Raw genomic sequence first — 57,671 nt, 5'->3', positions numbered from 1 at the left:
GGCACTGCTGCTCCAGAGCGGAACTTTAGTTTTAAATCATCCATCAATCGATATTGACATCAACTCCGGGGGTGAAGACTTTGAAATACCCTCAACTGCAGGATTGCTTATAAACCAGGGTACTATTAGGGTTACAAATCCTGGCAATAGTGGAATAAAACTCGATGGTTTTCTTGGTATTGAAGGCGAGGGGGCCAATCAGGGACGTTTAATACTTGACGGCGGTGTGGGTTCCAATAACTATATTGAATACTCATCGTCAGGCAAAGCTCAAATTGATGTTAAAGGCGGGTACCTTGAGGTGGGTTCGCAAATTCGCTCATCAACCCTAAACAATCTTGGCGTGCTCAGGTACCGACAATTGGCCAAATCGGGAGCGCCAACATCAAATGTTATTGTGGGTACCCGTTCAGCTCCTATTAACAACCGTGGTGTGTTTGAGGTAATGAATCCTGGCAGTTTATTCCAGCTCTATAATGGTACCTTAACCATTGTTCGTGGGCACGATGATTACGGTACCGAGAGTCGTGCGGCTCTATATCTCGATCCTGAAACCTTTGGAACCAACCAATGGCCTACAATTCAAATAGGCCTAAATGGAACAACTCCAACTACTATACCCATCACCATAAATTCAACTAAAACATTACCTCGTTTAACTATTGACCAAAACACCCTAGCCAAGTTAAGCATTAACAATTTGAGCGTACAGGGCAACATGGAGATTAGAAGTGGGGCTTCGTTTAATGGTAATAACCTTAACTTAACGCTTTTAAATAATTTAACCAATAACGGTGTACCAAATGTTTATACAAATACCTTAAATTTTGAAGGCAGTGAGCAAACCATTAGTGGTAGCGTGATTGCCAACCATGTAACCATCAACCCTACTATATCGGTAACGCTTAATAGCGGAGCTTTACTAACCGTTAACGGAGATTTGAATATCAGCAGTGGAATACTAAGCGACGGGCAAAATATTATTGATGTTAAAGGCGATGTTTACAACAACTCATATCACATTAGTCCCAGTAATACAACTGGAGGCTTAAGATTCAACGGAACAACAACGCAACGAATATACGGAGATGGACAATTTGGTAGGATTGAAATTGATAACCCTAACAAGGTATACCTCGAAAACAGCATTACGCTTAATAGCCCGTTAAAGATAACCAATGGTATATTCCATATCCAATACCATAAGTTAAATTTGGGGCTGAATGCCAACATAGAGGGTAGTGGTTTTAGCAATTCAAAAATGATAGCCGTTTATGGCGGGATGTTTACGCCATCGGGTGTTTCAAAAGTTCTTCCAACGCTTTCGGGATCAAGCCCTACGGATCCATACAATCCTTCTGACCCAGCTTATACATGGAATATAACCCTCCCAATTGGAGCAGATGATGGAACCAACCAGCGATATATGCCAGTTGATATATATTTAGCCAACAACAGTTCAGGTGGTTCACTCAGAATAGTTCCAGTTAATACCCCTCATCCTACATTTACTGATCCCGGTCAAACCGACCATGTACTCAACCAGTACTGGGAGGTTGAAAGTACAGGTATATCGCAGTTTACTGCACTTACCCGTATGCATTATACCACCGATGCAGTTAAGGGTTCTGAGGTTGACTATATTGGCGCTAGCCTTTACGATGGCTACTGGAGCAAGTTTCTGGAATCAACCTCTCCACCCATTGTTGTGGTTGACGAAGATAACGATTGGATTAACTTTATACACAATAATCAGAATCTGGTATCGGGCGATTACACCGCCGGTGAACCCGATTATATTCCTGACCGTGTTCCGCTATTCTATTCCAAGAAGAATGGTGACTGGACCGATCCCACTACTTGGGATCGTGACGATGGAGGCCCCGTGCCAGTAAATGGACCTGTTGGGCAACGTGTTCAAATTAGAACAGAACACACCGTTACTATCCCAACAAACTATATACGTTCGTACGAAACTACGATAAACGGACGGTTAGAACTGGGTAGTACTATTAACCACATATTGGGGTACGTGAAAGGTTATGGAACTCTTTCATCGTATACCAACTCCATTCCAACAGGGAACTACACCAATTTCTTCAGCTGCGGAGGTGGTACCATGGAGTATGGTGGGACAACCGACTATACATTGACCGATAGGTATACCTCATATAATAACCTTACAATTACAGGCTCGGGCATTAAATCGTTGCCTTCAAATAAAAATATTAGTATTTGCAATAATTTAGCCATAAGTGGAACGGCAACTTTAAATACTACAAACAATTACTCCTTGACTGTTGGAGGAAATATAACCAAGGGAGCAACAGCCAATTTTTACGCTGAATATCCTAATCAAACCACAGTTCTGAATGGGACTCTTGAGGCAACTGTTAGCGGCGATTTTACAGGAACAACACAGAACCGATTCAACAACCTTATAGTATCAAAAAATACAACCTTAAACGGTCCGGTAGATGTGTATAAATATTTAACTCTTGAGAATAATGCCATAGTTTACACTTCGCAAACAAACCTGTTAAGGTTAACCAATGCTTCATACGGTTTGGGTACTATAAGTGCCGGAAGTTATGTAGAGGGCCCTCTTTCAATCAATAAAACTAACGGAACCTCTCAGGATTTTCCTATTGGTAGAAACGGAAGAAAAAAGATTACCTCATTCCTAAACGTTAACCATGGGGTGGGTGAAAATTACTGGGCTGCAGAGTATTATAACTCAAACTTAGGTTCTGGTTACTATGATGCAACCAACTTCGATTCTCCAATAACCAATGTTTCATTATCGGAGTATTGGGTTTTAAAAGGCCCATCAGGCGCAAGTTCTACTCTTAGGTTTACTTTAAATGGAACCAGCGATATTGCTGCTGCTTTAGGCAATGGCAACCTATCAAATCTTAGAGTAGTGCGTTGGAATCCTTCAACCTCAAAGTGGGAAATTGTGGGTACCAATGTATCGATTACTGGTACTGTTAGTAATGGTACTGTAACCACAACAAGTTCTGTTACCTTTGACGGTACCAACCAGTACTTTACCCTTGCGTCAGTTCAGCTAATTGTTGCCCCAACTGCTCATATCACTTCAAATAATGCATCTATTTGTGAAGGCACTGCCTATAACCTTACTATTGAACTCACCGGAAATGCTCCTTGGACAATAAGCTATACCGATGGAACCAACACCTATAGTAATGTTGTGATTAATTCCTCACCTGCTTCAATTCCACAGAATCTAGCTATTGGAAATTACACTTTCCAAATTACCTCGCTTGTGGATAAGGATAATATTCCTGGCACAATTTATGGTTCAAACCCAGTTGTTACTGTTTATAAAATGCCTTTAACTACTTTCAATTTATCGAATACTGGGAATATATGCGGAGGTATTACATCTAATGTTCTGCAAGATGGTTCAGAAAATGGATTTAACTATTCACTTTACATCAACGGAGTTCCTTATGGTATTACATTGGCGGGCACCGGAAGTAACCTTACCTACTCGGGAGTTGACCAAGCAGGTATTTATACTGTAAGGGCGTTTAACCAACTTAACCCTTCGTGTGGGGACTGGTTAGCTTCAAGCACAACCATATTCTTAGGTTCAACAGCAACTGCAGAGATAAAACAGTTGCTTACATCGCCAAACGCATGTGAGAACAATGAAGTTCAGTTACGGTTGGAATTTACAGGAACCCCTCCATTCTCATTTACAATTTCCGATAACCATGGGCATAGCTGGAATAGAACAGTTGCTTTAGGAGAATTAACAGGTACAGGCCCTTATACATTTAATTACACTATACCCGATAACCCGACTTGGATATCGCCTGCTGCCCCACCAACTGTTTATACTTACACCATAACGAGTATATCCGATGATTCAGGTTGTGGAGCTGGAACTGTTATAGGCAGTGGAGTAAGTGTAAATGTCTACAAAATCCCCGAAACCGGGCCACAGTACCATGTACCCAATAACTTTTCATTCTAGCCAAACAGAACCCTGGTGATGAGCCGGGGTTTTTTGTTTAGTATTCAGTGTGCAGTGTTCAGTGTTCAGAGAGGTGTTTCGGGTTTGGTGTTTAGTGTTTGGTGAAAATCAGCGAAAATCGCCCCAATCTATGCTATCTGTGTTCTATTGAATTTTCTATCAACTGTCAACCAACAACCAAACAGGTATCACAGAGTTACACAATGTAACACGGTGTTTCACAGAATAGCATTCACGAACAACGATTCACAAACAACGAACAACGTCTCAAGCCCTGTAAGGGCGTAATATTTGTAACTCCATGACTACTCCTGCTCTAAAGCGATGCACTCAATACTTTTTCCAAAGAGCAAGGGTGATGCTTTGCATCGCAAAAGTAGTCCATTGCCAAGAGTGAAGGCCTTAAAACTATCAATAAAGCGTGAAGGTACAAAGAGATGCTTCGACGAGCTCAGCATGACAAGGGAGCAGAAGGTAAGATAGGGTTTTTGTCATCCCGAACATAGTCGAGGAATCTCATCAAAGGGTAATAGGAAAAAGAGATGCTTCGGCTAACTCAGCATGACAGGAGAGAATAAAACGATGTTTTTTCAGACTTGCAATTACAAAAATCTTTTGTGTGATGTTATGATTTTGCTGTGCGTTATGGTTATATTTGCGTGAGGGATACGGAGGGTGCGCAGCAGCACATCCCCGCCATGGGAGGGGATTGCCGGAGCGAAGCGGAGCCCGCAGTAGCCCGACCCCTTTAGGGGGCACGCCCAAATACTTTTTGTTATGGATATTACACTTAATAATTTGCCGGAACATATTGATACCAATAAGGCCACTATCACCGTTAATGAACTTCTGGCGGTTAAACGTTTTACGTTTAGGATGCTGGTGGTGAAGGTGAATGGTAAGCTGATTAAAAAAGACGAGTATAGCATGGCAACCATTAAGGATGGCGATGATGTGCAGGTTATTCACCTGATAAGCGGAGGTTAATATGCAGGTGAACGAGATTACTTTCTGGAAATGGTTTCTCCCCAAGCTCAGGAATAAGTTTTTCCTCACTACCTTAATTTTTGCTATTTGGATGCTGATTTTTGATAGCAGCAACTGGATTGAGATGTTTGCCGCTAAGCGTCGAATCAAGGGCCTAGAGGAAGAGAAAGTGTACTACCTCCAGAAGATTGAAGAGGATAAGAAGAAGATAAAGGAGTTACGCACCAATGCCGAGAACCTCGAAAAGTTTGCCAGGGAGCAGTACCTTATGAAAAAGCCAAACGAGGATATTTTTATTGTTGACGAAAACGATTTGTAGCCTATGAACTTTTTTGCCAGCCACTGGGGTAGTATAGATGGTGAGGATGTAATGATTTACTCCATAACCACCGAGGGGGGATTGGAGGTATCGGTATCGAACCTGGGCGCAGCCATGGTGGCCATGCGCCTGCTGAACGACGAGAACGAAACGCTCAACCTGGCGTACGGGCTTTTACGCCCATCGGATTACCTTAAGGCCGATTACTACCCCGGTGTGATAGTTGGCCGGTATGCCAATCGTATTGCTAACGCTAAATTTACCATTGGTGCCGAAGAGTTTGAGCTAAGCGCTAACGAGGGTAAGAACATTCTACACGGCGGCAAGATAGGCTTTAGCCATAGGGTTTGGGAAACCGTAATGTTTGAGGAGCATAACGGGGTTTGCATGCTGGAGTTTTACCTAAAAAGCCCACATGGCGACCAGGGATTTCCGGGAAACGTTGAGGTTTGGGTGATATACCAGATTACCGATGATAATCAGGTGAGCATTAGCTACCGCGCTGTTACCGATAGGCCTACCCACCTAAACCTTACCACTCACGGATATTTTAACCTGAGCGGTTTTGAAACCGATGTGCTTGACCACATGCTGCGCATAGATGCAGACCATTACCTGCCGGTTAACAGCGAGCTTATTCCTACCGGCGAAATCCGCGAGGTTAATGGCTCACCCTTCGATTTCAGAAGGTTTAAGGCCGTTGGGGCCGATATTGACCTGGTGGGAACTTGCTACGACCATTGCTATGTGCTGAACAACCCCACAATTGATAATCCGTCGGTGGCGCTGTACAACCCCAAAACCCATATTGGGTTAACCATTTACACCACACAGCCCGGTATTCAGCTTTACACCCCCATGAATAGACCAAATGTTGCCAACCCCATGATAAAACTACCCGAAAAAGGTAACTGGGCGGTATGCATGGAACCCCAACACTTCCCCAATTCGCCCAACGAGGGGAGGTTCCCCTCAACACTGCTGCTGCCCGGTCAGGAGTACGACCACACAACAATCCTTTCAGTAACCGTAGGTGGGGTTGATGAGTAGGAGTGGGAATGATTCGGAATAGACAGAATATGATGGAGTTAGAGGAAGTTAGAGGAATAGTGAAAAGTGAAAAGTGAAAAGCGTGAATAAAAGTCGTAATGAGTCGGAGTAAGCAGAATATGTGGGAGTTAGAAGAAGTTAGAGGAAGTTAGAGGAAGATGAACCGTGAACCGTGAACCGTTAAAAGTTAAACGTGTGAATAAAAGTCGGAATGATTCAGGATGATTCAGGATGATTCAGGATGATTCGGAATAGAATGAATATGATGGAGTTAGAGGAAGTTAGAGGAATAGTGAAAAGTGAACATCTAAACCGAAGTGCCTTGAATTAACAAATTCATCCAGGCTAATAAAAATGGGGTGCGGATAAATTTTAGAGGAGATTAGTCAATAGAAACAAAAAAAACAATAACTTGTTTGTATTGACTCTTAAAATAAAAAAAGGGGCATTAACGCCCCTTTTTCATTATTTGCATGAGGGTTAATCGAAAAAGTAATCCTCAATAGTCCACATACAGGCTGTAACCAACTCGTTATCGTTAAAAGCGTTACGGTTAAACTCCCGTATCTTCTGCATTACCATTTTGGCTTTTTCGTCCTCAGTTATCTGGATGAATACGGTTGAGTTGTAACCGGGCCATACCGGGTTGTTGAAACGGTGGTCGCCTTTCTTATTCTTGGCTGTAACCTGCTCCACAACCTGAAAGTCGCGAACGTTGTTCTCGTCAAGCATCTTGAGCAGCGGCTCAAGAACAGCAACGTTGCAGGTGCAATATATCATCTTCATGGCTATGCTTCTTTTTTAGTTAAACAGAATGGATTTATTACCCTCGGCTTCTTTTTTTCGCTCTTTACCATGGAAAATGGCGTAAATAGTTGGAACCAGCAACAGGGTGATAAGTGTTGAAACCAGTAGTCCCCCAATCATGGTGATACCCAGGGGTGAGTATGCCTCGCGTCCCATACCGCTGCTGGTAGCCATGGGCACCATACCCAAGAGCGTTGTAAGCGTAGTCATAAGCACCGGACGTAAACGGCTTCGGCCTGCTTCGGCAATGGCATCGTAAAGCTTGTAACCGCGCTTACGGAGCAGGTTGGTGTAGTCAACAAGCACTATACCGTTGTTTACCACTATACCCATGAGCATAATCAAACCCACAAAAGTTGTGATACTTAGGGTTAAGCCGGTTAGCTTGAAAGCCCAAACCACCCCAATAAAGGTTGCCGGCACAGCAAACATGATGATGAATGGGTCGCGGAAGCTCTCAAACTGAGCGGCCATAACCATGTAAACCAGCAGGATACCAAGCACAAGGATTAGGTATAGGTCGCTAAACGACTCGCCTTGCTCAGTGGTTTGACCGGCAACCTCAACGGTAACATCGCTGGGAATGTCAAGGATGGCAATAATACGCTTGGCCTCCTTTTGGGCTTCGCCCAGCGACACATCGTTTAGCTCAGCCATAACCTTAACCACACGTTGTTGCCCTTTACGGTTAATCTGCAGTGGGCTGGTTCCCATTTCCACCTCAGCTACAGCCGATAGCGGTATGGTTTGGTTCAGCAGGTTTTTAAGCTGTATGTTGCGGATTTGGCTGATATCGTTACGGTACTCGGGTGAGTAGCGCAGGGTTATATCGTACTCATCGCCTCCCTCCTTGAACTCGCCAGCCTCAGTACCATATATACTCTGACGAACCTGTAGGCCAATCATGGCTGAGTTCAGGCCCATGGCCGAAGCCTTGCGCTTATCAACCCTGATTTGAACCTCAAGCTTACCCTTATCGACATTGTTGATAACATCGCTAAAGTATTTGGATTGGCGCATGCGGGCAGTAATGGCCTCGGCCGTGCTGTTTATAGTACCAAAGCTGTTGCCTGAAACCTCAATCTCAATAGGTTTTTTATTACCTGTTACGGCAGCCGAGAGGATACTACCCCCAAGCAAGCGGAAGTTCTCCACTTCGGGTATGGCTGCAATGCGTGGGCGAATTCTGTCGGCAATCTGTTTTGCTGAATGCTTTCGCTCGTTGGGTTTTGAAAGGTGACACATCACGGTAGCAATATTTTTACCCTCACTAAACCCTACCGACGACAAAAGCCCCTCCTCGGTTTGTCCGGAAACCGATGCCAATGAGCCGGGAACCATCTCAGGAATCTCATCCTGGAAGATTTGCATAACCAATTGAGCCACGCTATCGGTTTTAGTGGTTGATGTTCCCACTTCGGTTTCAATTACAGCAACCACATCGCCAGCATCGAACTCAGGAATGTAGTCGGTTCCTAGGCCCTTACCAACCCAAAGGCTGAATGCCAGCAGGGCAACCGTTACTATAACAGTAAATGTTTTGTGGTGAACAACCCATGCCAATGCTTTTTTATAGCCATTTTCAAGTTTCTGAAACATACGCTCACTCCACTCGAATAGCTTTCCGTGGCGGCGTTTTTCGTTCTTCTTCATGCCCTCAAGCATTTGCGACGATGCCATTGGGGTTAGGGTAAGCGCTGTGAATAATGAAGCTATTAAGGTTACTGAAGTTAGTATGGCCAGCTGCTTGAACATGATACCCACAATTCCACCCATGAATATCATGGGCAGGAATACTACAATGGTGGTGAGGGTTGATGCTGAAATTGCCATACCCATCTCACTACTGCCGAAAATTGCTGCCTGCTTGGGCTTAGCCCCTTTCTCAATATGCTGGGTGATATTCTCAAGCACCACAATGGCATTATCCACTACCATACCCGATGCCACTACCAACGACATCAAGCTGAAGATGTTGATTGTCCACCCTGAAGCAAACATCACAATGAATGCCACAATCAGCGAGAAGGGTATTGTTATGAAAATGATAAAGCTCTGCTTCCAGTTACGCAGAAATGCCATAACCACAAGCACCACAAAGAACAGAGCATACCAGAGCGATTCGGAAAGGTTGTTGATGGATTCGGTGATAAGCTCGTCGCTCTTCATCACCTCGGTAATGCTAACATCCGATGGTAGGGCGGGTTTAATTTCAGCAACCTTTTTACGTATTTTCTTAACCACCTCAAGGGTGTTCTCGCCCGATTGCTTTTGCACCATCAGGGTGACCCCTTTCCCGTTTGTGGTTCTTCCCACATCGTCCTTCTCCTTATACTCATCGCGCACCTCGGCCACATCGCTAAGGCGAATAACCTTACCGTTGAAGCTGATGAGCGCCAAGTCACGAAGCTCATCAACGCTGGCAATTTCGCCGGGAATGCGAACTGAGTAGTCGTCGTCGCCCACCTTTATATTTCCACCTGGGATAGAAATATTCTGTGCCTTTAGCACGGTTGCCACCTGGTTGAGCGACAGGTTGTAGGCGTGTAGCTTAACGGGGTCGATATCAACCTTAATCTCCCGTTCGGGTGCGCCTATTACAATTACTGAGCCCACTCCCGGCACCTTGCGAAGCTTGCTGGCCACCTCATCGTCAACAATCTTGTAAAGCCCGTTATAGCTCTCGTTGGCGGTAACGCCATACACCAGAACAGGCATCAGTGAGCTGTTTACCTTGAAAATAATTGGGTTATGCGCATCGCGGGGGAGTTTATTCTTTACCAGCTCAATAAGGTCGCGGGCATTATTGGCTGCCGAAGTAATATCGGTTCCCCACTCAAACTGAAGCTGAACAAACGATACGTTCTCCTTGCTTTGCGATGTTATCTCCTTTAGGTGTTCCGTTCCCGATAGGATTTTTTCCAGCTTTTTGGATACCTGCTCTTCCACCTCATCGGCGCTGGCGCCCGGATATACGGTAATTACCGTAAGAGTGGGTAACTCCATTTCGGGCATAATGTCGAGCGGTAACCTGGTAAGCGATACCACGCCAAAGAGCAGGATTGCCACAAACAACATGGCTGTGAATACAGGCCTTTTTACGGCAACTTGTGGTAGTTTCATGTTCTTCCGTTTTTTTAGGATTTTACCTGTTGCTCACCTTAACCTTTAAACCGTCGTTCACGCGGTTTTTGCCTTCGAGGATAATTTCGGTACCTGCATCGATACCCCTAACGGCAACATACTCACCAATGGTTTGTAGGCGCTCAACCTTAACACGGTGAACGGTATCGTTAACCACAGTAAATACAAAATCGTCCGATGTGCCAGGCATACGGTAAATGCTACGCAGGGGCACCACTGCCGATTTCACCTCGGGTAGCATTACATCAACAAAGGCAAACATCCCCGGTTTAACCTCCATGTTTGAGTTGGGAATGGTAACCTCAACCGATGTGGAACGGGTTGTGGTTGAGAGCATGGGCTTAATTCTATCAACCTTTCCCTGAAAGGTTTTTCCGGGCATACCATCGAGCTTAACCACCACCGGTAAGCCTTTACGGATATGGATTAAATCCTTTTCGTTTACATCGAACTTTACAGTGGCAGGGTCAATTTGCATCAGCCTAACAATGCCCGAACGCATGGAATAGCCGGGCTCCAGACCAGGGTTAAGGAAGTACACTTCTCCTTCCTCCATCATTCGCTCGGCAATTATGCCACTGAAGGGAGCGTAAACCTGTGTGTTCTTTTTAACCATTTCGACCTTTGCGGTTGAAGCATCGTACTTAGCCTTAACATGGTCGTACTCCATCTCGCTTATGCTTCCCTTCTCGCGTAAGCGCGATACACGCTCAAAATCCTTCTTGATGGTTTCGTGCTCAATCATTGCCTGGGTAAGCATCTCATCGGAAAGTTCCACAATGAGATCGCCCTTTTTAACCATCTGGCCCTCCTCAAAATAGATTTTTTCAACCTTTCCGGGCAGGGTAGCGCCTAGGTTTGCCTCCTTGTTAGCAAATACTGTACCTGTAAAGGTTAGAACCGGATTGAAAGTGCGCTCTTCAACCCTGATGGTGGATACAAGAGGAACATTCACTTCGCTTTGGACTTGCTCCTGCTTATTGCCACTGCACGATACAAAAACCAACGCAGCAGCTGCTGTAAATAGTAAAATTAATCGTTTCATGGTTTAATATTTTGTAGTTTTAATTTGTTCAAAGTTCAAGGTTCAAGGTTTTCACTGGTCAACTTTTAAAATCAACTATTCAGTTGAATACCCTTCTGTACACTGTACACTGAACACTATTATCTATTTCAAACTTCCCGTAACCCGTTTCAGGTTAACCACATTCAGCCTGTATTCCATGCGGGCATCAATCAGGTCGCTGAAAGCATTCTGCCACATGGCTTGAGCCTCAAGCACGTCGGAAATTTTTTGGCGGCCACTCTCAAAGGCATCGCGGGCAACCTTTAGGTTTTCCTCGGCCTGTTTTAAGTTTACCTGAGCCATCTCAACCTTCTTGATTGACTCGTTGAGCTGAAAAATGGCCTGCTGCACCTGAAGGCTAATTAACTCCTTAGCTTCGTCCATCTTAAGCTCAGCTACGCGCTGCTCGCTTCGGGCTGCCTTAAGGGTATGGCCACGGTCGTTCCAGTGGAAAATGGGAACATTTATAGCAACGCCTACGCTCCAGTCGCCACCAAAGTTCTCGGTGAGCCCGTTGTAGGGGTTGGGGTTAAAGAACATGTAGTTGGCAGTTAAACCAATGTTTGGCATGTAGCGCGATTTCATCAGGTTAACACCGGACTTGGCAATATTGATGGTTTGGTTAAGCGCCTCAATCTCAGGGCGGCGGGCCAAAGCCGAGTCGGTGTAGTTCATTTGGGCTATGGGCTCCATTAGAGCTGGTAATGAGTCAGCTATAACTATATCGGTATTTAGGGGTAATCCTACCTGCTGGCAAAGAGCCATTTTGGATAGGGTAAGTCCGTTCTGCGCTTTCAGCAGGTTTAGCTCGGCCTCGTTTTTCTTTACCTTTACCTTAAGCAGGTCATTCTTTATGATTATGCCCTCGGCATAATAGTTTTCCAGGTCGGTATTGAGCTTATCGAGCAGGGCAATGTAAGCCTGAACCAGCTTAACCTTTTCGGCCACTGCTGCAACGCGCCAGTACGATTCCTCTGTTTTGTATAGTACCTCGGTACGTTCAGCTTCGCTTTGTGCCCGGGCTAACTTTTCGCCATACTTTGCAATACGGTAGGTTTCCCTGATTTTTCCACCTGTAAAGATGGGCTGGGTAAGGTTAACACCTGCCACGTAAACATTCTTATTGCCAAACTCAGCCTTATCCTTTGGGAGCCAGGTATATCGCTGAAAAAGGGGGTTCCCATCGCTATCGGTATAGGGTTGTCCGGTACTGGGGTCAATGGCAAAGGTGCTACCAAAAACCGATGGGTTAAAGTTTGGATTTGGGGTTCCATCGGGGAGGGTTGGGCTAAGGATTGCGCTATTAAGTCCGCCGGTTACCGGGTCAATGGCCGTGTAAGGTATAACCGGAAGCATCAAATCCTTATCGAGCAGGCTAAACTTTTTGTTGGTTCGGGTGTAAAGCCCGTTTGCGCTAATACTTGGCAGGAATTGCGTTTGTGCAGAACGCTTCAATGCCCCTGCCGCCTCAACATGCTCATCGGCAATTAAAACCTTCTGGTTATGCTCCAGCGCCATTTGCCGGCACTGTTCCAGAGTTAGAACTTGCTGACCCGAAACATAGCCAATACCAATTAGCCATGCTCCGAAAAAAGAAACCAATCTTAAAATCTTCATAGCTGATGTATGTTAACGTTTTACAATTCCGTAGAAAAGAATATCGAGCATATCGTCAATAACCATATTAAGGCTCTCCACACCCATGGTTGAGGTAACCAGTGGAATCTCCAAGCCTTTCATGGCCGTAACTATGGCCAATGCCGATAGGTTTAAATCCTTCACCTTGAGCTCATTCCTATTTATACCCTCCTCAAGCATCTGTTTTACAATGGTTATTTCCTCGTCGTCGTACTTTTTCCTGAACTTTTCGGTTAGCTCCAGGTTCATTAGGTCGTCGTTCTTGAGGATTTCCATGTAGTTTGATAGTTGCTTGATTAAATCCATGCGCATCTTAACGTAGGAGCGAAGCTTTTCGGTAACGGGCAGCCCACTCTCAAGTATCTCCTTAACCTTAACCCTAAGCAAATTGGCTTCCCGGTCAACCACTGCCTGAAAAATCTCCTCCTTGCCCTTAAAGTAGTAGTAAATGGAGCTTTTGCCCATTCGTAGCGCCCGGGCAATATCCTCCATCGATGTTTTCTTAAAGCCATACCGGCTGAAAACTTCGGTGGCAGCGCTTATTATATTCTCGCGCATCCCTTTGTGGCTATCATCTAACTGGTTCATATTTATTGAATTAGAATATTCGAACGAATTATTAAAGCGTTCCAAAATTACAATACGGAAGGAGTCGTTATCTAAAATATTCGACTAAATTGTGTTAAAATTCGAAAAAATATTTTATGTGGCAGTAAATCAGTGTAATAATAATTTGAATGGAAATAGCATGAAATTTTTATAAACTGATAGTGAGAGTAAGGCTTTTGCAATAATATGTCCATATGCAATCGATTACATATTGATAGAAGTCATTTTTTATTGCTATTTTTAGGGGTATTTTTATAGCTGCGAATATTATGAATTCGATAATTAAACCAAAAGCATAAATACTATGGACGTTAAGGAAATGGCAAAGCAGCACAAGATGCTGACCCAGTGGAACTACCAGTGGAAACCACTTTACCGTGGTTACACCGATAAAACCTTGTACATAAACGTTGGAACCAACGAGGTTAAGGAAAAACCCGTACCCCCAATCATGAAGGAGAAATTCATTGGCGGTAAGGGTTACGACCTGCGCCTTTTGTGGGATGCAACCAAACCCAATACCAAATGGAACGACCCCGAGAACGAGATTGTTATCTCTTCGGGTCCCATTGGCGGTATCACCCAGTACTCTGGTACTGGTAAATCGATAGTTTGTACCATCTCGCCCCAAACCGATATTGTTATCGACTCAAACGTAGGTGGTTTCTTTGGTCCTTTCCTCAAGTTCTCAGGTTTTGATGCCCTTGAGATTCAGGGAAAGGCTAAAAACGATGTGATCATTTACATCGACGGCGTTGAGCATAAGGTTGAGATTTTTGAAGCTCCTGCCGAGCCTCTCGATAGCCATATTCTTGGCGAGGTGCTAAGCGAGATGTTTGCCAAGGACGAGGCCGATAAAAAGAACATCGGCATAGTATCAACTGGTGCTGCTGCCGACCATAGCCTGATTGGTATGCTGAACTTCACCTTCTACGATCCCAAACGTAAATGTATTAGGTTGAAACAGGCTGGTCGTGGTGGTATTGGTACCGTTTTCCGCGATAAGAAAATTAAAGCCATTGTTTGCAAGATTCCCGGCGTAAAGGGTAACCTCAACAATGTGGCCGATCTTGAGGCCATTGCCGAGCGTGGCCGCAGGTTCAACCGCGAAATCCGCGAGCTCGACGATAAACAGTGCCAGATGCGCAGCAAGGGTACAGCCCACCTGGTTGAAATCATGAACGATTACGACCTGCTCCCAACCCATAACTTCCAGTACGGCTCGCATAAGGATGCTCACAAGATTCATTCCGATGTATGGAAGAGCTACTTCACCCAGGGTGTTCCCGATGGTTGCTGGATTGGTTGCAACATGAGCTGCGCCAAGGGTGTGGATAAGTTCGAGATTAAAACCGGCCCCTACAAGGGACAGAAAGTGATTGTTGATGGTCCCGAGTACGAAACCGCTGCCGGATTAGGCTCCAACTGCGGAATTTTTGATCCTGAATACGTTATTGAGGCCAACTTCTACTGCGATACCTACGGCATTTGCACCATCACCTGGGGCACCACCATGGCATTCATCATGGAGTGCTATGAGCGCGGTATTCTTAATAAGGAGCGTACCGGTGGTCTGGAACTCAGGTTTGGCAACAAGGATGCTGCCCTTGAGCTGCTGCACCAGGTTGCCCGAGGCGAAGGCTTTGGTAAACTTGCCGGGATGGGCGTTAAAAAGCTTAAGGAACACTTTGTTAAGGAGTACGGTGCCGATGAGAAATTCCTGAACGACATTGCCATGGTTAACAAAGGCCTGGAGTACAGCCAGTACGTTTCAAAGGAATCGTTGGCACAGCAGGGTGGCTACGCCATGACCAACAAGGGCCCACAACACGACGAGGCTTGGCTCATTTTCATGGATATGGTTAACAACCACATACCAACCTTTGAGGATAAGGCCGAGGCGCTGCACTACTTCCCCATGTTCCGTACATGGTTTGGGCTTCAGGGTCTTTGCAAGCTCCCCTGGAACGATGTTGAGCCCGAAAACAACGCCGAGACCGATGAGCCAGCTAAGGTTCCCGAGCACGTTGACAACTACGTTACCATATACAACGCCGTAACCGGCAGCAATATCGATAAGCATGAGCTTATCCGCCAGAGCGAACGCGTTTACAACTTCCAGCGCATCTTCAACATTCGCCGGGGCTATGGTACCCGCAAGTACGACGCTCAACCCTACCGCGCTGCTGGTCCTGTTACCAAGGAGGAGTACCTCAGCCGCGAGGAGCGCTACGATAAGCAGCTTAAGGAGCAGGTGGGAGTTGATCCTACCAAGATGACCCTTGAGGAGAAGATGGCCGCCCTACGCAAGTACCGCGAGGATCGCTACGAGAAACTGCTCGATGCCGTTTACGAGCGCCGTGGCTGGAATAAGAATGGCGTGCCCACCATTGAGCACCTCAAGAAAATTGGCATGGATTTACCCGAGCTCATCGAAGTAGTAAAACCATTGCAGTAATACACTCACCTAACCAAACCTAACCAAATCCCCCGGTACCTAAACAGTCCGGGGGATTTTATTTAGTGTGTTTTAACGCAGAGCTATGAAGAAAAAGTCAAGGAGTAAGGGAGGGATTTAACGGCTGGGGGGGGTGACCAGTTTGGAGGTGCGGGGCTTAAGATATATCCTACGTTAAGAAGCTCCTGCGTGCCAACCCGCTTGCCTAATCCATTTAACCCAAAATGGTTACATCCCTTGTTGAACCCTAGCGTTTTTTCTTAAAGTTTAAATTTAACCTGTTTACTTTATCACAAATTATTTCAAGTGTCGTTTAGTTAAGGATATTTATCAAGTTGAGCGATGCGAAGCATCTCAAAACAATAAAAATAGAAAACCCTCGATTCACTAAGAATAATAAAAGGAGTATCCGGTTTGTTAACTATACTATATTGATTATTAATCCTTAAAGAAATAGATTTCTTTCAAGGATTTAACACTCCTATCTGCAAAAAAGTCAGTTGGCAAGTATATTCTATAATATCCACCATCTTCAACATTCTCTGGAATAGAAAGGATAGGAATTACTTGGTCGCTTCTATTAAACAACTCACTATAGCTATAAATTGCTCTGTATCCGTCAATTGATGAAAAGCAAACTAATCCATTCATTATCCATTCCCTATCAAATAAATTGTTAGGTTTTTTCATAAGCGACTTCAAAGGTATTCCCTTAAATTCGGGATTGGGGTGATAGCCCATCCCCATACCAACAAATATTGAAGTGTATTTAATAATTCTTGAAGTATCTGAAATTGTTGGAATAGAAAAATCGAAACCATTGTCAAATACAACATTTACAGCTGGGCTATACATAGGTTTAATTTCTCTGTTGATTGGATATTCTTTTTTGTCGAAAGATTTGATTGTAATAGAAGTTGGGTTTTCTATTGTTCTATAAGAAAAAAGATCATTTGCTGCTACAACCTTCCAACAATTGCCCGTGAGGTAGTTTACTTCTTTTTTATGTGGCTTTATTTGAGCCACTTCAGTGGCAATAATAATCTGATGTGGGTTAATAGTATGAAAAATTTCTGACCAACTGAACGAAACGTGCTCCCCTTTATCATTTGAAATAACAACATACACATCAATCGAAGGTCTAAAAAACTTTTCATTCTTTTTGTCAAGATTATAAGAGTTCAAAAGGTCAAAAAGAGAATACCCAATGTAACGAAAAGCACCAATAAATTTAGGATCATTGCTTTCGTCAAGAATAGCTTCTTTGACAAAAACTTCCCGCTTGTAGAATTTTCTTAAATCAACCACTCCTGTTTTTTTCACCTCCCCCTGAATGCTAATCTCTGAAATATTCAGTTTTTTTGCATCAGTTTGGTGGAATAAACTATTACCATTCTGGGATAATGTAATGGATGCACCCGATAATGCATCAATCCAAGTTCTTGGCAAATAGCTACAAGCAGCAGAAATCGTAATAAACCCGAGTGCACTTAAAATTTTTGTAATATTTTTTCTCATATACCAATCTTTTGTTATTTTTGCGTTATGCAAATATATGCATATCGCAAAAGTGCAAAAAAAATTCCAGAAGCAAATGATACATACTGAAAAAATTTTTTTCGCTTAGGGTTGCCTATTAACATTAGTGTTGCTTCAATTTTAAGTCAGATATTCAGTTGTTTAAATTTCACCTTTTAAAAACAATTTTAAATGAAAAAGACCTTTTTATTTTTTGCAATGGCGTTTTTTAGCCTAAACACCTTTTCGCAGGTTAGCCTCAGCGGAAAAGTAATTGATAAGGAAACGGGAAATGGAATCCCATTTGCAATTGTTGAAGTAAAGGATTCTGATATCAAAACAGTATCACAGAGTAACGGGGCATTTTTACTCCAAATTACAGGTAACAATACAATTGAAATTACAGCTAAAAGTTTAGGATACTCATCCAAGTCACTTGTTATAAGCCCCGATTCATTTAATAAAGAAATTACAATAATGCTTGATGCTGAAATATATGAGTTAAAAACCGTAGTTGTAACAGCAACCCGAAGCGAGAGAAAAATTTTAGATGTACCCCAAAGGGTCGAGGTTATTGGTAACAACAAGATTCAGGGAATCCCTGCTCTTTCGGCTGATAATTACTTGTACTCCATCCCAGGCGTTTCCATAAGTAGAGGTGCATCAATTTTTGGAGCAGCTGATATTTCGTTGCGTGGTATGGGCAACGAAGCAGGTCGAACATTGGTAATGATTGATGGTGCACCCATAAATAAGAATGATGGGGGAACAGTTAACTGGAATTCTATTAATACGGCTAATTTAAAACAAATAGAAGTTTTAAAAGGCTCTGGGTCAACAATACATGGTGGAAATGCAATGGGCGGAGTTATAAATTTAATTACTCCTACGCCAAGCGAACCGCTACAGGGTGACGTTTCACTAAGTTATGGTAGCTTTTCAACACTTCAAACACAAGCTAACGTTTCAGGTATAAAAGATAGATTATACTGGTCAATAAATGGAAGTCACAGGAAAAGCGATGGATATATTACTAGCCAAGCGGATGAGGTTGATGAGTTTTCAATTCCTTCATTCTTAACTGAGTACAATGTTGGAGCAAAAGTTGGATTTCAACTTTCTGCAAAACATAAAATTGAATGTTCAGGTGGGTACTATTCAGGGCAACGTGGTACTGGTTCAAACTTCACAGGTTATGGTTTTACAAATGAAAATTTAGCCTCTAGCAAAGGTGCTTATAACTGGTACACTGACATAAACAGCAGGGTTTCTTATCAGGGTATATTTAATGACAACAGCAACCTAAAGGTTAATTTTTATACTCAACGTGAGTACTATAAGAACATAAGAGAAAGTTTAAAGAATAATGAAATAAAAAGATATGACGTGCCTTCAACTCGTGATGACATTGGCTTACTTTCTGGTTACAGTTTTTCATTGGGCAAATACAACAAATTAACTTCAGGTATTGATATGCGTTATGGTGCTGTTGATGGTGCCGACACTTACATTACATCTACCGATAAAGTTTTAAACTTAGGGAAAATGAATTTAGTAGGTGTTTACCTGCTTGATGAGATAAAAATCGGAGAAACACCGCTTAGCATATTAGCTGGCATTAGATATGATTACGCAATGTTCTACGATGGTAAATTTTTAGTTGAAAATCCAACAAGTGAAACTGCTTTCTTACAGAATTTCTCGGGAGATTTGAACAATGCAAATTTTTCTGCTTTTAGTCCAAGGGTCTCATTTCAGTATTACCAACCCCAAAAATTCAGAACCTACCTTGGCTATAGCAGAGGTTACAGAGCTCCTGTACTTGATGATTTGTGCCGTACAGGTCGTATTTCAGGCGGAATGAAAATTGCTAATCCTTTGCTAAAACCTGAATATATAGATAACTACGAAATTGGTGCAGATATTTTGTATTTTAAAAAGGTAAGTTTTTCAACATCATTTTTCTACTCTATTGGGCAAGATTATCACGCATATATTGCAACTGGCGATTCAATTATTTTGAATAATAAGCTTCGCCCAATTATGACTAAAAGCAATATCGGAAAAGTTGAAATTTATGGAGCAGAATTTAATGTAAATTTCACGTTAAGCAATAGTTTTATTTGGTCTTTAGCATACAGTCATATTGTTACTAATATTCTAGATTATAAGAGACTTAACTCTGAAATTGAAGATAACTTAGTTGGGAAAGAACTAGTTTATCAACCAAGTGATATATTCAATACGACTTTAATTTGGAAAAATTCTATAATCAATTCATCAGTTGTTTTCAACTATAAAGGAGCGCAATGGATTAATGATATTAATACAGAAAAAATTAATAGTTATTATTTCATTGACTTACAGCTATGGAGGCCTATATATAAAGGCTTGCAAGCTTCACTAATGATTCATAATTTACTTAATAATCATTATATTGATTCACGAAATATGATTTCACCTGGTCGTATGCTGTCATTGCAAATAAAATATGAATTCTAGGTGCGTTAAAATGAATGATAAAGTCAAGTTTTTCTTGCTTTTAATCAAATAGGTTTAAGTATTAACGTTTACAAGACGATTTATTCGTCGTTTAATACTCTTGTGTCCAACGGTTGGGGTGTGACCAGTTTGGGGGTACGGGGCTTGAGATATATTCCACTTTAAGGAGTTCCTGCGTGCCAACCCGCTTGCCTATCCATTCAACCCAAAATGGTTACATCCCTTGTTGGGCTCCATTATTATTTTCTATTATTAATTCAATCTGTTCTTCTATTAGCCATTATTCGTATCCAATCCATTTTTGAATAATAATACCTTTTTTGTTAATAAGGCAAAATGTAGGTATTCCCTTTATCCCGTAATTCTCCCAAGTATTACTATACATTCCTCTTCCGTTACATAATGTTAGCCAAGGAATTTTTTCCTTTTCAACATGCTTTAACCAGTCATATACACTTACGTCAGAGTAAAATCAACTATTTCAAGTGATTTATGATATTTTTCATATACCCTTCTGAGTTCAGGTATAGATTTTACGCAAGCACCACAACCAGATCCTGTAAATTTCAATAGAATATATTTCCCTTTAATATCTGAAATCTTCATAAATTCGCCATTACTATTTACTCCACTAAAATCATGATATTTATCGCCAATTTCAGGGGGTAGCAAATTTTGTAATTGTTCTACAGAATTGTGCTGCTTTGCTATTTCTTTTTCAATTATTAATGATTTTTCAATTATTCTATTATTTATACTAATCTATTTTATGCTTTTTTTAATCCTTTATCATTACCTGAAATAGTATTCGTGTTGCATCTATATTCATGGTTTTTACATGATAAAATGATATAATTATAAACAATAGGGTGAAGTAAATATGCTTATTCATTTTAATAAAATCGTTTTATAGTCGAAATATGAACTAAAGTAATTTTTATATTCTAAAATCCTGTTAACCTTCAGAGCAATCTTCTGAAAACTTTCAAAAAATTTATCGATATCTCTTACTATAAACCTAAATTCATTGCATTTCTTTAATTACAACGGTCGGTGGTTTGGGCTGCTGGGGAGTTAAGAGCCAGCGGCGTCATCCCACGTTAAAACGAAACTAAATTACTAAAAACTTTCGTATCTGCATCATCAGCCCTAGTGAAAGGAACTGCCTGTTAGCGCAAGTAATTTAACCATTTCTCTTTTCTAAATCCAATTTCAATTCTTCAAATTTTTCTTTAATTTTTTTAAGTTCGTTGTATTGGATGTTTTTTAAATTTAGTACTTTCTCAGTCGATGGTAATTCTATTTTTATTTCGTAAAGTTGGATAGTTACTTTTCTAATATCTTCAAATTTTATTTTTTCTATCGTTTTATTTTTTGATAGCAAGTATCTCATTTCTTTTTCATCCCACTCGATGAATAATTTTTCATTCTTTTTATTAGAATACCCAAGAGCAAATAAAGCTGCACCTTGTATAACTTGTATAATATAAAATAAATAGTTCCAGTCTCCTTGATTAAAATCTGTTTTGTCCCCATTCATTAGCGACTTTATCAAAAAAGTCATTCCAAAAAGAATAAATAGAAGGCCAAAAATCTTAACATAAATTTCTAAGCCTTTTTGTTTTTTGTAAATCTGAATTCTTTCCATATCGTTTCTTATTATTTGCTCTAACTCGTTTATAACCGTACCAAAAGTAATTTTATAAATCTATTTTGGGTGTATAACCGTACTTTTTGTAGGGTTTATTTATTCAAAAATAAAATAATTTCATAAATCATCAAAAGGACTTTTTAATTTTTTTTAGACCATTTTACCTGGAAATGAATTTGTTAGTAGATGATTGAATGAGTGGGGCTCAAATTAAACTGCTTTGCTTGATTTACATATTTTTTTTATTAACTAAGCACTAAACACCATACTCCAAACACTTAAATTTCTATTTCTCCAAAATAGTTTCTACCTTAGCGTTGGTGAATGGGATAAACTAAATGGCTAAGATTCTTGTAGTTGACGACGATTCTACCTTTTGCCTGATGCTTAAAACCTTTCTGGTAAGGAACGGGCATATGGTTACCGAGGCCTTCTCGTTCGACGATGCACGGCAGGCTATCCAGACCACAACGTTCGATGTGGTGCTAACCGATTTCCGCCTACCTGAGAAGTCGGGAATGGATGTGCTTACCGAGGCAAAACGTAAAAACCGCGATACCATTGTTATTGTGATGACCGGCTATGGCGATATACGCATGGCGGTTAAGGCCATTAAGCAGGGTGCATACGATTACGTTACCAAGCCGGTAAACCCGGAGGAAATCCTGGCAACCATAAACAACGCTCTGCCCGTCTCGGTGGGGAAAACCCCCGGAACCGATACCGATGCTTTCACCTTTATTGAGGGCAAAAGCCGTTACAACCAGGAGGTGATGCGTTACATCAACATTGTTGCACCCACCAACCTATCGGTTATTATACAGGGCGATAGCGGAACCGGTAAGGAGTTTGTTGCCCGTCAAATACACCGCGCCAGCAAACGGAACAGCAAGCCCTTTGTAGCCATCGACTGTGGCGCGCTACCGCGCGAGTTGGCCGCCAGCGAGTTCTTTGGCCATATCAAGGGTTCGTTTACCGGGGCTATTGCCGACAAGATTGGCCAGTTTGAGGTGGCCAATGGCGGTACTCTTTTCCTCGACGAAATTGGAAACCTACCCTACGATGTTCAGGTCAACCTGCTACGTGCCATCCAGGAACGAAAAATTAAGCGCATTGGCAGTAGCAAGGAGATACCCGTTGACGTGCGAATAATTGTTGCCACCAACGAGGACCTGCTCGAGATGGTGAACCGCGGAACATTCCGCGAGGACCTTTACCACAGGCTCAACGAGTTTACCATCAGGGTAGCACCACTAGCCGAGCGAAAGGACGATTTGATGGTTTACGCCCAGTGGTTCCTGAACAATGCCAACAGGGAAATGGGAAAGAGTATCCATGATTTTACGCCCGAGGCCATTGATGCCATGCTGCAGTACAGCTGGCCCGGAAACCTCAGGGAGCTAAAAAATGCCATTCGCAGGGCAGTGCTTCTTGAACAGTCAAGCAGCATTACTGTTGAATCACTACCCACTGATATTGTATCGCCCAGCCAAAAAAGCAGCTCCACAAAAACCGATAACCTTAAAAACACCAAGGAGAAGGCCGAGCAGGAGTTGATTATTGCAACACTTGAAAAGGTTAAATACAACAAAACCAAGGCCGCCAAGCTGCTTAATATCGATAGAAAAACGCTCTACAATAAACTTAAGCAATACGGCATTGATACCGATTAAAGCCCTAGCTTGATAAATATTTGCCTAAAGTTGACTTTCTCATTTTTTTAACAGAACTTTCGTTCTTGAACCCAAAAAACTAATAACTATGAACGAGAATGCTTTCGACTTCAATAAGCTCATTGCCGATTCAAAGAATACCCTGCTTAACCCCAAAGGGTATTTTGAGTCGATGAGTACCGCTGGCGGTATGGTAGAACCCCTCCTCAAGGCTCTCATTTACGGAGTAGTTGCTGCAATAATAAACGCCATTTGGTTCTTTGCCCTGGGTAATACCATTGGTGCATCGGGAGGAGTTTTTGGTGTTGGTGCATTCATTTTTACAATAATTGCAGCCTTAATTGGGCTATTTATTGCAGCCGTAATTATTCTTCTGCTATCGAGTATAAGTAGTGGCAATACCGATTTTGAGTCAAACCTAAGGGTAAGTGCAGCGCTTATGGTGCTTATGCCCATCAACTCTTTACTCGCAGTTTTCGGGTTTATAAGCGGCTTACTGGGAACAATTATATCGATAGCCATTGGCTTATACGGATTATATCTGCTTTACCTTGCTCTTACCAAAACACTAAAAGGGAAAGATGAAACAGCCCGCATTATTATTTACGTTTTAATAGCCCTTTTATTAATTGGGCAAATCATTAGTTACTTTAGCAGAAGGGCTCTTCAAAACTTTGGTAAGGATTTATCGCGGTATGAACAGGCTTATGGCGAAAAAGAGGAGGACCAAAACGCCGACTATAACTACTACAGCAACGAGAAACCCGATGAGTTCCCAAGCAAAGCGCTGGAAGTTGTTAAGGTTCACCTTTCAACGGGTAGTGGTTCAATAACAAAGGAGAAGATTGAAAGATTAGTAAAGCTTACCGAAGAACTCGATAAGTACGAAAGCGATAATGCCAAAATGATGGAGCTGGTAAAGGAGTTTGGCTATGCCGATATTTCCGAATACACCAACGATTACCTTGTTGTAATATCCGGCATAACAGCAGTATCGAGCTTAAATGCCATGGAACAGCTAATGAAAGCCTCGGAAAAGGAAAAGAAAGCAGCCGAAGGCTTTATGGTTGACGAGATGCTTAAAAACGCAGCCATACAATCAATTCTGAGCGGTAAGCTAACCGAATCGGATTTGGTTACAGTATTCAACAACTGGGATACGGTTAAAGACCTCGAGAATAAGACTGTTACCGAGTAAACTTTCCAATAACTCTCCACAAAACCGGCACCCTGCCGGTTTTTTTATTATTAATAAGGTTCAGCAGCGTGTATAGGGCAATGGTAAAAAGCCAAATGGCAATTATGTTGAACCATATAGTTTTGATATACTGCCCGTTGAAGTACTTATAGGGTGCGTACAGCTGTGCGCGGCCAAAGGGATGGTCGGGTAACATGTATATTGGCTCGGCTTTCTGTATCAACCTATTGTCGGTTTCGAGGTATTTTGTAACCTCGTTGCTCCTTAGCACCCACTCGGCTAAAGCGGTGTTATGGTTTCCTTGTTTCAACTTGTAAACGCCATCGTCGCCAAGTTGGCCCTTAAGAACCATGTAAACGCTATCGCGTTTGGCGGTGGCGGCTCGCTGCTGCTCCTGAAAAAGCTTTTTGATGTAAAGTAGGTAACCATTCAGCTCAAAAGCAAGCTGGTCGTAAAACTGACCTTTTTTCAGCTCTCCCAGCAGTTCAAACTGAGGCACATCGTCGGATTGGGCAAGGTGTTCAATTTCATTGGCAATAAAGCGCAAATGGCGCGATATATCGGCACTCCTATCTTCATCAAGGTCATCGAGCCTCACGCATTCCTCAAGCTTAACCTGCAGGCGGGGAATAAGAAACGACGCCCTAAAAGCAGCACGGCTAAGCTGAATCTCGGCATCAAAGAAATTTTTTTCGTAACGGTTGTCCATGTACTGCGTTACTGCAAGCGCCTCGTAGGCCCATCGCGATGTCATAACATCGCCAATAACCGGAACGTAAACTCTGCGAGTGAGCGATGAGTTTAGGTTATCGAAATCAACCACCGTTCCGCTTAAAAGGATTTGCGGCACAAGCAGCAACGGTATGGTAATATATATGGCAACAACCGATTTCATCACTGAGCTGATTATCAACCCGAGCATATTGGCAAAGCATGCCGAGCTGAAAAGCACCAACCAGTACTTGAGCGTTAAACCTTTAACTCCAATAATGGTAAGGCTCACTCCTACAAACAGTAGCATTTGAATGGCCGAAAGACCAAACAGGTAAAGAACCTTTGAGTTGATGTAGCTGAAGCGGCTCAGGTTGAGAAACGACTCACGCTCCAGAATGCGGCGGTCGCCAATTATCTCCTCGGCGCTAACACTAAGGCCCAGAAAGAGCGAAACTATCACGCTCATAAATATGAAAGCGGGTATGTTGCGGTTTGCCGCAAAAATGTAATCGTTGCCTGGCGAGTACTTAATGAAGAAGGAAAGGATAAGCCCCAGAACAACGGGTTCCATGATATTGAGCAACATGTATTGCCTGTTGGCCAGCTTTGATAGCAGGTTACGTTTGGTAAATACGTTTAGCTGCTTTATTACGTCGGGTAACCGAAACTTACCCTGGGGTAATGCCGTTTTCCCCTCAATTTCAATCGTTTTGGGCTGAATCGATTCACGGTAGAGCCTATACCACTCCTCGGGCGATACCTTACGGTTTACGGTAAACGAACCACTCCTATCAACCTGGCGCTGCTCAATAATATCGAGTATATCCTCAGGGTTAACCCTTTTCTTTTGCACTGCTGATGCCACCAGATTGCCAACCCTAGCCGATTTCTCCCTAAAGTAACCAACCGCCTCGGTTGGGTTGCCCACATAAACCGGATACCCGCCTTTATCCAAAACCCATAGCCTATCGAACATCCTGAAAAGCCTTTCGGAGGGTTGATGTATATTTACCACAACCAGCTTGCCGGCATCGGCAAGGTTGCGGAGTAGGTTAAGTACCATAACCGAATCGTTGGACGATAAACCGCTGGTGGGCTCATCGAGGAAAAGCACCGCAGGCTCGCGTAGCAGCTCAAGCCCAATGTTTAGCCTCTTGCGCTGCCCTCCGCTTATAACCTTATCCAGAGCATTCCCTACCTTTAAGTTCCTAATTTCCCATAAATCCAAGCTTTTTAAAGTAGAATCCACAAGCTCCCTAACCTGCTTACGGCTATAGTTGCCAAAGCAAAGCCTTGCATTAAAGAGCATGTTCTGGTAAACGGAGAGGTTCTCAATAAGCAAGTCGTCCTGGGGTACAAAGCCAACAACACCCATCAGCTTATGCGACTCGTTATGAACGTCGTAACCGTTAATCAGCACTTTGCCCCTATGGGGCTTAAGCTTGCCCGACAGAAGGTTCAGAAGGGTTGATTTACCCACCCCGCTACCGCCAAGTATTCCCACTACCCTCCCCGACTCCTCAACGGTACTAAAAGGCTTAATGCCCTGGTTGCTTCCGGGAAAAGTGAACTCAAGGTCCTGAACAACCAATTTAACTGGCTGAACGCCGCTACCCAGCAAGCGTATACGTGTTATATCGTCGTATCGGATTTGTTCACCATTGCTAAGCGTGATGCTTGAACCCGGCTTAAAACAGTACGATAGTCCAACCATAAGCGGTTCATCTTCAATCAAAACCTGTCTATCGCCATGGTACTTAACTATGTAACAGCCTATGCTATGGAAGTAGGCAAAAAGTAGATTGCCTCCAAGTCCAGTACGTTTCTCGCATAATGCTTTATCAAGTTCTTGGGCCGGGGAATTTTCATCGTATAGGAGAATCATCCTATTGCTATTGTTTTGCTCCCAACCCTCAAGAACATCTTGTGAAATAAAAGAATTGCCTGGAAGCTGAAATTGATTAGCGGATGGGCCAAAGCTTAGGAAATGGTACAGGCAAATTGCATCCTCTGGCTGAATGCCAATTACATTCCATGCGGTAAAAAGCTTTTGATGCCCAGATTCTGGATACGAAGAGAGTACATTGTAAAATGCTATGGCCAACTCAATACGCTGTTCGGTAGTCATTGTTTCGCAGGGCAAACCGGCATCGTGTTTAAAATTACCGCTAACGAAACTCTCTGAGTTAATGATACTATCGAACTGCTTAAGAAGCTCCTCTCCATTAACATCAAATTCGGGTGATGAAAAGAAGCTTTGAATAATGCTCCGGCATTGCTCAATATCCCAGTCCTTGCGAGTTAAATCGGCCAGCGTATCGATAAGTCCTATGGCAATATTCTTATCCAAACTCTTTTTGCAATTTCTTTCTAACTAATTAGATAGTTTAAAAAGTTAAAGGTTACACGAAAAAAATAAAAAAACGCACCTTTTTGGGGTGCGTTTTAATGATGGTTTATAAAAATGAATTATACCAAGGCATTACGAACCTTTGTAATTTCTTCCATTAGCTTTTGAAACTGATCGTTGGTCAATTTTTCACCCTCAACCTTATTGTAAATAGCCTGAATGGGGGCAAGCATATCCATAAGTTCCTTAACCTCAGGAATATCTAAACGGGGAGTCATGAGCTCCATAAGCTTGCCAAGCGGGGCTTTTTGGTTTGCAAGGATTTTGATAAACTCAGTGTTGTCGCGACTGGTCAAAGCAATCTGCGATGTGATATAAACACCCTCAATCCAGCTACCAGCAACTACCAAAAGCGAGAGGCTTTCCTTTTGGTTTTGAACCAGGGTGCGGTAGGTTTCATAGTAGGAATTGGTAAAAATAACTATCAATGAATCCTTATTGTCGATATTCTTTTCAACATTTAATGCCAGTTCAGGGGTAAATCCGGCATTTATGTTAAGCTCCTCGACAAGCTGTTTACAAACCTTAAGGAAATTCATTGTTTCCTGTTTCATCTGGTAGGTTGTTGAGTAGGCAAGGTCAGCACCGTAAATACCTAGGTTAACGGCTTTGGCCTTTTCGGTCATGTATTTCCCAACATTATCAACCGGGTTACAAATGCCAATAATGAAACTTGCTCCGGCCTTATTAATCATTTGAATTACTTCAAAAGAGGTAGGAATTGGATAGCTGGTTATTTCCTGAAAAGCTTGCTCCTTTGACTCGGCTTGTAGTTCTTCGGCTTGCTTTGCCTGCTTATTGCCACAGCTGAAAAAAACTGTTGCCAGCATGGCTAACGTAAGAACTCGTAGGGTGTTAGTGTAGTTTTTCATATTTATAAATGTTTAAAGGTTAAACTATTTAGGTTTAGTAAAAAACATGACATAAACAATAACCACAATTGCTTTAAAATGTTTGAACCAGTATAACCGGCAAAGGTTTAAAGCAACCGAAACCCTAATTTGGTTTTTGTAAATTTACTAAAAACAATAATAACAAAAGAAAAACACTTTAAAAAGTTAGCAGAATTTAAGGGTAAGTATCATTCTTATATAAGTTGCTAAAATTACTACAGAATTACCCTATCCAAATCCTTCGACATCTTATTCATTAGGGCATAAAGCTCCCTGAGCCGTAGGAGTAGCCGATTGGTTTCCTCAACCTGATCGGGCTTGAGCTTACTCAGCTCATCGGTTAGCTTGCTAATGGCCAGCTTCAGCACCTTGCTTTTGTAAACCATTATAGCCTTTGGTATGGCAGTTTGCAGAAAATCGGGGCTTTCAGTAACCTCGGCCTTGTGTTTTTCCCAAATCCGGCTAAGCACGTATTTTTCGGTAAGTAAATCCACGGCCATTTGGCTAATTTCAGGATCGGTATGGTTAATAAAAAAGCGGTTATCGACCTCAACGTTTGTTTCCAGTAAACGCACGTATTCATCAAAAACCTTTTTGTAAATCAAATTCTGAAACTCTAAATCATCGTTAAGTATCTCATCAATGATATACTGAGCAGCAGTAATAGTGATAAGTTCATTGGTTTCCTTCACATCCTGGCTAAACAGTACCTGGTTTCCGCTATTCAGCAGGAACCGTACAATCTCCTTTTCCTGCTCCTCGCAGCTAATGCCTTGAACAAAAGCAGGAATTTTGGGTGTTTCGTGTTCCCTGACCGCCTCGGTGCGTTCACGCTGGAGCAGCTGCTCCATTCTGCTCCTACGCAGCTTGCCAACCTCGGAGTAAAGCACATCCTCGCCAATATCCATTAACTTAGCGCACTCCTTGATGTAAACCGCCCGAATTACCTGGTCAGGTATAGCGCTTATTGAGCGCACAATGTCGGTAATAAGGTTAGCACGTTTAATGGGATCGCTCTTGGCATCATCGAGCAGAAGGCGGGTCTTGAATTTGATGAAATCGGTCTCGTTTTGGTTGATGTACTCCAGCACCTCCGAGGCGCTATGGGAACGGGCAAAGCTGTCGGGGTCTTCGCCATCGGGCATAAGCACCACCTTTACGTTAAGCCCCTCCTCCAGTATCATATCGATACCCCTGAGCGAGGCCTTAATGCCGGCGGCATCGCCGTCGTAAAGAATGGTAACATTTGGGGTAAACCGCTTTATCAGCTTAATTTGATCCTGCGTAAGCGATGTTCCGGAACTGGCCACCACATTCTCAATGCCAGTTTGGTGCAACGAAATTACATCGGTGTAACCCTCTACCAGGTAACACTTGTTCTCCTGGGTGATGGCTTTTTTGGCATGGAAAATGCCATAAAGCACCTCGCTTTTATGGTAAACCTCGCTCTCGGGGCTGTTAAGGTACTTAGCCGTTTTTTTATCGGCTTTAAGTATTCGCCCCCCAAAACCAATAACCCTACCGCTTATGCTGTGGATGGGAAACATCACCCTACCAGCAAAGCGGTCAAAGGTGCTGCCGTCGTCGCGCTTTATGGTAAGTCCGGTTTTAACAAGGTAGTCGAGCTTGAAACCATCGCGCAGTGCGCTTTGGGTAAAGGCATCGCGCTGGTCTAAGCAGTACCCCAGCTGAAACCTCTCAATGATATGGTCCTTAAATCCCCTCTCGCGGAAGTAAGCCATGGCAATGGTTTTGCCATCGGAATGCTTATGCAGCATATCGGAAAAGTAGCGCTGGGCATACGAGTTGATAACCATTAGGCTCTCGCGCTCGTTCCGCTTCTCTATCTCCTCGGGGGTAACCTCTTTCTCTTCAATCTCAATGTGATACTTCTTGGCTAGGAACTTAAGAGCCTCCACGTAGTTAAGCCGCTCATGCTCCATAATGAAATTGACCACATTCCCTCCCTTGCCACAGCCAAAGCACTTGAAAATACCCTTTGCCTGACTCACGGTAAATGAGGGCGTTTTCTCATTATGGAATGGACAAAGGCCCAGGTAATTAACCCCGCGTTTCCGAAGGGTAACGTATTCCTTTACCACCTCAACAATATCGGCTGCTGCCAGTATTTTATCAACTGTATGCTGGTCAATCATTTAGCAATACATTTTAGGGCTTTTTCTTTTGTAAAGATAGTGTAAGTTGATTTTATGGCTCGATATTTTCAGGGTATGTTTATGAACAGATACAGCAAAGTGATTAACTAAGGGTGTTGATAAGTGGGTGTTCGATGTTAGTTGATTTTTACTTGTTTTTTAGGCACATTCCTTCTCACACTTATTTATCGATGAGTTAACAACCATATTGATTATCTTTGTGGTTAAATGCACTACGTATGTGGAATATAAGTATTGAAACGGTAGCATACATTTTAATCATTGGGTTACATCTGTTTACCTTTGTTGATGTGCTGAAAAACCTGAAAAAGCAGAGGACTCCCATAATAGTTGTTCTGGCATTTTTCCCGCCAATACTAGGCCCGGTAATCTATTTTTTGATTAAAAGTTGGAAACCCAGGCAGCCACGGACATTCATGGAGAAAAAGCGTAGATTTTCATAAAAACGAAAAAACCGCCACGGGAAACGTAGCGGTTTTGTGGTAATATCAAAGTAAATTTAGATATGGATTGCTTCGCCGTAAGCAGCAGCTGCGGCTTCCATAATTGCCTCGCTCATGGTTGGGTGCGGATGTATGCTCTTGATTAGCTCATGACCAGTGGTTTCGAGGTTGCGTGCCACAACCATTTCGGCTATCATTTCGGTTACATTACCACCTACCATGTGGGCGCCAAGCAATTCACCATACTTGGCATCAAATATGAGCTTCACAAAGCCATCGCGGTTACCGGCTGCAGTTGCCTTACCCGAGGCTGTAAAAGGAAACTTGCCCACCTTAATCTCGTAACCAGCATCGCGGGCTGCTTTCTCGCTCATACCTACGCTCGAAACCTCAGGCGTGGTGTAGGTGCAACCGGGAATATTGCTGTAGTTTATTGGATGGGGGTTAAGCCCGGCAATCTTTTCAACGCAAACAATACCCTCGGCGGAAGCAACGTGGGCTAAAGCAGGACCCGGCACTATATCGCCAATGGCGTAAATACCCTCAACGTTGGTGCGGTAGAACTCGTCAACCTTAACCTTGCCCTTGTCCAGAGCAATACCCAACTCCTCAATACCTATTCCCTCAAGGTTGGGCGTAATGCCCACTGCCGAAAGCACAACCTCGGCCTCAACCACCTCAGTACCCTTTTTGGTTTGGATGGTAACCTTACATAGTTCGCCCGATGTATCGACCGCCTCAACCGATGCTTCGGTTTTAACTGTTATGCCAGCCTTTTTGAAGGCACGCTCAAGGGTTTTACTTACCTCCTCGTCCTCCAGGGGAACAATATTGGGCATATACTCAACCAGGGTTACCTTGGTGCCAATTGCGTTGTAAAAGTATGCAAACTCACTGCCAATAGCGCCTGAACCAACAACCACCATGGAGGCCGGTTGTTTGGGTAAAGTGAGAGCCTGACGGTAGCCAATTACTTTTACCCCGTCCTGTTTTAGGTTTGGCAACTCGCGCGAACGCGCACCCGTGGCAAGTATGATGTGTTTTGCAGTGTAGTCGGCTTGTGTACCATCGGAAGCGGTTACTGTTACGGTAAAGTTATCCTTTAGCTTACCAAACCCGTTAATAACGGAGATGTTATTCTTTTTGAAAAGGAATTGTATTCCCTTGCTCATGGCATCGGCCACACCGCGGCTACGAGCAATCATTTTTTCAAAATCGGGTTTTACATCGGCTGCCAACACTCCATAATCGGCAGCATGCGATGCATACTCAAAAACCTGTGCACTCTTAAGTAACGCTTTGGTGGGGATACAGCCCCAGTTCAGGCATATCCCTCCAAGGTTTTCTTTTTCCACCACAGCCACTTTCATGCCTAGCTGGCTTGCTCGTATTGCGGCCACATAACCTCCGGGGCCGCTTCCAATTACTATAAGGTCGAAGTTCATAGAGTAAAATTTTTGTTTGTCAAAATTACAATAACAAATGGAATGGGAAAATGTTAGATGTCATACATTGCATTAATAGTTCACTAATATCATTGCTCACATAATATTTGGGCATTATCAGATTGATTTCGATTAATACAAGTGCTGCTAATCAATATAAACATGATGAGCTATAAAAAAGAAACAATTTGGGAAACCTATTCGTAAATGAACTAAAACTGCTGACCTTATGGAAGATAAAATATCCATTGCCCTATCGAGTTTTCAGGGGAGCGCCAATTGTGCGCAAGCTATTTTGCTTGCATTTGCCACTGACGAAGGGTTAACTACCGAGCAATGCTTAAGACTAGGTGCTGGACTGGGTGGGGGTATTGGTCATAAGCAACATGTATGCGGAGCAATAAACGCAGGGGCAATGATTATCGGATTAAGGTTTGGCAATAGTAACCTGAACGATTCCGACTCCAAGCAGAAAGCAACCACACTTGTCGCCGAGTACATGGATAAATGCGCCAAACTATTAGGGTCAACCGATTGCCACAGGATACTAGGAGTTGATTTGAACAACCCCGAAGCAAAACAAAAGGCCCGCGATGCAGGCCTGTTCGATATGGTGTGTGGCAATGCCATTAAGGTTGTTTGCCAGCTGCTGGAGGAGGATTACCGTAAGGTTTAACAATTTACACTTTCAGTGTGAAAATCCTCTGCCTTACCAATTGAACCCCTTTTGCAATGAGGTAGAAAGCCATCATGGTAATAATGATTGTTGCACCCGAGGGAACATTCAACCTGAACGAGATAGCTATACCCGCAACAATCGAAAAAAGGCTGATTAAGGCCGATAACACAATTATCCTTCTAAACCGATGGGTTACTATATTGGCAATGTTTGCGGGTATGGTTAGCAGCGATATGATTAGAATGATGCCCACAGCTCTTATGGCAAAAACTATTGAGAGAGCAATGAGAACAGCCAACGAGTAGCTAATGAACTTAACCGGTACGTTCTGTGTTTTGGCAAAATCGCTATCGAATGCCACAAAAAGAATTGGGTAGTAAAAAGCCACAAAGAATACCAGTGTAAGCGTGGCAAGTATCAGCAGCAGTAGAATATCGGTTTGGGAAATGGTTAGTATGCTTCCGAAAAGGAACGACATTAGGTTTGGGGCGTAACCCGGTGTTAGGAAAACAAAAAGAATACCTATAGCCATGCCAAACGACCAAAGCATCCCTATTGCCGAATCCTCACGCAGAGTTCGCCCCTGCGATAAGTACTCAAGCCCCAGTGCCGAAAATACTGAAAAAACAGAAGCCCCCAGGATGGGGTTTAGCCCAAAATACCAAGCAATACCAATACCACCAAAGGAGGCATGGGTAATGCCACCGCTCAGAAAAACCAATCGCCTAACCACAATGTACGAACCAATGAACCCGGTTATTACCGAAAGCAGGAATGCTGAAATTATTGCATTCTGAATAAAAGCATACTGAAAGAACTGTTTAACGGCCTCAATCATAACAGGGATAATTAGTGATTGTGATTTTGTTGATTTTCTTTACCATGATCGAGCAGAACGGTGTGGGGAACCGGACCATGAGCAATAATTTGGATTGGGCAATTATAGGCTGCAAGCTGCTCGTTGGTAATCTGGTTCGATTGGTGGTAAAAGAGTGTACCGTTAACGCAAGCAATGGTTTTAACATACGAGGTTATAGTACCCAAATCGTGCGATACCATTACAATAGCCATTCGCTCGTTTAGCTTGCGAAGCATCTCGTAAAGTTCCCCCTCAAAGTTGCTATCCACGTATGTGTTGGGCTCATCCAGGATAAGCACCTGCGGGTCCGATATCAACGCCCGGCAAAGCAATGCCCTTTGCAGCTGACCACCCGAGAGTTGCCCTATGCTTTTATTCTGAAGGTTCGCAATTCCTACCTGTTTCATCAGGTCGAGAGCAACACTCTTTTGTTGGCGGCTGTAGCCACCAAAAATCCCCTTTTTCTCCAAAAGCCCCGATAGCACTACTTCCCTTACGGATATGGGAAAATTTTTATCAATCTGGCTTGCCTGTGGCAGGTAGCCAATTAGCGATCCGTTTCCCTTTGTGTGGTAAATAACCTCACCGGAAAAGGGTTTTAGCTGACCTATTAGTAGTTTTATTAGGGTTGTTTTCCCTCCACCATTCGGGCCAATTATACCAATAAAATCGTTAGTGTTTATGGTGAGGTTAACATTACGCAAAACAATGTTTTTACCGTATCCGGCTGTAACGTTAACCAGCTCAATCAGCTTTTCGGTTGGGTTTGTCATTTTACATTACCTGCAATGGCGTTAGCAATAAAAATCATACTCTCAGCCCAGTTTTCCTGAAGCGGGTCAACCTTAACCACAGTACCGCCAAGCTCATTGGCAATTGTTTGAGAGTTGTGCGTATCGAACTGGCTCTGCGAGAGAATGGTTGTGATACCCTCGGCACGGCAGCGCTCAACCAACTCCATCACCCCCTTGGCCGATGGGCTTTTCCCTTCGTGTTCAACGCTTAGCTGGGTTAACCCGTAATCGCGGGAATAGTAACCCAATGCTGGATGGTATATTACAAAGGCATTACGCCCGGAACCTGCCAGAATGCTCCTAACCTCATTATCAACCGAATCGATATGGGCAACCAAGCGGTTGAGGTTGGCGTTGAACTCGCTTTCCCTCTCGGGGAAAAGTGCGGTTAGGCTTTGGGAAATGGATTTAGCCATTATCCTGGCATTGGCAGCCGACATCCAGGTATGGGGGTCAACGGCATGGTTATGCCCCTGATGGCTTTCGTGCTCGTGGTTGTGCTCACATTCACCCTTAATCAGCTCAAGACCCTGCGACAGGTCGATATACCTGAATTCTGCATTATCCTTTAACTTTTGCTCCATTCCCTTCTCGAAATCGAGCAGCCCTATGGAAAAGTAGGCTTTAGCCTGTGTAAGCTCAGCCATTTGCTGAGGGGTTGGCTCAAACATCTCAGGGCTACTGCCCGGAGGAACAAGTACCTTAACCTGAAGGGAGGAATCGGCAATCTTTTCCACAAAGTATTTTAGTGGCAGTATGCTAACCACTACAGTTGGCTTACTGGTGTTTGTAGTTTGGGTATCACAACCAGTAAGTAATGTCAGTGCTGAAAGCGTTGCAATAGTTATGTATCGAGAAACCATAGCAAATATTAGTTTGATGATAAAGTTACACAAATATAGTAGCATTAAGTAACCACAATCATTGGAATTTGTTTAAAATGTTTTTCTAATAAGCGAATCTGCTCTATATCAATTAAATTAAAAGATACCCTGTTGAATTTTGCCATTTTTTTATTTAATAAATCGCTACTAACTGGCTGAAGTGTTAAAGCAAAAACCAACTCTAAACTTTACTCCAAATTCGTCATCTGAAGCAAGTTTTAAAAACATTTTTTACTCAATCATTTTCCGTCTATTTCAACACACTCAGAATTATTACATATCATTCTCACCTAAAGTCTCGCGCTTAACGGCTCACGTTTAACGATTTAACCCGTAATAGAGATTCCTCGACGAGCCCGGAATGACAATAGGTAATAATTAGATTTCGTTTAACGGTTCACGGTTCACGTTTAACGAACAAAACTTCCTCAAATTCTACATTCCGTTTCATTCCGACTCATTCCCACCTAAAGTCACGCGCTTAACAGCTCACGTTTAACGATTTAACCCGTAATAGAGACTCCTCGACGAGCTCGGAATGACAATAGGTAAAATTAGATTTCGTTTAACGGTTCACGGTTCATGGTTAACGGACAAAACTTCCTCAAATTCCACATTCCGTTTCATTCCGACTCATTCCCACCTAAAGTCACGCGCTTAACAGTTCATGGTTCATCTTCCTCTAACTTCTTCTAACTCCATCATATTCAAACTCATTCCCATTTAAAGTCTCACGGTTCGCGGTTCACGGTTAACGAACAAAACTTCCTCAATTTCTACATTCCGAGTATTCCGACTCATTCCGACTCATTCCTCAAGAAATTAGCCCATCTAAATTTGTTAATTCATGGCACTTCGGTTCATTTTTATCAAATTCCTTTGCATAATGCTGTAATCTTTAGTAATTTGCTCACGAATCATTGTGTTACCATGAGGGCAAAAGTTATATCAATCACCCTATTAGCGCTAACCTTTGCATTTTTTACGGTAAATGCAAGTGAGCGCGATAGCTTACTTAACCTTCTTTCGGCCTCAAAGGGTAAGGATAAGGTTGAAATCCTTATAAAGCTTACCGAGGCAACCTCCGGCACCGACGAGGCCATTAAGTATGCCGATGAGGCCATTGTGGCTGCGCGCAAAATAAACGATGAGCTGCTTGCAAAAGCTTACCTGAATAAGGGCTACGCCCTATCGGAAAACTACCAGGATAATGATGCAATTGAGTACTACCGCAAAGCGCTTGAGCTGGCGCAAAAGAATGGCTATAAGAGTTCGATTCTGGAGGCCTATAAAGGAATTTCTACATCGTACTTCTATATCGATTCGTTTGGGGAGTCGCAAAGGTATGCCAGCCTGTTGCTTCAACAAGCTCTTGAGCTTGATAGCCTAAGGTACCAGGCATACGCATACTTTAGGTTAGGAAAAATACTTCAGGAGCAGGGCAAAAACGATTCAGCCCTGCATTACATTCGTCGCTCCCTGGGATTAAGGGAAAAACTTGGCGACTGGAAGGAGATAGCCCTTACCTACAATGGGCTTGGGCGTATTTACTTTGACCTTGCCCAGTACGATAGCGCAATATGGTGCTACAGCAAGGAGGTAGAGCTTAAGGAGCAAATGGGCGACCAACCTGCCTACCTTGCCATTGCCTACCTCAACATAGGGAGAACTCACATTGCCATAAGTAACTTTCAACTTGCCCTTGAGCAGTACCAAAAGGCACTCCGTACTTTTGAAAGCATAAACCACCAGGAAGGAATAGCTACCTGTAACTCGGGGTTGGGTATGATTTACGAGAATCTATCGCAAAGCATTCTTGCCACCGACGAGAACGAGGCCAACTACCTTAAGGCTCTGGGCTACCATAAAACAGCTCTTGAGCTATTCCATAATCTGCAAAAGAAAAAGGAGGAGGGCCAAACCCTTCAGAATATTGGCAATGTTTTTTCGCGATTAGCCACTAACCGTTATGTTGCCCGCTTTGGCGAAATGTGGGAAGACTCCCTTTACAAGATTAAGCAAACCGAAATTCTTGCCTCATTCGATAGCGCAAGGCATTACTACAATAAAGCCCTTAGCATTTTTGAAGAGCTGCATGAGGAAGGCGAGATAGCCAAGGTAAACACTAATATTGGCAGTATTTACAGCTGGGCTCGCGACTGGGATAAGGCAAACACCTATATCAACCGTGCTCTGCAACTGGCACGAAAAAATAATCTGCTTTACGAAACCACAGCAGCCCTTTACGCAAAGGGCGAGAGCCTATTCCGTCAGGGAAGATTGGATGAGACTGAAATTGTATTCATTGAGTGTTCCAGACTATCAGAAAAGCTTGGGTTAAAGGAAACTCTACGTTACAGCTACGAGCGCCTATCGAAGCTATACGAGCATCGTGGCGATTTGGTACGCGCATATGCATACTTTAAACAAGCGGTCAAAATAAAGGATGAAATTTTCAGCGAAAAGAGCCAGAGGGTGATGGCCGAAATGCAAACCAAGTACGAAACCGAAAAGAAGGAACAACAGCTTGTTTTGATGAAGAATAAGGATGAACTCCAAAAGTCGATAATCCAGCGTCAAAAGCTAATGATTATTGGTGCTATTGCCGGTTCGTTCCTTATACTCATGGTTGCCCTGCTCATGTTCAAGATGTTCCGCGATAAGCAGCGCGCCAATATTATTCTGGAAGAAAAAAATGCGCTGATTACCCGCCAGAAACAGGAAATTACCGATAGCATTAAGTATGCCAGCCGCATTCAAACAGCAGTTTTGCCTACATCGGCTTTAATCTCCGATGTGCTCCCCGACCACTTTGTGCTTTTCCTACCCCGCGATATAGTTAGCGGTGACTTTTACTGGATGACCCGCAAGAACGAGAAAATTGTACTGGTTGCTGCCGACTGTACCGGACATGGTGTGCCCGGTGCGTTCATGAGCATGCTGGGTGTGTCGTTCCTTTACGAGATTGTAAATAAGGAAAGCATACTTCAACCAGCGGAGATACTTAACAACCTCCGTAACCACATTAAAACAACCCTAAGCCAAACCGGTAAGATAGAGGAGCAAAAGGACGGAATGGACATTTCGCTTTGCGTAATCGATAAGCAAAACCAAAAGCTGGAGTGGGCTGGCGCCTACAATCCGCTTTACCAAATACGTAATGGCGAACTAATTGAGTATAAGGCCGATAAAATGCCAGTTGCCGTTCATATCAACGACTTCAACTCATTCACCAATCACGAAATTGAATACCAGCCAGGCGACGCCTTTTACATGTTCTCCGATGGATACGCCGACCAGTTTGGCGGTACCGATGGTAGAAAATTCATGCTAAAACGCCTTAAGGAGACCTTGCTAAGCATATGGGAAAAGCCAATGGCTGAGCAAAAGGAAGTGCTGCATAAAATTCATATGGATTGGCGCGGTGAGGAAAACGACCAGGTTGACGATATCCTGATCATTGGATTCAGAGTTTAGCACTCCACTCCACACTTTCAATCTCCCTATAAATCAGGAGCAGGTCCTGCGTGCTGAGCGTTTCAGATGGTTTATATCCCAAACAAGCCAAAAGGTTTTTTGCCTGATCGTCAACCGGTTGCCTGCCGTAGTGCTTTTCCGCAGCAAAGTTCATATACTTCAAAAGCATAAAGGCATCGAACCAAAGGAAAAATCGCTTTTTAAATGTTTTAGGCGATGATGCATTGGCTCTCACATTTTCAATGGCCTTTGCGGCATCAACCTGTATAAGAAATTCCTTAAGCGGCTCCGCCAGCGAATTAATAAACCCCTCCGTTTGAGGAACGCTGTACCCATACAGGTTAGTTACATTCAAAAGTAGGGGTTTAAGGTTAAGGAAGGATTCAAGGTGATAGGTCGATATAGGCTCATGGCTGTAAACCAACCTACTCATTGCCCTGCCAGTTCCAAAGGGAACCCTGTTCGAGGGCCTTGGCGATGGGTAAACACAGGTGGTGTTAAGCTCCCTGAAATGTCCATGGGGAATTATCTTTTGAAGAAAGTAAAAGTCCTCCCCCGCCTGATGGCGATTCATCCCACCAAACTTAACGTAAGCTTCAGCGCTGCATGCCATTGATGAGCCAACTGTATGGTAGGCAAACGGAAAATCAATAAAGCGCGAAGCCTGATTGTAGTATCGGAGGTGTAGCTCATAGGCAGCAATCCCATTGTAAACCTCAGCAGGAAAATCATCGCCGGAAAGTGGGTGTTCAAAGCGAACTGAGCATGCATGGGTTTTGGGGTATTGGTTCCACATCCCGTAAAGTTCCGTAAGGTAGTTTGGCTTGCACTGGGAATCGGCATCAAAACAGGCTATGATCCCCTGTTGCCTTCCAACGCTAAGCAGCCTAAAGGCAGCCTCGTCCATCCCAATTTGCCGGGCATATCCAACACCAGCCTGTTTACGGGGTAAGTTAAATGCCATAACAGCATGAAAACGCAACCGCTCACTACCCCATAATTGGTTTGCCTCAACAACATCAATAACGGATTTTAGGGAGTTTTCCAACACCTCTGAGTTTGAACCCTCAGGGTGATTTACCACTACAATTACCTCAACGTCGCAGGGTGGTAGATTGCATTCTGCAATCGACCCCAACGATTTTAACAAACCTGGTTCATTATAGCTTGGAATTACAACACACATCCCCAGGTTAACCGAAGGGTTAACATCAATCCTGGGCGAAAATTTCTTTTTTGTGAAGTAGTTTACCCACATGGCGTTACAAAAATAGCGAAACCCTTTCTCATGAAAAACATTCGAAAGGGTTTCGGGTTGGTTTAGGTTTAGTATAGGTGGGTATTATTTTTTCTTGGTTTCAGCGTACTTTTTGTTTAAGCCCTCAATCACCTCCTTGGTAATATCGTTAGCGGGATTTCCGTATAAAAGCGGGCCACCGAATGTGTTGCTGAGAATTAAATGGTAACCCTTATCGGCGTTGTACTCCTTAAGATACTCAGTGATACTGTTGTGAATCAAGCGGAGCTTAACCTGTTCCTCCTCGGCAAGCTGCATGCGCATCTCATCCCGAAGCTGATATAGCTGCTGCTCTTTGGCAGCAAGGTTAGTTTGAAGCTGCTGAGCCTCGGAGCGGGTTAGTAAGCCCTTTTGAACCTTATCCTGAAAATCATATGCTTCCTTCTCAAAGCTACGTGACTTTGCGTTAAGGTCAGCCTCTTTCTTTCTACCGCTCTCTTCAAGTTCCTTTTTCATGTCAAAGTACATATCGTAGCTATTCATGAGGGTGTCCATGTTAACCCACGCAGCAGTAAATTGTTCTGTTGATGCGGCATTCCCTTCAGTCCCTTTAACATCACCTCTTTTGTTTCCTTTGGTAAAATAGAGAACAAAAAGAACAACTATGGCAACGCCAAACAGAATGTTGATTATTAGGTTTGTTTTCTTCATAATTAATTGATATTACTGATTAGTATAATTCAAGTTATTCAAAACGCACATTAAATCAAACATCTACAAACATACTCACGCAAATATAAATGAAAATGAAACATAACAAAATATTTAAGCCAGTTTTTTCCCATTTAAAACGATTATTCCAATAGACCCTCGTCGCGGAAAAGTAATAAAATTGATGAGAAAGGAACAACCACATACTTCTCGCTGTTGAACTCAACCTCAATAGCATTTTCGTGCAGATAAACCGCAAGGTCGCCTACCTGCGCTTGCAGGGGGAAGTACTTAGCGTCGTTTCTACTCTTTTTCCAGGGTTCATCGGCCTCCGTAAACATTGGGATTGGATATCCAGGGCCAACCTTAACCACATAACCGCTGTGGGCTTTTTGCTTTTCCTGAACCCCCGGGGGCAGTAAAAGCCCAGCCTTAGTGCGTTCATCGGGGTTTTTTGGCTTAATCAAAACCCTGTCGCCAACTACAATAATACTGTCAAAATCTTTGGGATCGAATGAAAGTGACATATTATTCATTGTTTATCACAGCAAAAATATCGTTTTGTTTTTAAAACCACGTTTTTTGTAGTTAGATTTAATGATTCTATCCACAAAATTAAAATGAGTGTTTACAACCTATTGACTTGCTAGCTGTATACTCCTATCTTGCAAGAGAAAATCAATTTAGCATTTATGGGTTTTATTGAAATCTTCAACAGCCATTACGCGGTAGGGATATACAACCCAGAAAAAAAGTGTGTTGAGGTTACCTGGCATGGAAACCAAACCCTTGAGGAGTACAAAGCGCTCTTTCAGGCGCTTTTGGAATTCCAGCGCAACTCCGGGCTAGAGGTAATTGGTTACATTTCCGATATTAGAGACCAGGGTGTAGTAAATCCCAATAACCGAAAGTGGTTTGAACAGGTGGCTCTGCCACAGGCTGTTAGCCAGGGATTAAAATGGGCTGCAGTGGTTTTTGATGGAAATACATTCAAGCGTTATTACCTTAACCTTATACTCCAGGTGGCAAATGTTTATGGGCTCCCGCTCAAATTTTTCAACTCAAAGGATGAGGCATACAAATGGGGTGAATCCGTAACATTGATTAAATAGCTTGAAGCCTATAGCAGGTATTGAAACTCAAGATTAAAAGTTGTAAATTTAGTTGCAGTTACAACCAATATGGTAAAAATACCTGCAAATATCCATGAGGTTCCTTTTGTTCGTTTGGTTTTACCATTAATAGGCGGTATTCTTACTCAGCATTACTTCAATCCTTTCAGCACAACACTTCTAATTTTTGCCATACTTATACTTTTTTTACTCCTGCTTTTTACTGGATATTTCATAGGGTCATGGACTAAACGATGGTTTTTTGGTTTAACCCTTAACTTCCTGCTAGTATTCATTGGTTGCTTACTTGTGTCGGCCAAAAGGCCGGAAGTAAACATAAAACCAAACTCGAACTATACCATGTTGCTCAGGCTTACTGAGCCCCCAGTTGCTGGAACCAATTCCATTAAGGTTAAGGCTGAAATTATAGATATAAAACCATTTTCGGATCTTGATTCGCCAAAACCCGTGCTACTATACTTTTTACTTTCCGATAGTGCTAGCCAGGCATTAAGCTATGGCGATATATTAGCCCTATCGGGAAATCTAAAGGAATTTTCGGAACCACCCAACCCGTACCAGTTTAACTTGAAAAGGTACATGCACCTTTTAGGAATTGTTTACTACATACGGGTTAGCCAGGGTTACTGGGAGAAAGTTGGAAGCAATCCGAATAAAATCTTCAGGTTAGCATTCAAAGCACAAAACTATGTAATTGAAACCCTGAAAGGGTACGGAATAGGCGGCCAGGAACTGGCTGTGATTTCAGCATTAATGCTGGGATACAAATCGCTGTTGGACGATGAAATCCGAAAGGTATACTCATCGGTGGGGGCCATGCATATACTTGCTGTTTCCGGGTTACACGTGGGGTTGATTTTTGGAATGGCGGTGATGATTGTTGCCCTTTTGCCTAAGCGGCGATACTGGATGGGAATTAGGCTGGCCATAGCCCTTGCCGTTCTGTGGGGATATGCAGTAATTACCGGTTTATCGCCCTCGGTTTGTAGAGCTACCATAATGTTTTCGCTTTTTGCCATTGGGCAAACTGCTACATTAAAGACCAATGGCTACAATACACTTGCAGCTGCAGCATTTGTTCTGCTGACAAGTAATCCATTTATGTTGTTTAACGTTGGCTTCCAGCTCTCGTTTGCCGCTGTTCTTTCTATCGTCTTTTTTCATCCTATCATATACAATCTTGTTAAACCACAGTTTAAGATAATTGATTACCTGTGGTCGCTCTTGTCGGTTTCGGCTGCAGCGCAAATCCTTACCCTACCCCTAACGCTTTGCTACTTTGGCCAGTTCCCTGTTGTATTCCTGGTCACAAATCTCATTGCAATTCCGCTGGCAACTATAGTTTTGTATCTTTCCTTGGTCACTGTAACTTTTTCAATAATTGAGCAATTGGGCTTTCTGTTTGCCAAAGCTCTTGGGTTTACTACATGGCTCTTAAATTCAGGGCTTAAGCTAATTGATACAATTCCCTTTTCCAGTATAGGTTCAATATTCTTTACCAGCTGGCAGGCAATACTGCTTTTTCTATCAATCCTGATGCTTTCGGTATATCTAGTAAATCGTCGGAAATCCTTTCTGCAGCTATCATTTATTTCGCTAATAGGCGTACTTGCCATTGGTGCAGTGCACTTGCTCAGGGTTAAAAATCGTGCGGAACTGGTTGTGTTTCCTGTACCAAAAAGTTCAGTAATATGTGTAAACTGTTACGGAAACGCTTTTATGGTTCTTTACGATTCCATCGATACCAAGTATCCAACTGATGGATACATCAGAAATCGGGCGTTGCAAAAATCCCATGAAATAAACCTAAACTTGTACCAAAAGGAGGAGCATTCAACCCAGCTAAAAATCATCCGAAAATCGGGGTTGGCTTTACTCATTGCAGGTAACAAATCCATTGCATTAGCCTATAACGATAGCGCAAAAAATATTAAAAACATTAAGCCCATAAATGTTGATCTGCTTATTGCCAACCGTTTTTATACCAGCAGCCTATTGAACATCATTAACCCACAAAAGGTGATTATTGACCCAAGCGTTAAATCGGCATACGCTAATCGGCTTACATCAACACTGATTAAAAACAATATTGCTTATTACAATACAAGCCTTTCGGGCTTTTTTGAATATAACCTCAACGAAACGAATCCGAAAACCTTTGCATTTCAGTAGATAATAATTATTTACACACAAGTACATTTTGATTAAAAATGATGTTACTTTGCAATTTATTTTTGAATAAGTAATCTATGTACATTATAGTTGTTGGCGCAGGCGAAGTAGGAACACATCTGGCTAAAATGTTAGCCAAGGAATATCACGATGTTACTGTGATTGACCCCGATGAGGAGATGCTGAGTCACGTCACAGCCACTGCCGATGTACTCACCATTCAGGGTTCTGCAACATCAATTAAGGTTTTGAAGGAGGCTAACATCAAAAAGGCCGATTTGTTCATAGCCGTTGCACACTCTGAGGAAACCAATATAGTTTCGGCAACCCTAGCCAAAAAGCTTGGCGCCAAAAAGGTAATTGCCCGTATCGACAAGTGGGAATACCTACAACCCAACAATAAGGAAATTTTCCTAAACCTTGGTATCGATTCGCTTATCTACCCTGAAAGGCTAGCCGCCCGCGAAATTATCACCCTGCTTGGCCAAACCAGCTCTACCGAGTTTGTCGATTTCTCCGGCGGAAAACTTTCGCTCATTGTATTCAAGCTCGAAGAGGATTCCCCGGTTGTTGACTATACACTGCTTCAGGCTACCAAGAATACTCAGAATCTGGACTATAGAGCCGTTGCCATATCGCGCGAGGGTATTACCATTATCCCCCGGGGTAACGACCAATTCAAGGTAAACGACCTTGTTTACGTTATTGCTAACCAGAATGGTATAAAAGAGATGCTGGAGTACTCCGGAAAAAAGAATATTGATGTTAACAACCTGATGATTCTGGGAGGAAGCCGCATTGCAATACATCTGGCCACTGAGCTGGAGCGTTCCATGAATGTTAAACTTATTGAGGTTGACCCCGAGAAGAGCGAAAAGCTGGCTGCCCAGTTTAAAAACGCTCTTGTAATTAACGGCGACGGCCGCGATACCGACCTGTTGATGGAAGAAGGCCTACAGTACATGGACGCCTTTGTGGCGGTTACCGGCAATTCGGAAACCAATATCCTGTCGTGTATTATTGCAAAGCGAATGGGGGTAAAAAAGACTATTGCCGAGATTGAAAACATCAACTATATAAGGTTAGCTGAAAGTATTGGTGTTGATACCGTAATTAATAAGAAGTTGATTACGGCAAGCCGCATTTTCCGCTACACCATGAGCACCGATGTTTCCACCATCAAGTGCCTTACCGGTTCCGATGCCGAGGTGCTTGAGTTTATTGTTAAGCCGGGTGCTCCTATAACCAAGGGTAAACTCAAAGATATTGGCTTCCCTAAAGATGCCATAGTTGGGGGTGTTGTTCGTGGCGATAACGCCTTTATTGCTAAAGGCGATACAGAAATAAAGCCCTACGACCGAGTTGTGGTGTTTGCCCTCCCCACGGCTATAAACAAGGTTGGTAAGTACTTTAACTAACGTGAGGCAAACTAACCGTAAAAGTGCTCCCCCGTTGCGGCTCGCTGGTTACCTTAATCTGTCCGCCTAAATCGGTTACCAGCTGATTGCAGATTATTAGGCCAAGCCCACTACCCTGCTCGTTCATTGTGCCAGGTTGTGTCAATGATTCTAAGGTATTAAAAAGCCTATCGGTGGTTTCCCTGGGCATACCCACCCCGTAATCGGTAATGGAAATTTCCACATGGTTTCCCTTTTGCAAAGCGAACACGTCAACCCTTCCCCCAGCATTAGAAAACTTAATGGCATTAGAAATCAAATTCCTAATCACCGTGCTTAACATATCGGCATCGGTGTGAATGCTAATGCCAGGTTCAACCTTGTTGTTTATGGCAACACTTTTAATCTCGGCTGCAGGCTTTTGGGTCAGTATTACCCTGTCAATAAACTCTTTCAAATCAATGTTGCTCTTTCGGGCTATAACCTGCTTACCCTGCGATTTAATCCAGCTAAGTACATTTTCCAGCAAATCGTTTGTGGCAAAGCCAAGGGCATATAAACGCCTCGAAAGCTCTATCAATCCATCGTCACCAATGGCAAGACTTTTATCCTTTACCATTTGCGCAATGGTTACAATGGAGGTTAACTGATTTTTAAGGTCATGGGCAAGAATTGAGAAAAATCTATCCTTGGTACTGTTAAGCATGTTAATTTCATCGCGCTGAGCCTGTAGTAGTCTGATATCCTTTGCCCTTTTTATGTAGAAATAAATTACAAGACCAACTATCAGGGCAAGAAGGATTATGATTGCAATGTAAAGTTTTATGATATTTCGCTGGAAATCCAAGCGTTCAGCAAGTGCCTTTTCCCTTTCTTTTTGTAGGTTCAGCGTTTCCTCGTACTTTAAAGCCTCAGTTAGCTGGGTTAAGCGCTCAACGTACTGGCTAAGCGATATGCTATCGTTTATCTCGGTTGCCTTGCTACTAAAATAGTATGCCTTATCGAATAGTTTCTTTTGAGCATAGGCATATGCCAAACCGTTATAGCAATCGCGCGATACCGTAAGGTTCTTAAAACTCTCGTTATACTTTAAGCTTTCATCAAAACAGTAAATGGCATTATTGAAGTTACCTAATTTATTGTATAGTTGACCTTTGTAGTAGTATGCAATTGCAATCCCTTGCAAATCGTTTTTGGGTGAATATAAATCAATGGCAGTTTGAATGCTTTGTAAACTTTTACTGTATTGTTCCCTCAGCAGCTCTATTGATCCTATGTTGAGATGCGACGTTGCTATACCCTGATTGTATCCAATCTTCTGCCGTAGTTCCAGTGAATGCGCGAAACAATTTAGCGCCGAATCAAGCTCATTCTTATTCTTGTAAATAGTACCCATGATGTTGTAGATGTAGGCAAGGGTATAATCATCGTTAACCTTTTGGGCATACTCCATGGCACGCTTGCCAAACTCAATAGCTCTTCCGTACAGCCCAAGCCTATTATATAGATCGGCAAGGTTGTTATATTGAAAAGCTAAGTGCTTGTCAAAACCATGTGTACGTGAAATCTCCAATCCGTTAAAGTAACACTCCAGGGCTTGTGCGTATCGTCCTTTGTTCCTATAAGCTATTCCTAAGCGGTTGTATGAATCGGACAATTCCATTTTAAGGTTTAACGATTTGGCAAGCGAAACCGCCATTTGTCCATACTCTATGGCTTTATCCGGATCACTGTTTCGGTTCTCCCAGCATAGTAGCTTTAATGTAACCACTTTCACTGAGTCGTCGGGACGCTCCAGAACCTTTGCAAGTGCCTCAAGCGATGAAGGCTTAACACCTTCCAGCAAATCGTCCTGAGCGCTAATAAACCCCGATTGAGCAACAAAAAGTATTAGTAGCAAGGAGATGTTTAAAGCTATAGCCTTAACTATGCAAAACTTCATACTAATTTTTTTTTAAATATACAGCAATTTTTGACCTAATTCCAAAAGTATACTGATAGTTAATTAAATTGATATTGATTAGCTAACACTGCATTTTAACAACATTTCGGTATATTTGCAGCAATACTATGAAGAAGAAAAAAAGAAATAGCCAGTACATTTTACCCGTTGCCCTTTTTATTGGTGCTTTAGCCGTATGGATTATTGTACGATTCATTTCCGATCCTCATCACCGTTACTTGATTTGGGGTATCGACGTGTCAGCTCACACCGGAAAAATTGACTGGGAAAAAGTAAAGGATCATAAGGTTGATTTTGCCTTTATAAAGGCAAGCGAGGGTGCCACCCTTAAGGACAAATCGTTTCGCGACAATGTTACCTGTGCAAGGGAAGCGGGTATCCCCGTGGGTGCTTACCATTTCTTTAACTTCAACCGGAGGGGCATTGCTCAGGCACAAAACTTCTTGAGGGCAATTGATGGGGTTGAACTCGATTTACCCCCTGTGGTTGATGTTGAGGAATGGGGTAATGTGGTTCGTAGGCCACGCAAGCAAATAATTGCCGACCTGGTAGACTTTGTTGAACTTGTTGAAAAAACAACAGGACAAAAGGTTTTAATTTACACCAATAAGGATACATTTAAATGGTACATCAGCGAAACGTTTCCCGATCACGATATCTGGATATGCTCTTTCGATCATACCCCCGAAATTGAGAAGTCATGGACCTTTTGGCAGTACCACCATGAGGGGCGACTAAAAGGAGTTCAGGGTAAGGTTGATTTTAATGTATTTTACGGCAATACCATTGAATGGAAGAATTACTTGAACAATAAGAAACGGTAGAAAACATATTTCCATAACCTCAATCCCAGAAACTGAAATGCGAGTTCATTTTATTGCTATAGGCGGCAGCGCAATGCACAACTTGGCCATAGCCATGAAGCTAAAAGGCTACCAGGTAACCGGTTCCGACGATGAAATTTTTGAACCATCGCTTACACGTCTTAAGAACCATGGCCTTTTGCCTAGCCATCAGGGTTGGAACCCAAGCAATATAACCCCTGAAATTGAAGCCATTGTGCTGGGCATGCATGCACGAGCCGATAACCCGGAATTGCTAAGGGCAAAGGAAATTGGCATAAAGATCTATTCGTATCCCGAATTCCTTTACGAGCAATCGCGACAAAAAACAAGGATTGTTGTGGGTGGAAGTCATGGCAAAACCACTATCACATCAATGATTATGCACGTGCTAAAGCACCTCAACTTTAAGTTCGATTATATGGTTGGCGCTCAGCTAAAGGGCTTTGAGAATATGGTATCGTTCTCCGATGATGCGTCATTTGCAGTTTTTGAGGGCGATGAGTACCTTACATCCCCTATCGATCCTCGACCAAAATTTCATGTTTACCGTCCAAACATTGCAATTATATCGGGAATTTCATGGGATCATATTAACGTTTTTCCCACTTTTGATATCTACCGGGAACAATTTGCTAAGTTTATTGATTGTATTGAGCCTAACGGAACAATCATATACTGTGCCGACGACCCTGAGGTTTGCAGGGTTGTAGAAGAAAGCCAACGGAACGATATTAAAAGAATTCCCTACCATACCCACCCACATGGTATAGCAAACGGCATCTGGAGCCTTGATTTCAATGGCACAAGCATCCCATTAAAGGTATTCGGGAAGCACAATATGCAGAACATATCGGCTGCTAAAGCGGCTTGCATTACCCTTGGAGTTACTGAAAAACAATTCTACAATGCCATTGAAACTTTCGAAGGCGCTTCAAAGCGATTGCAGTTGCTAGCGCAAGGAACAAGCACCAGTGTTTTTTTGGATTTTGCCCATTCACCCTCAAAACTAAAAGCCACCATTGAGGCCGTAAGGGAGCTATATCCTGCCCGAAAACTGGTGGTATGCTTTGAGCTACACACCTTTAGTAGCCTGACAAAAGATTTTTTAGGCCAGTATAATGGGACTCTCACGGGTGCTGATGTTGCATACGTTTTCTTCAATCCCCATGCCCTGGAATTGAAAAAATTGCCACCAATTGACCCAAACGATGTAATTCAAGGATTTGGCGATCCCCATCCTGCTGTTTTTACTGATGCAAACAACCTTGTTGACATCCTTTTACAGCACAACTGGGACAATAGCAACCTGTTGATAATGACTTCAGGCAACCTTGCTGGAACCGATTTACAACATTTAGCTGATGAGGTTGTTAAACGCTAACGCTTTTTAATGTCAAATGAATATATTTGCACTAACTAAATACCTATAATATGAAAAGATTGCTCTTTATTCTCGCTACAGTGTTTGTAGTTTATTCTGCTGCAAATGCCCAGGACTATAAAACTGGTCTTGGCCTCAGAGGTGGCTATCCCTCCGGAGTTACCGTTAAACATTTCTTTGCCCAGAAATCAGCAGTTGAGGGTGTTCTGTCGTTTGGGTGGGGAGGAATTGGTATTACCGGACTTTATCAGCTTCACAATCCTATACCCGATGCACCGGGTTTAAAGTGGTACTACGGATTTGGTGCTCATTTTGCTACTGCCAATGCCGATAAAAAGAATCCATTTGAGAGCGAATACGGTAGCAAAGTTTTCCTTGGTGCCGACGGTGTAATTGGCCTTGAGTATACTTTTAAGGATGCTCCCATTTGCTTGGGGCTGGACATTCTGCCAATTTTTAACATTATTGAGTCGCCTGGTATTTGGTTTAATGCCGGTTTTTCAATTCGATACACTTTTAAGTAAAAATTTTTAGTAAAAATTTTGCAGAAAAAAATTTATCGTTTACCTTTGCACCCGCTTTCATGAGGTAATGCTCTTTGCAAAGTAAACAATGGCCCGTTCGTCTAGGGGTTAGGACGCAAGGTTTTCATCCTTGTAACAGGGGTTCGATTCCCCTACGGGCTACTAAACATGAAAATACTTTTTTAGCGATGGCAAACCATAAATCAGCTGAAAAGAGAATCAGACAAACTGAGACTCGCAGGGAACACAACCGTTACTATGCAAAAACAACCCGTAATGCCCTAAAGGCTTTACGCAACACAACCGATAAGGCTGCTGCTATGGAATTACTTCCTAAAGTATCGGCTATGCTCGATAAGTTAGCTAAGAACAATATCATTCACAAGAATAAAGCAGCTAACCTTAAGAGTTCAATTCAGAAACACGTTAACGCTCTGTAACAGGTTGATGAAAAAGATACAATGGGCTGTTCCTTAAGGGACAGCCCAATTTATTTTATGGAGTATTAAACCAAACAGCTCCATTAAACTCCAACTGGGTAATATTTATTAAAGTGAATTTATGGAACAATACTACGGCGAGCTTGCAGCTTTGCTAACAGCCTTTTTTTGGACTGTAACCGCCCTGGCCTTTGAATCGGCAAGCCGAAAGGTGGGTTCGCTTTCGGTTAACCTTTTAAGGCTGGGTACTGCCTTTATTTTCCTTTCGGTGTATGCACTGATAAGTCGCGGAAAAGCATTTCCGGTTGATGCCGGCACGCATCAGTGGGTTTGGCTCTCGCTTTCGGGTTTGGTAGGATTTGTTTTAGGCGATCTATTCCTTTTTCAGTCGTACGTTGTTATTGGCTCCCGTATCTCCATGCTTATAATGTCGTTAGCTCCGCCTATGGCTGCAATCATAGGTTGGATTACCATGGGCGAAACCCTAACGCTCAAGCAGGCCATTGCCATGGCTGTTGTGCTAGCGGGTATAGTTTTGGTAGTATTGGAGCGCCAATCGGCCGATGAGAACGGAAATGGGAAAAGGGTTCGGTTTTCGTATCCTGTTGGAGGTATAATTTTGGCGTTTGGTGGTGCGCTGGGACAAGCCGGAGGCTTAGTTCTGAGTAAGTACGGAATGGCTGGCTACGATGTTATCCCCTCCGTTCAAATACGAGTTATTACAGGAATTGTTGGCTTTACTCTCTTTTTTGCCTTTTCAAATAAGTGGAAAAACCTTTCCGAGGCATTACGAAACGGTAAGGCTATGAAGCGGCTTTTAATAGGGGCATTCTTTGGCCCGTTTTTGGGTGTTTCCTTTTCGCTTTTAGCCGTAAAATACACCTCAACAGGAGTTGCGTCGGCCTTGATGTCGATTGTACCCGTTTTAATTATTGCTCCAGCCGTAGTTGTTTTTAAGGAAAAAATTACTGCCAAAGAGCTTGCAGGAGCAGTAATTACTGTGGTAGGTGTTGCACTGTTTTTCCTTTAGGAAAATCAGGAAAGCAACATTGAAAGTAGTTCAATAAGCTTATCCTTGTCAATTGGCTTGGTGATGTGCTCATCGCAACCTGCTTCGAGAGACTTTTGTCTATCGGTATCCATAGCATTAGCTGTTTGCGCAATTACCCTAACGTTAGGCTGAGCCTGCTTAATTTTTGTAACCACCTCGTAGCCCGACATATCGGGTAGGTAAACATCAACCAGCGCAATATCAATTTTAACCTTATCGTTCAGGATAGTTGCAACCTCTTTGCCTGTAGCAGCCTGAAGGAGAACTGCACCCGTACCCTTGAGCATCTCCCTTAAAAGGATTGCCGAGGGCTCGTTGTCCTCAACAATAAGCAAAACCTTGTTTTTCAACTTTGACTTTGAAGCCTTAACTGGTACCTCAACTTGCTGCCCGGGTGTGGCTAAGCTTATGGGTACCTCGAACCAAAAGGTTGATCCTACCTCTGGCCTTGAGTCCACACCAATCCTGCCTCCCATAGCCTCCACTATTCCCTTGCATATTGACAGGCCCAAACCTGACCCACCGTACTCCCGGTTCAGTGTTCCGTCTATCTGCCTAAAACGCTCAAAAACTGCATCGTGATACTGTGAGTCGATACCAATACCTGTGTCCTCCACGCTCACTCTGAGTAAATCGTGTATAACACTGTAACCTAAAACTATCCGCCCACTACTGGTAAACTTAATGGCATTATTTAGCAGGTTCATTACCACCTGTTGAAGCCTATCGGGATCGGTTACTACCTCAAGGGCTGCATCGGTTGGACGAAACGACATTTCAATGGCAATGTTATTTTTGTTTACCCTGTCGAGCTCTACCTCGGCAGCCCTATAGCAGTTGGCAAACAGGGGACCAAGCTGAACAGGGCGTTTATAGATGGAAAGCTGCTTTGAGTCAATCTTTGAAATATCAATGATATCGTTAATAAGCCTCATTAACCGTTGAGCATTCTCTGCAATAATATCAAGATAACCGTTTACCTCTTCCGGACTTAGTAGCGATGATTCCTTTATCAGCTTTGAAAAACCAACAATGGCATTCATGGGTGTACGGATTTCATGGCTCATATTGGCCAGGAAGGCGCTCTTTAGCTCATTTGCCTCCTCCGCAATCTTTAAGCTGTTTTCAACCTCCTGGTTCTTTTGCTCCAGCAATGTGTTGTAATATTTTTGCAACCTTAGCGCCTTGTGCCTCATGCTGCTATACACACCCATGAAAATTAAAAGCACAATTAGCAAAAGAACTATCGCTGCAATAACAAGAATTGTGCTCCTGCTCAAATGAATAAAACTTTGAGCCTTATTTAGCAGAAGTGTTCCTTGGGGCAATGATTTTTCTGAGATGGAAAACCTTACAAGCTGTAAATGGTCAACAATAAAATCGGATGGGCCATCAGTAGGAGCAATAGTTTTGGGCGAAACCCCTTTCAGTAGCAGGCTTGCAAGCTCTCCGGCTCGTTTACCGTGATGGTAACCCGATATTATGGCTCCTCCAACTATTCCATGGTTTAGGTAAAACGACCATGTGCCGTAAATGGGAGCTTTAACGTTCCTGATTAACGAATCCAGTATTGCCTCATAGGAAAAATAGTTCTCCTTGCTATCTCTATTGAAAAGTAAGAATAGGATTGCCTCGTTATCGCTTAAATTAGAAAGAGTATCGATTAGGTCATAATAGCTAAGGTTCCAAATAACACGCACCTCAAAACCGGGATTATACTTTAGTAGGGTGTTATTAATCCTCTCGCCAATTACCTTGCCTGTGGTTGTTTCATCGGTTACACAGTAAACCCTTTTTACATTAGGTTGAAGTTGCTTTATAAACTCAAGGTTTGCTTTTATATCAACCCTTTCCAGTACGCCAGTAAAATTATTTGGGTAAGCCTTATCATGATTTACGCCCATGAAAACCACGGGAATAGTGTCTAACCCTGAAATCTCCTTTAGGAGCGATTCCATTAAGATAAAGGCATCGTCGTCGGTTAGGGCAATGAGATTAGGCTTTATTTGCTGTATCCGGGACGATAAATAGATTTTTTGCTCTCTCCTGTTTAGATTTTCCGGAAAACGCTTGGTATCAAGATTTTCAATAAAGACCTCAACAGGCTGGTCAAATCCTTTAACTGCATCAATAAACCCCTTATTTAGACTATCGGTCCAGCTTAAACCCGTATGATAAGAGTTAATGATGAGAATCCTATTAGGTAGTTCCTTGGCAAACAAGTAAAAATTGCCTGCCACCATTAAAACTGCTATCAAAACATTTTTGAACATGGATGGGTCAAAAATTTTCAATACCCCAATTTACGAAAAAACAAACAAAACTCCTTTTAAGTTCAATAAAATTGTGCATTTGAATATCAAAGCCCTTAACACCTATACTATTGATTGTTAATAACATGTTAATTTCAGTTTAAAAAAATTTTGCTAAAGGCGAATAGCCTTTCAAAAAAAGCGATATGTTTGCTACACTAACCCAAAAAGTCATGGCTAAAGTTTACCTATCGATAGGTGGTAATTTAGGTGATAGAGAGCAGCTGATTGATTCGGCCCGCGAGGCTATTGCAGCCCGAATTGGAACAATCAAGAAATCGTCATCCATATACGAATCGGAAGCCTGGGGCTTTGAAAGCGAAAACAACTTTCTGAACCAGGTTTTAATGGTTGAAACAAGCCTTAGCCCGGCTGCCATTATGCTGGAGATTTCGTACATTGAATCGAAACTGGGGCGCGAACGCAACGGTAAGGGCTATACCTCGCGCACCATGGATATCGACGTGCTATTCTACGACCATCTGATACTTTACACCCCTGAACTTATTGTTCCCCACAAGCAACTCCATAAACGCAGGTTCATCCTTGAGCCCCTTAAGGAGATTGCCCCTGACTTTATTCACCCCCTGTTCTCCATCACCATTAATGAAATTGCCATTTCCTGTACCGATGCCGGAAAGGTATGGAAGTACGAACCGGTTAACGCCTAAAACACATTTATCGTAATAACTAAAAATGCCCCTATTCGGGGCATTTTTGATTTACTGTAATCAGCCTTTGGGTATCGAATCCTTTTTGGCTGGCTATATCAACTAGTTGCACATAGGTTGTTGAATCTATTTGTGGCGTACGCGATAGAATCCAGAAATACTTTCGCTTTGGCTCCCCCACAAGCGCATAGCGGTAATCGTTATCAATGTAAACCACCCAGTATTTGCCAGCAAATGGCCAAAAGAACCTTACTTTTAGCTTAGCAGGCTCATCCTTACTGGAAACCCAGGCTACTCCTTTAATGCTGCTCACGGTGCCATCGGCTCTTACCCCCTTGTTTTCAACGGTAACTCGCCCATCGGGACGAAGGGTGTAGGTAGCTGTTATGCACTCCAACCCCTTTTCAAAGCTATTGGGCAGCCTTGCAATCTCATACCAAGTACCGGCGTAGCGTTGGAGGTCGAGCGCTGGTACTGTCTGCAAATCCTGCGATTTGCAGGATGTGCCGAACAACATCGAAACGATTACCATGGCTTTTAGTCTCATTGCAAACATGCTGGTTAATGAAGAATATTCATAATTAATAGCTTACAATGATTAAATTTATTCCCGTTTTGATAATCAAAAATATACTAAGCACTAAACACCAAAAACCAACCATTAATCCTTCTTTCCGTAAGCCAGGTCGCCGGCATCGCCAAGGCCTGGAACAATGTACGATTTCACCGTGAGCTCATCGTCAATGGCACCAACCCAAATGGTTGCCTCGCTGGGCGAGAGGTTGCGTTTCATATAGTTTACCCCTTCCTTTGAACCAATTACTGCCACAATATGCGTATGCAGCGGTTTACCGTGTTCAAGCAAGGCCTTATATGCCAGCAGCATCGATGCCCCGGTAGCTAACATGGGGTCGATAAGTACCAGGGTTTTGCCCTCGATACTGGGACACGAAATATACTCGAACTGAATGCGGAAGGTGCCATCCTTGTCGTATTTCCGGTAGGCCGAAATAAAGGCGTTCTGCGCCTTGTCGAAATAGTTTAACATTCCCTGATGTAGGGGTAAGCCAGCACGTAGTATGGTGGCCAATACAACATTATTGGTTGGAACTGAAACATCGGCTGTTCCAAGCGGTGTTTGCACCTGTACGGTTTGGTAGCTCAATACCTTGCTAAGCTCGTAGGCAAAAATTTCGCCGCATCGTTCAAGATTGCGGCGGAAACGCATAAAATCATTCTGAACATTTACATCTCTTAACTCTGCAATAAACTGGTTAAGAATAGAGTTCTGCTGTCCAAGTTCGTGTATCATCGGAAATGTTTTATCTTAGCAAAGTTATAAAAATATCAACCTACTTTGCAATTCTTTTTTTGAAAGATAGCAATGAATAAAGCCATAGCCGATACCCTAAAGCGTGACAGTGTAATTGCCCAACTGGCCGATACGCTTGAGGTTAAACCTCTGCCTGTTACCAACGATATCTACATTGATATGCTGGAGAACATTATTAGCCAGCAGCTATCGGGCAGGGTGGCAACAACCATTTTTAATCGCTTTCTGGATTTATTCCCTGACAGATACCCTAATCCAAATCATCTCCTAAAGTTCGATGACATGGAGCTCCGAAAGGTTGGCCTGTCGGGTGCAAAAACCGTTTACGTGAAAGCTATGGCGGAGTTTGCAATGAACCACGATTTAACTGTTGACTCCATCCAACGGCTGCCCGATGACGAGGTAATTAAGCTGCTAACACAGGTTAAAGGCGTTGGGGTGTGGACTGCCCAGATGCTCCTCATCTTCTCCCTAGGCCGAAACGACGTTTTCCCTGTTGACGATCTTGCCATTCGCCAGGGAATGGCTGAGCTATACCATCTGAAAAGCGATGGGAAAAGGCTTCGGCACGATTTATTGCAAATATCAGAGCGATGGGCACCCTACCGCACCTGGGGAACCCGTTTGGTTTGGGCATACATTAACAGCAAAAAACAGAATGCTGCACGTTTATAGGCTAACCATTATTATCCTGTACTTGCCGAAATACCTCCCTAAGGCTTGCAATGAAACAACTCGTTAAAGCTCATCATGACATTATTTACATCATCAACTATAAGCTAACACTGTGCTCCTGAGCGCATCAAAGGATCTCTAATCGACCCCATGAGACGTTTCGCTCGCGCTCAACATGACAATAGATTCACGAACAACGAACAACGCGTCAAGCCCCCCGTAGGGGCGTAATATTTGTAATACTAAGGCTAATCCTACGTGTAATGCGATGCACGCAATACATAATCCAAAGATCAACACTGAAACGTTGCATCGCAAATTAAAAGTATTGCAAAGATCGGTTTACATGTTCTTTCTTGTCTTGATACAAGAAAGAACCAAAGAAGATCAAGGCTGAAAAGCCCGACCCGATGGGTAACCCGCGG

43 protein-coding genes and 1 tRNA gene (1 of these 44 running past the window's edge) are annotated in these 57,671 nt (G+C 42.9%); 22 read left to right on the top strand and 22 right to left on the bottom strand.

The genetic code is table 11. The features are described from left to right. The 4 genes from WHS63_RS05330 to WHS63_RS05315 form a co-directional block, all read left to right on the top strand. Window positions 1-4,006, top strand: partial view of a hypothetical protein gene (locus WHS63_RS05330; RefSeq protein WP_445204214.1) — the 3' end only. It extends 5,507 nt beyond the left edge of the window; only the last 4,006 of its 9,513 coding nucleotides appear in the window; the start codon falls outside the window, past its left edge; its stop codon occupies window positions 4,004-4,006. 777 nt (window positions 4,007-4,783) lie between these two features. Beyond that, window positions 4,784-4,993 (top strand): sulfur carrier protein ThiS, encoded by a 210-nt coding sequence (gene thiS / locus WHS63_RS05325; RefSeq protein WP_445204213.1) that lies wholly within the window; start codon window positions 4,784-4,786, stop codon window positions 4,991-4,993. A gap of 1 nt (window position 4,994) precedes the next feature. Beyond that, window positions 4,995-5,312, top strand: a complete 318-nt coding sequence (locus WHS63_RS05320; RefSeq protein ID WP_445204212.1) for an FtsB family cell division protein — start codon at window positions 4,995-4,997, stop codon at window positions 5,310-5,312. A 3-nt stretch (window positions 5,313-5,315) separates the two neighbouring features. Then, on the top strand, window positions 5,316-6,362 hold the full coding sequence (locus WHS63_RS05315; RefSeq protein ID WP_445204211.1) for an aldose epimerase family protein: 1,047 nt from the start codon (window positions 5,316-5,318) through the stop codon (window positions 6,360-6,362). A gap of 480 nt (window positions 6,363-6,842) precedes the next feature. Here WHS63_RS05315 and WHS63_RS05310 read toward each other — a convergent pair whose 3' ends face one another. From WHS63_RS05310 to WHS63_RS05290, 5 genes are all read right to left on the bottom strand, one after another. Beyond that, on the bottom strand, window positions 6,843-7,148 hold the full coding sequence (locus WHS63_RS05310; protein ID WP_445204210.1) for a PG0541 family transporter-associated protein: 306 nt from the start codon (window positions 7,146-7,148) through the stop codon (window positions 6,843-6,845). A 15-nt stretch (window positions 7,149-7,163) separates the two neighbouring features. Further along, complete coding sequence (locus tag WHS63_RS05305) at window positions 7,164-10,292, bottom strand: efflux RND transporter permease subunit (protein ID WP_445204209.1); 3,129 nt, start codon at window positions 10,290-10,292, stop codon at window positions 7,164-7,166. A 22-nt stretch (window positions 10,293-10,314) separates the two neighbouring features. Next, the gene (locus WHS63_RS05300; protein ID WP_445204208.1) at window positions 10,315-11,358 is read right to left on the bottom strand and encodes an efflux RND transporter periplasmic adaptor subunit; all 1,044 of its coding nucleotides are present in this window, start codon (window positions 11,356-11,358) and stop codon (window positions 10,315-10,317) included. Between the two features lie 123 nt (window positions 11,359-11,481). After that, window positions 11,482-12,996, bottom strand: a complete 1,515-nt coding sequence (locus tag WHS63_RS05295) for a TolC family protein (RefSeq protein WP_445204207.1) — start codon at window positions 12,994-12,996, stop codon at window positions 11,482-11,484. A gap of 12 nt (window positions 12,997-13,008) precedes the next feature. Further along, a complete protein-coding gene (locus tag WHS63_RS05290; RefSeq protein ID WP_445204206.1) occupies window positions 13,009-13,605 on the bottom strand; it encodes a TetR/AcrR family transcriptional regulator in 597 nt (198 codons plus the stop codon). A gap of 325 nt (window positions 13,606-13,930) precedes the next feature. On the opposite strand from WHS63_RS05290, the gene WHS63_RS05285 reads away from it, so the two are divergent. After that, a complete protein-coding gene (locus WHS63_RS05285) occupies window positions 13,931-16,084 on the top strand; it encodes an aldehyde ferredoxin oxidoreductase family protein (RefSeq protein ID WP_445204205.1) in 2,154 nt (717 codons plus the stop codon). Window positions 16,085-16,522: 438 nt separating this feature from the next. Here WHS63_RS05285 and WHS63_RS05280 read toward each other — a convergent pair whose 3' ends face one another. Next, window positions 16,523-17,602: a hypothetical protein gene (locus WHS63_RS05280; RefSeq protein ID WP_445198869.1), complete on the bottom strand. Its 1,080-nt coding sequence runs from the start codon at window positions 17,600-17,602 to the stop codon at window positions 16,523-16,525. Window positions 17,603-17,794: 192 nt separating this feature from the next. Here WHS63_RS05280 and WHS63_RS05275 point away from each other — a divergent pair, with 192 nt between their 5' ends. Further along, window positions 17,795-20,104 (top strand): TonB-dependent receptor, encoded by a 2,310-nt coding sequence (locus tag WHS63_RS05275; protein ID WP_445204204.1) that lies wholly within the window; start codon window positions 17,795-17,797, stop codon window positions 20,102-20,104. 456 nt (window positions 20,105-20,560) lie between these two features. Here the strand turns inward: WHS63_RS05275 and WHS63_RS05270 are convergent, their stop codons facing one another. Both WHS63_RS05270 and WHS63_RS05265 read right to left on the bottom strand, forming a co-directional pair. Continuing rightward, window positions 20,561-20,776, bottom strand: coding sequence for a peroxiredoxin family protein (locus WHS63_RS05270; protein WP_445198871.1), 216 nt, complete (start codon window positions 20,774-20,776; stop codon window positions 20,561-20,563). A 511-nt stretch (window positions 20,777-21,287) separates the two neighbouring features. Continuing rightward, complete coding sequence (locus WHS63_RS05265) at window positions 21,288-21,752, bottom strand: hypothetical protein (RefSeq protein ID WP_445198872.1); 465 nt, start codon at window positions 21,750-21,752, stop codon at window positions 21,288-21,290. 341 nt (window positions 21,753-22,093) lie between these two features. On the opposite strand from WHS63_RS05265, the gene WHS63_RS05260 reads away from it, so the two are divergent. Both WHS63_RS05260 and WHS63_RS05255 read left to right on the top strand, forming a co-directional pair. Further along, window positions 22,094-23,428, top strand: a complete 1,335-nt coding sequence (locus WHS63_RS05260; protein WP_445204203.1) for a sigma-54-dependent transcriptional regulator — start codon at window positions 22,094-22,096, stop codon at window positions 23,426-23,428. An 88-nt stretch (window positions 23,429-23,516) separates the two neighbouring features. Then, on the top strand, window positions 23,517-24,626 hold the full coding sequence (locus WHS63_RS05255) for a Yip1 family protein (protein WP_445204202.1): 1,110 nt from the start codon (window positions 23,517-23,519) through the stop codon (window positions 24,624-24,626). Here the strand turns inward: WHS63_RS05255 and WHS63_RS05250 are convergent. The 3 genes from WHS63_RS05250 to dnaG all read right to left on the bottom strand — a co-directional run bounded on the left by WHS63_RS05250 (window position 24,616) and on the right by dnaG (window position 30,799). Next, complete coding sequence (locus tag WHS63_RS05250) at window positions 24,616-27,690, bottom strand: ATP-binding cassette domain-containing protein (RefSeq protein WP_445204201.1); 3,075 nt, start codon at window positions 27,688-27,690, stop codon at window positions 24,616-24,618. The genes WHS63_RS05255 and WHS63_RS05250 overlap by 11 nt on opposite strands. 119 nt (window positions 27,691-27,809) lie before the next feature. Beyond that, window positions 27,810-28,622 carry a hypothetical protein gene (locus WHS63_RS05245; RefSeq protein ID WP_445204200.1) on the bottom strand — a complete coding sequence of 271 codons (813 nt, stop codon included), beginning with the start codon at window positions 28,620-28,622 and terminating at the stop codon, window positions 27,810-27,812. Between the two features lie 236 nt (window positions 28,623-28,858). Further along, entirely contained in the window at window positions 28,859-30,799 is a 1,941-nt protein-coding gene (gene dnaG / locus WHS63_RS05240) for a DNA primase (protein ID WP_445204199.1), read from the bottom strand. 239 nt (window positions 30,800-31,038) lie between these two features. On the opposite strand from dnaG, the gene WHS63_RS05235 reads away from it, so the two are divergent. Beyond that, window positions 31,039-31,263 (top strand): hypothetical protein, encoded by a 225-nt coding sequence (locus tag WHS63_RS05235; RefSeq protein ID WP_445204198.1) that lies wholly within the window; start codon window positions 31,039-31,041, stop codon window positions 31,261-31,263. A 56-nt stretch (window positions 31,264-31,319) separates the two neighbouring features. Here the strand turns inward: WHS63_RS05235 and lpdA are convergent, their stop codons facing one another. Then, a complete protein-coding gene (gene lpdA, locus WHS63_RS05230; RefSeq protein ID WP_445204197.1) occupies window positions 31,320-32,708 on the bottom strand; it encodes a dihydrolipoyl dehydrogenase in 1,389 nt (462 codons plus the stop codon). Between the two features lie 229 nt (window positions 32,709-32,937). Between lpdA and WHS63_RS05225 the strand changes: the two genes are divergently transcribed. Then, on the top strand, window positions 32,938-33,384 hold the full coding sequence (locus WHS63_RS05225; RefSeq protein ID WP_445204196.1) for a C-GCAxxG-C-C family protein: 447 nt from the start codon (window positions 32,938-32,940) through the stop codon (window positions 33,382-33,384). A 4-nt stretch (window positions 33,385-33,388) separates the two neighbouring features. Here WHS63_RS05225 and WHS63_RS05220 read toward each other — a convergent pair whose 3' ends face one another. Genes WHS63_RS05220 through WHS63_RS05210 form a run of 3 tightly spaced genes read right to left on the bottom strand, consistent with a single transcriptional unit; the run spans window position 33,389 to window position 35,903 of the window. After that, on the bottom strand, window positions 33,389-34,225 hold the full coding sequence (locus WHS63_RS05220; protein ID WP_445204195.1) for a metal ABC transporter permease: 837 nt from the start codon (window positions 34,223-34,225) through the stop codon (window positions 33,389-33,391). 11 nt (window positions 34,226-34,236) lie between these two features. After that, window positions 34,237-35,019: a metal ABC transporter ATP-binding protein gene (locus WHS63_RS05215; protein WP_445204194.1), complete on the bottom strand. Its 783-nt coding sequence runs from the start codon at window positions 35,017-35,019 to the stop codon at window positions 34,237-34,239. Beyond that, window positions 35,016-35,903: a metal ABC transporter solute-binding protein, Zn/Mn family gene (locus tag WHS63_RS05210; protein ID WP_445204193.1), complete on the bottom strand. Its 888-nt coding sequence runs from the start codon at window positions 35,901-35,903 to the stop codon at window positions 35,016-35,018. The genes WHS63_RS05215 and WHS63_RS05210 overlap by 4 nt, the downstream gene beginning before the upstream one ends. Before the next feature lie 951 nt (window positions 35,904-36,854). Between WHS63_RS05210 and WHS63_RS05205 the strand changes: the two genes are divergently transcribed. Further along, window positions 36,855-39,401 (top strand): tetratricopeptide repeat protein, encoded by a 2,547-nt coding sequence (locus WHS63_RS05205; protein WP_445204192.1) that lies wholly within the window; start codon window positions 36,855-36,857, stop codon window positions 39,399-39,401. Here the strand turns inward: WHS63_RS05205 and WHS63_RS05200 are convergent. The 3 genes from WHS63_RS05200 to WHS63_RS05190 all read right to left on the bottom strand — a co-directional run bounded on the left by WHS63_RS05200 (window position 39,391) and on the right by WHS63_RS05190 (window position 41,876). After that, window positions 39,391-40,659 (bottom strand): glycosyltransferase, encoded by a 1,269-nt coding sequence (locus WHS63_RS05200; protein ID WP_445204191.1) that lies wholly within the window; start codon window positions 40,657-40,659, stop codon window positions 39,391-39,393. The genes WHS63_RS05205 and WHS63_RS05200 overlap by 11 nt on opposite strands. An 84-nt stretch (window positions 40,660-40,743) precedes the next feature. Beyond that, window positions 40,744-41,349, bottom strand: a complete 606-nt coding sequence (locus tag WHS63_RS05195; protein WP_445204190.1) for an OmpH family outer membrane protein — start codon at window positions 41,347-41,349, stop codon at window positions 40,744-40,746. Window positions 41,350-41,492: 143 nt separating this feature from the next. Next, window positions 41,493-41,876, bottom strand: coding sequence for a co-chaperone GroES (locus WHS63_RS05190; RefSeq protein WP_445199686.1), 384 nt, complete (start codon window positions 41,874-41,876; stop codon window positions 41,493-41,495). A 165-nt stretch (window positions 41,877-42,041) separates the two neighbouring features. Here WHS63_RS05190 and WHS63_RS05185 point away from each other — a divergent pair, with 165 nt between their 5' ends. The 3 genes from WHS63_RS05185 (at window position 42,042) to trkA (ending at window position 46,072) form a co-directional block, all read left to right on the top strand. After that, a complete protein-coding gene (locus WHS63_RS05185) occupies window positions 42,042-42,461 on the top strand; it encodes a hypothetical protein (RefSeq protein ID WP_445204189.1) in 420 nt (139 codons plus the stop codon). Window positions 42,462-42,530: 69 nt separating this feature from the next. Further along, window positions 42,531-44,654 (top strand): ComEC/Rec2 family competence protein, encoded by a 2,124-nt coding sequence (locus WHS63_RS05180; RefSeq protein WP_445204188.1) that lies wholly within the window; start codon window positions 42,531-42,533, stop codon window positions 44,652-44,654. Window positions 44,655-44,731: 77 nt separating this feature from the next. Next, complete coding sequence (gene trkA, locus WHS63_RS05175; RefSeq protein WP_445204187.1) at window positions 44,732-46,072, top strand: Trk system potassium transporter TrkA; 1,341 nt, start codon at window positions 44,732-44,734, stop codon at window positions 46,070-46,072. On the opposite strand, the gene WHS63_RS05170 is transcribed toward trkA, so the two are convergent. After that, window positions 46,065-47,993, bottom strand: a complete 1,929-nt coding sequence (locus WHS63_RS05170) for a tetratricopeptide repeat-containing sensor histidine kinase (RefSeq protein WP_445204186.1) — start codon at window positions 47,991-47,993, stop codon at window positions 46,065-46,067. The two genes, trkA and WHS63_RS05170, sit on opposite strands and share 8 nt — an antisense overlap. A gap of 128 nt (window positions 47,994-48,121) precedes the next feature. Here WHS63_RS05170 and WHS63_RS05165 point away from each other — a divergent pair, with 128 nt between their 5' ends. From WHS63_RS05165 to WHS63_RS05140, 6 genes are all read left to right on the top strand, one after another. Continuing rightward, the gene (locus WHS63_RS05165) at window positions 48,122-48,838 is read left to right on the top strand and encodes a glycoside hydrolase family 25 protein (RefSeq protein ID WP_445204185.1); all 717 of its coding nucleotides are present in this window, start codon (window positions 48,122-48,124) and stop codon (window positions 48,836-48,838) included. A 37-nt stretch (window positions 48,839-48,875) separates the two neighbouring features. Next, window positions 48,876-50,240 (top strand): UDP-N-acetylmuramate--L-alanine ligase, encoded by a 1,365-nt coding sequence (locus tag WHS63_RS05160; RefSeq protein WP_445204184.1) that lies wholly within the window; start codon window positions 48,876-48,878, stop codon window positions 50,238-50,240. 50 nt (window positions 50,241-50,290) lie between these two features. Beyond that, window positions 50,291-50,764, top strand: coding sequence for a hypothetical protein (locus tag WHS63_RS05155; protein ID WP_445204183.1), 474 nt, complete (start codon window positions 50,291-50,293; stop codon window positions 50,762-50,764). A gap of 90 nt (window positions 50,765-50,854) precedes the next feature. After that, window positions 50,855-50,926 (top strand) — tRNA-Glu (locus tag WHS63_RS05150). A 26-nt stretch (window positions 50,927-50,952) separates the two neighbouring features. Further along, entirely contained in the window at window positions 50,953-51,204 is a 252-nt protein-coding gene (gene rpsT, locus WHS63_RS05145) for a 30S ribosomal protein S20 (protein WP_369491022.1), read from the top strand. 121 nt (window positions 51,205-51,325) lie between these two features. Continuing rightward, a complete protein-coding gene (locus WHS63_RS05140; protein WP_445204182.1) occupies window positions 51,326-52,234 on the top strand; it encodes a DMT family transporter in 909 nt (302 codons plus the stop codon). Window positions 52,235-52,239: 5 nt separating this feature from the next. Here the strand turns inward: WHS63_RS05140 and WHS63_RS05135 are convergent, their stop codons facing one another. After that, complete coding sequence (locus WHS63_RS05135) at window positions 52,240-54,528, bottom strand: ABC transporter substrate binding protein (protein ID WP_445204181.1); 2,289 nt, start codon at window positions 54,526-54,528, stop codon at window positions 52,240-52,242. A 212-nt stretch (window positions 54,529-54,740) separates the two neighbouring features. Here WHS63_RS05135 and folK point away from each other — a divergent pair, with 212 nt between their 5' ends. Further along, complete coding sequence (gene folK / locus WHS63_RS05130; RefSeq protein WP_369491014.1) at window positions 54,741-55,238, top strand: 2-amino-4-hydroxy-6-hydroxymethyldihydropteridine diphosphokinase; 498 nt, start codon at window positions 54,741-54,743, stop codon at window positions 55,236-55,238. 31 nt (window positions 55,239-55,269) lie between these two features. On the opposite strand, the gene WHS63_RS05125 is transcribed toward folK, so the two are convergent. Beyond that, window positions 55,270-55,785: a lipocalin family protein gene (locus tag WHS63_RS05125; RefSeq protein WP_445204180.1), complete on the bottom strand. Its 516-nt coding sequence runs from the start codon at window positions 55,783-55,785 to the stop codon at window positions 55,270-55,272. A gap of 114 nt (window positions 55,786-55,899) precedes the next feature. Then, a complete protein-coding gene (gene upp / locus WHS63_RS05120) occupies window positions 55,900-56,550 on the bottom strand; it encodes a uracil phosphoribosyltransferase (RefSeq protein ID WP_445204179.1) in 651 nt (216 codons plus the stop codon). A gap of 72 nt (window positions 56,551-56,622) precedes the next feature. Between upp and WHS63_RS05115 the strand changes: the two genes are divergently transcribed. Then, window positions 56,623-57,246 (top strand): DNA-3-methyladenine glycosylase family protein, encoded by a 624-nt coding sequence (locus WHS63_RS05115; RefSeq protein WP_445204178.1) that lies wholly within the window; start codon window positions 56,623-56,625, stop codon window positions 57,244-57,246. Window positions 57,247-57,671: the final 425 nt, after the last annotated feature.

This window comes from Tenuifilum sp. (assembly GCF_037481895.1).
Lineage (GTDB): Bacteria > Bacteroidota > Bacteroidia > Bacteroidales > Tenuifilaceae > Tenuifilum > Tenuifilum osseticum.
Note: the sequence above shows the minus strand (reverse complement) of the source record. Positions and strands in the feature narration are given on the sequence as shown.

Bases quoted from the DNA above. Each gene is read 5' to 3' on its own strand.
- thiS (WP_445204213.1), top strand. From the start codon at position 4,784: ATGGATATTACACTTAATAATTTGCCGGAACATATTGATACCAATAAG.
- WHS63_RS05320 (WP_445204212.1), top strand. From the start codon at position 4,995: ATGCAGGTGAACGAGATTACTTTCTGGAAATGGTTTCTCCCCAAGCTC.
- WHS63_RS05315 (WP_445204211.1), top strand. From the start codon at position 5,316: ATGAACTTTTTTGCCAGCCACTGGGGTAGTATAGATGGTGAGGATGTA.
- WHS63_RS05310 (WP_445204210.1), bottom strand. From the start codon at position 7,148: ATGAAGATGATATATTGCACCTGCAACGTTGCTGTTCTTGAGCCGCTG.
- WHS63_RS05305 (WP_445204209.1), bottom strand. From the start codon at position 10,292: ATGAAACTACCACAAGTTGCCGTAAAAAGGCCTGTATTCACAGCCATG.
- WHS63_RS05300 (WP_445204208.1), bottom strand. From the start codon at position 11,358: ATGAAACGATTAATTTTACTATTTACAGCAGCTGCTGCGTTGGTTTTT.
- WHS63_RS05295 (WP_445204207.1), bottom strand. From the start codon at position 12,996: ATGAAGATTTTAAGATTGGTTTCTTTTTTCGGAGCATGGCTAATTGGT.
- WHS63_RS05290 (WP_445204206.1), bottom strand. From the start codon at position 13,605: ATGAACCAGTTAGATGATAGCCACAAAGGGATGCGCGAGAATATAATA.
- WHS63_RS05285 (WP_445204205.1), top strand. From the start codon at position 13,931: ATGGACGTTAAGGAAATGGCAAAGCAGCACAAGATGCTGACCCAGTGG.
- WHS63_RS05280 (WP_445198869.1), bottom strand. From the start codon at position 17,602: ATGAGAAAAAATATTACAAAAATTTTAAGTGCACTCGGGTTTATTACG.
- WHS63_RS05275 (WP_445204204.1), top strand. From the start codon at position 17,795: ATGAAAAAGACCTTTTTATTTTTTGCAATGGCGTTTTTTAGCCTAAAC.
- WHS63_RS05265 (WP_445198872.1), bottom strand. From the start codon at position 21,752: ATGGAAAGAATTCAGATTTACAAAAAACAAAAAGGCTTAGAAATTTAT.
- WHS63_RS05260 (WP_445204203.1), top strand. From the start codon at position 22,094: ATGGCTAAGATTCTTGTAGTTGACGACGATTCTACCTTTTGCCTGATG.
- WHS63_RS05255 (WP_445204202.1), top strand. From the start codon at position 23,517: ATGAACGAGAATGCTTTCGACTTCAATAAGCTCATTGCCGATTCAAAG.
- WHS63_RS05245 (WP_445204200.1), bottom strand. From the start codon at position 28,622: ATGAAAAACTACACTAACACCCTACGAGTTCTTACGTTAGCCATGCTG.
- dnaG (WP_445204199.1), bottom strand. From the start codon at position 30,799: ATGATTGACCAGCATACAGTTGATAAAATACTGGCAGCAGCCGATATT.
- WHS63_RS05235 (WP_445204198.1), top strand. From the start codon at position 31,039: ATGTGGAATATAAGTATTGAAACGGTAGCATACATTTTAATCATTGGG.
- lpdA (WP_445204197.1), bottom strand. From the start codon at position 32,708: ATGAACTTCGACCTTATAGTAATTGGAAGCGGCCCCGGAGGTTATGTG.
- WHS63_RS05225 (WP_445204196.1), top strand. From the start codon at position 32,938: ATGGAAGATAAAATATCCATTGCCCTATCGAGTTTTCAGGGGAGCGCC.
- WHS63_RS05220 (WP_445204195.1), bottom strand. From the start codon at position 34,225: ATGATTGAGGCCGTTAAACAGTTCTTTCAGTATGCTTTTATTCAGAAT.
- WHS63_RS05215 (WP_445204194.1), bottom strand. From the start codon at position 35,019: ATGACAAACCCAACCGAAAAGCTGATTGAGCTGGTTAACGTTACAGCC.
- WHS63_RS05210 (WP_445204193.1), bottom strand. From the start codon at position 35,903: ATGGTTTCTCGATACATAACTATTGCAACGCTTTCAGCACTGACATTA.
- WHS63_RS05205 (WP_445204192.1), top strand. From the start codon at position 36,855: ATGAGGGCAAAAGTTATATCAATCACCCTATTAGCGCTAACCTTTGCA.
- WHS63_RS05200 (WP_445204191.1), bottom strand. From the start codon at position 40,659: ATGTGGGTAAACTACTTCACAAAAAAGAAATTTTCGCCCAGGATTGAT.
- WHS63_RS05195 (WP_445204190.1), bottom strand. From the start codon at position 41,349: ATGAAGAAAACAAACCTAATAATCAACATTCTGTTTGGCGTTGCCATA.
- WHS63_RS05190 (WP_445199686.1), bottom strand. From the start codon at position 41,876: ATGTCACTTTCATTCGATCCCAAAGATTTTGACAGTATTATTGTAGTT.
- WHS63_RS05185 (WP_445204189.1), top strand. From the start codon at position 42,042: ATGGGTTTTATTGAAATCTTCAACAGCCATTACGCGGTAGGGATATAC.
- WHS63_RS05180 (WP_445204188.1), top strand. From the start codon at position 42,531: ATGGTAAAAATACCTGCAAATATCCATGAGGTTCCTTTTGTTCGTTTG.
- trkA (WP_445204187.1), top strand. From the start codon at position 44,732: ATGTACATTATAGTTGTTGGCGCAGGCGAAGTAGGAACACATCTGGCT.
- WHS63_RS05170 (WP_445204186.1), bottom strand. From the start codon at position 47,993: ATGAAGTTTTGCATAGTTAAGGCTATAGCTTTAAACATCTCCTTGCTA.
- WHS63_RS05165 (WP_445204185.1), top strand. From the start codon at position 48,122: ATGAAGAAGAAAAAAAGAAATAGCCAGTACATTTTACCCGTTGCCCTT.
- WHS63_RS05160 (WP_445204184.1), top strand. From the start codon at position 48,876: ATGCGAGTTCATTTTATTGCTATAGGCGGCAGCGCAATGCACAACTTG.
- WHS63_RS05155 (WP_445204183.1), top strand. From the start codon at position 50,291: ATGAAAAGATTGCTCTTTATTCTCGCTACAGTGTTTGTAGTTTATTCT.
- rpsT (WP_369491022.1), top strand. From the start codon at position 50,953: ATGGCAAACCATAAATCAGCTGAAAAGAGAATCAGACAAACTGAGACT.
- WHS63_RS05140 (WP_445204182.1), top strand. From the start codon at position 51,326: ATGGAACAATACTACGGCGAGCTTGCAGCTTTGCTAACAGCCTTTTTT.
- WHS63_RS05135 (WP_445204181.1), bottom strand. From the start codon at position 54,528: ATGTTCAAAAATGTTTTGATAGCAGTTTTAATGGTGGCAGGCAATTTT.
- folK (WP_369491014.1), top strand. From the start codon at position 54,741: ATGGCTAAAGTTTACCTATCGATAGGTGGTAATTTAGGTGATAGAGAG.
- WHS63_RS05125 (WP_445204180.1), bottom strand. From the start codon at position 55,785: ATGAGACTAAAAGCCATGGTAATCGTTTCGATGTTGTTCGGCACATCC.
- upp (WP_445204179.1), bottom strand. From the start codon at position 56,550: ATGATACACGAACTTGGACAGCAGAACTCTATTCTTAACCAGTTTATT.
- WHS63_RS05115 (WP_445204178.1), top strand. From the start codon at position 56,623: ATGAATAAAGCCATAGCCGATACCCTAAAGCGTGACAGTGTAATTGCC.